Origin of the sequence: Weizmannia sp. CD-2023 (genome assembly GCF_036225245.1) — a bacterium.
Taxonomy (GTDB): domain Bacteria; phylum Bacillota; class Bacilli; order Bacillales; family Bacillaceae_C; genus Weizmannia; species Weizmannia faecalis.
In genome coordinates, this window is sequence record NZ_JARTJQ010000084.1 from 1 (window position 1) to 57,671 (window position 57,671).

Below are 57,671 nucleotides of genomic sequence, written 5' to 3' on the forward strand. Positions count from 1 at the left end.
GGAAATGAGTTCCAGGCTGGGCGTGATCGCAAGCAGCGACACCAGGCCGACAAGGATTACATTCCATGCGGGGGTCCGGAATTTCGGATGCACGTACCCGAACCATCGCTTCGGCAGGACGCCGTTTCTCCCCATCACATATAACAGCCGCGAAACACTGGCATGGGAAGCAAGGCCGGACGCAACCGTGGCGGCAAATGCACCGGAAATAAACAATAATTTAAACAGCGTTCCGCCCACATACAATCCGATTTCGGGCAATGTGTCATCCGTGTTTTTAAAATGGGAAACGTCCGGAAACAAGGCTTGCGCGAAATAACTGGCGATAAAGAAGACCGCACCGCCGATAAAAACCGTTAGCATGATCGCTCTCGGCATGATTTTGGGATCTTTCGCTTCCTCCGCATACATCGTTACCGCATCAAAGCCGATAAACGAGAAGCATACGACTGTCGCTCCGGTCAGGACCGCGCTCAAACGGACATTGGAGTGGTAAAGCGGATCGAAAGTGAAAACCGTACCTTTTCCCATTCCGTGCGAAAATTGTACAACGGCCAGCACAAGAAAAGCACCGATTAGCACGAGTTCAAAAACGACAAGAATGGTGTTCATATTGGACGTTTTCCCCATGCTCCATACATTGATGCCCGTCACGGCGGCTACATACGTCACCACCCAGATCCAGGCGGGCACGTTTGGAAAGACGGATACCATATAAATCCGGATAATTAAAGCATTCACCATGGGCAACAGCAAATAGTCGAGCAACGCCGCCCACCCGACAAGGAAACCGAGATGGGGGTTCATCGTTTCCCTTGTATACGTGTAGGCAGATCCGGCGTTCGGGAAAACTTTTACCATCTTCCCGTAACTGATGGCGGTAAACAGCATGACAATCAACGCAGTGATATAGGCAAGCGGCACCACCCCGTTGGTTTCCTTTGATACGATGCCAAAAGTATCAAACACAATGGTAGGCGTCATATACCCTAATCCAAGTCCGACGATGGCCCATAAACCGAGTGAACGCTTTAATGTCGCATTCTCCAATTTTATCATCCTCCCTCTCTCTTCCACGAATCAAAGATGTTTGCTTTTTGGTACGCTAATAAGGCTGCTCCGCTTCCATCCATGCGAAGGCCTATTATTCTACATCTTTGCAATTTTCATACCAATTATTAGAAAAACAAGAGGAGGATTTGAAAAACTCAGAATTCAGGAAAAGCAGTCGCGGGAGTTCGGAGGGGTAGGGGGAAAAACGGAAAGTTTCTTATGCAATATTGCATAGTTTCACCTGTTTTGCATACCATTGGAAGGCAAATTGACGAAAGCCGGGGATGCAAAAACGGCGGGAACGTATTTTTGTATCCCGCCGTTTTGAGGTAAATTTTCATTCACTTGGAGCCTGTCCAGGAAAGTTTGAAAAGCGTGCCGTACTCACCGGCATTTTGCGTATCCGCATCAAATCATAAGGTTTTACAGGATGGTCGACGATTGTTTTCACGGTCATCATCGCATTCGGGGCACGTTCAATGCACTTGCCGTCTTCATCCCAAAGCTTGCGGATGGTTTGGGTGAAACGGGCAAATCCCGGCCCGTAAAACTCCACTTCTTCCCCTGTCGTAAAATGGTTGCGCTGTTCAAGCGTGGCGATTTTTGTAGCCGGATCGTAATCCAAAACACGGGCAGCGAAAGTATATTTCGGAATTTTGCGGGGGCGCCCGAACAGTTGCTGGTGGGCATCCGGTTCCCCAAAGTAAAAACCGGTGGCCAGTTCCCGTTGTGCCACTTTCCAAATTTCTTCCTCCCACGCCGGGTCAAAAACAAAATGGTCCGGATCTTCACAATAGGCATCGACAATCGCCCGGTACACATTCGCCACAGTCGAAACATAGTGGATCGACTTCATTCTGCCTTCAATTTTAAAACTTCCCACACCCGCTTCAATCAATTCCGGCACGTGATGGATCATCGTAAGGTCCACCGCACTCATGGAAAACGGCTCGCCGCCAGCTGTTAAGATGTCGGCTCCTTCATTTTCAAACAAGTCATATTTCCAACGGCATGACTGGGCGCATCCGCCGCGGTTTGCATCGCGGTTCGCCATATGATTGGACAGTACGCAACGCCCGGAATACGAAATGCACATCGCCCCCTGTACAAACGCCTCTATTTCCATACCGGTATTTTTCCGGATTGCGCGGATTTCTTCAAGGCTGACTTCGCGGGCCAGGACCACCCTTTCGACCCCTTCCTGCTCCCAGAACTGAAGCGCTTTGTAATTTGTTGCAGAAGCCTGGGTCGACAAATGGACGGCAAGGCCGGGCGCCTCTTCCATACAAATGGTGATAAAACCCGGGTCGGAGATGATGACAGCGTCAATCCCGATCTCCTTTAATGTGCGGAAAAAATCCCCTGCCCCTTCATCATCGCCTTCATGGCCGACCATATTTGCAGCTACATACACTTTTGCGCCGCGGGCATGCGCAAAGCGGACCCCTTCCTTCATTTCGTCATACGTAAAATTGCCGGCTCTTGAACGCAAGCCGTAAGCCTGTCCGCCAATATATACGGCATCCGCGCCATAGCGGACGGCGATTTCCAGTTTTTCAAGATTTCCGGCCGGCGCAAGCACTTCCGGTTTTTTGATGATGTTTCGCATATTCTCCCTCCTACTGTACTTCATCCGGCTGCCGCAGGAAAAACCCCGTGCCAAGCTTCCGCGTTTCCGGCTGCAATTGCAAAAGCTCAGCTGAAAAACGCGCCGCATCAAAAGTGCCGGACAGCACCGCTTCTTTTGCCCGGACATAAAGGGCGGCAATATCCGTAAAGGTTTCCCCTTCGGCCAAAATGCCGTCGAGTTTCCACGTATCCAGCCCCGCCCTGTGCAGATCCGGCAAATACCGAATGAGCGCAATGTCTTCTGCGGAAAAAATATGGGTGCCATTTTCATCCTCAAAAAGCGGATACTGATTTTCCCTGTCTTTTTTCTCGCTGATGCTGAGCCTGTCACGGACAGTTGTGCCGGCATTAAGATGCGCAAATTGGGTGTAATTCGAAAGCAAGCGGCGCTTCGAGTGGTGGATGCATGTCGGGCCGTATACTTGTACCTCGACGGGTTGCTTGATTTGCGCCTGTATCTCTTTTAATTCAATAAAAGTACATTCGCGCGCCGCCACGGCCCCTATTGCCCCGCGTTTGAGCCAGAACTTTATCTGGTTTGCCGATGTGACAAGCGTCTGTGCATCGTAAATATAAGGCAGATTCAGTTTCATTTCTTTTAAGAGCTGTATCACGCCCGGATCCCCGGCAGTAATCGCATCCACTCCCGCTTTTTCAAGTGATAACAAATATTCCGGAAGCGCCTCTATATGGCCGTTATGCATCAATCCGTTAACGGCTGTATACACTTTTCTATTCTGCCGGTGTGCAAACTTTGTAATGTCGCCTATGTCTTCAAGCGTGATATGGCCGGGCATGCGCAAGCCGAAACGGTTCCCCCCGATATAGAGGGTATCCACTCCGGCCGCAATCAGCGCTTCAGCCTGCCCGGACGATTCAGCAGTAGCAATGATATGGATCAACTTCCACCCCTCCTTCAGCCACTTTTCAGGCTGCAGTAAAAAAGGCGCAAAGATAAAGCGCGCCACGATTTTACTTTATCACGTGGACGGGTTCTTTTTGCTGATAAAGTATGACAGTTTCCGCAAACCTTTTTTCCATACAAAAAAAAGCTGTCTGCTTCTGCAAACAGCGTTTCTTTTCAATCTATATCAGCGGGGTTCAATGATGAGTTTAATAGCGGTTCTTTCTTCTCCTTCAATCTGAATATCCGTGAAAGCCGGGATGCAAATTAAATCCACACCGCTCGGGGCCACAAACCCTCTTGCGATGGCAACGGCTTTTACAGCCTGATTAATGGCGCCCGCCCCGATCGCCTGGATTTCCGCCCCCCCTCTTTCACGAAGAACACCGGCAAGTGCACCAGCTACAGAATTAGGATTAGATTTTGCTGAAACTTTTAATATTTCCATTCCTTCTCCTCCTTGTCTCCTTCCGTTAACCGAATGTCCGTTCAGAGTGACGATTCATGTTCGAACGTGAAGTATCTCTTGCCCGTTTCCAGCCCGGCCTTTTCCCGGCTTCGCTGGAAACGGGGCGGCTGTCCGAAACAATCCGGCAGCCGCCCCGCATATAGGCTACTGATTTTCCTGCTTGTCGTGCGGGCTTTCGTGAACGTCTCTTGCTCAAAAAAACTCCGGGGAGCTGCCCCCCGCACAGCGGGAAAAATCATTTCACTGCTACTATATTCCTTTGTTCTGCGAGTTATGCCATCCTTCATAAGCACCGGTACATAAAAAGAGGCGCTGTCCTGCCCGGCACCCATCCGGAAAAAGAAAAAACCCGTTTATTCAGAGATAAACGGGTGGTCTTCATTAATTAAAATGTTCTGGATCGTTGCGGCTTTGCCTGTTTTTTTATCAAGGCTGATGATGCATCCGCTTAATATTTTCCTTCCCGATTTCGGCACTTCAAAACGGACAGGAAGCGAAGTCAGGAATTTTTTCATTACCGCTTCTTTGTCCATGCCGAGAATGGCATCGTACGGCCCGGTCATGCCGGCATCGGTCAGATAGGCTGTACCGTTTGGCAAAATTCTTGCATCCGCGGTTTGCACATGCGTATGCGTCCCGATCACGGCAGACACTTTGCCGTCGAGAAACCAGCCCATCGCCTGCTTTTCGCTTGTCGTTTCGGCATGAAAATCAACAAAGATAAAATGAGTTCTTTTTCTTGCCAGTGCCACCATCTCTTCTGCTTTCCGGAACGGGTCATCGAGCGCGTTCATAAACGTTCTGCCCTGCAGGTTGATGACTGCAAACTCCGTTCCTTCCGCTTTGATCAACGCCATCCCTTTTCCCGGGGTCCCGTCCGGAAAATTGGCCGGGCGCACCATCCATTTTGCATCCTCAATAAAGTCGAAAATCTCTTTGTTGTCCCATGCATGGTTTCCGAGCGTGATGATATCCGCACCTGCATCCAGCAGGCCGCGGTAAATATTTTTGGTAATCCCACGCCCGCCGGCTGCATTTTCCCCGTTTACGATGGTCAAATGCGGCCTGTATTTCGCCTTTAACTTCGGCAAATATTCATTCACCATCTCACGCCCTAATGACCCTACAACATCCCCTATAAATAAAATCTTCATGCAATAAATCCTTTCTATGCTTTGTAAAACAATCTTTATTTTCTTTTCAAAACGTTAAAGAAAATAAGCGGTGAACACGTCACCGCTTATTTTGCATATTCAACAGCCCGCGTTTCCCGAATAACCGTTACTTTAATATGGCCCGGATAATCCAGCTCATTTTCAATTTTTTTGCGGATATCACGTGCCAGGCGATGAGCTTCCAGGTCGTCGATCTGTTCCGGTTTCACCATAATGCGTACTTCTCTCCCCGCCTGGATCGCGAACGATTTTTCAACACCGTCATACGATTCGGCGATTTCCTCCAGCTTTTCAAGCCGTCTGATGTAATGCTCAAGCGTTTCGCTGCGCGCCCCAGGCCGTGCAGCGGATAAAGCATCAGCGGCAGCGACAAGCACCGCGATAACAGAGGTCGGTTCCGTATCGCCATGGTGAGAAGCAATACTGTTAATGACCACCGGATGTTCTTTGTATTTGGTTGCGAGTTCGACGCCAATTTGCACATGGCTTCCTTCTACTTCATGGTCTACCGCTTTTCCGATATCATGAAGCAGACCGGCACGGCGGGCAAGGATTTCATCTTCCCCGAGTTCGGCAGCCAGCAATCCGGAAAGGAATGCGACTTCTATCGAGTGCTTGAGGACATTTTGCCCGTAGCTCGTGCGGAATTTTAACCGGCCAAGAATTTTGATTAAGTCCGGATGGAGGCCATGGACACCAACTTCAAAAGTGGTTTGTTCCCCCACTTCGCGTATATGTTCATCCACTTCCCGCCTTGCTTTTTCAACCATTTCTTCAATGCGGGCCGGATGGATGCGGCCGTCTTGAACCAGTTTTTCCAGTGCAATGCGTGCCGTTTCCCGGCGCACTGGATCGAATCCCGAAAGAATCACCGCTTCCGGCGTATCATCGATGATCAGGTCAATCCCGGTCAGCGTTTCAAGTGTCCGGATATTGCGGCCTTCCCTTCCGATGATGCGGCCTTTCATTTCATCATTCGGCAGGTTGACAACCGATACCGTTGTTTCAGCAACATGCTCGGCTGCACACCGCTGAATGGCCAGCGAAAGAATGCTTTTCGCCTTTTTATCGGCTTCTTCTTTTGCCCTTGTTTCCGCTTCCTTTACCTTAACGGCAATGTCATGGGAAAGCTCGTTTTCCAGTTTTTCAATAATGATGGCTTTCGCCTGTTCGCGATTGAGGCCCGAGATTCTTTCCAGCTCAGACTCCTGCTCGTTAACCATCTCCTCCAATTTGCTTTCCATCTCTTCAATATGTTGTTGTCTCAGGTTTAAAGAATCCTCTTTCTTTTCAAGCATCGATTCACGCTTATCGAGCGATTCATCTTTGCGATCGAGGTTCTCTTCCTTTTGCAATAAGCGGTTTTCCTGTCTTTGCAATTCATTTCTTCGTTCACGCAATTCCCGTTCCATATCCGTACGAAGTTTATGATTTTCATCCTTCGCTTCAAGCAGGGCTTCTTTTTTCAGGCGATCAGCTTCGCGTTTTGCTTCATCAACGATCTGATCTGCCGCATTTTTCGCCCCTGCAATTTTCGCTTCATAAATTGATCTCCGGATGAAATAGCCAACAACTACACCGACGATAAGGACAAGCAAAAGGGAGATGATCCATATGAGAGACTCCATCAATCTCACCTCCTCTTGCTATGAACTTCTTCTACGTTAAAAATGTCGGCTGTTACATTAATCCTTAGGTTTACAGTATACAGCGCCTGGCTTAAAAAGTAAAACGTTGATCCCGGGGCAAGCCCCTCCGGTGTATATGCATGAAAACCCAATCATGCGTTTCGTCCCGGTCCGGCTGAAGACAAGGATGGTTCCATCAGCCGCATGCGGAAAAGCCGCCGGATGAAAAAACCGGCCCCCCTTCCGGAAACTTCCGGGAGGATTTGCTTTCCGTACAGGAGAAAGTCATTTTTAGAAAAATAAAATATACATATTAATTTTAAAGGTGGGAATTTTTATTGTCAAGTGAAGCGGAAAGATTGCCATTGTAAATTTGTGTTGATTCCTCTCCGCCATGCAGATTTTGTGGCGCAAAAAAGTGCGGTAAATGGACGGCAAAAAGCGCCTGGATGCGGTCAGCATTTCAGGCGCTTATACACCGGTTACTCCAAATTTAATTCTTCCTGTCCTTCCACAGCTTCTTGTTCATCTATAGCTTTCTCGGTTTCATGGGAACCGGCATCTTCTGTCAGGTCGTAATGTTCCCGGATTTTTGCGGCAATCTCGTTTTTCAGATCCGCATTTTCCTTTAAAAATTGCTTCGCATTTTCACGCCCCTGGCCGAGCCGCTCGCCGTTATAAGCATACCAGGCCCCGCTTTTTTGGATGATGTCAAGGTCGCTTCCCATATCGACGATCTCGCCTTCTTTTGAGATCCCCTCGCCGTACATAATATCCACTTCTGCCGTTTTAAACGGAGGCGCTACTTTGTTTTTGACAACCTTGATTTTCGTTTTGTTGCCGACAATGTCGCTCCCTTGTTTGATCTGTTCGGCACGGCGCACTTCAAGGCGCACGGATGAGTAGAATTTGAGCGCACGGCCGCCCGGTGTGACTTCAGGATTACCGAACATTACGCCGACTTTTTCCCGGATTTGGTTAATGAAAATCGCAATCGTGTTCGATTTGTTGATTGCACCCGATAATTTCCGCAGCGCCTGGGACATCAGCCGTGCCTGGAGGCCGACGTGGGAATCGCCCATTTCCCCTTCAATTTCCGCTCTCGGCACAAGCGCAGCAACGGAGTCAACGACCACAATATCCACTGCGCCGCTGCGGACGAGCGCTTCCGCAATTTCCAGCGCCTGTTCGCCCGTATCCGGCTGGGACAGGAGCAGCTCATCAATATTGACACCGAGCTTTTGGGCATAAACCGGGTCAAGTGCATGTTCCGCATCAATAAACGCCGCTTGTCCACCCTGTGCCTGGACTTCCGCAATCGCATGCAGGGCAACCGTTGTTTTACCAGAACTTTCAGGGCCGTATATTTCAATGACGCGGCCGCGCGGGTAACCGCCGACACCAAGGGCAATATCAAGCGCAAGCGAACCGGTCGGGATCGTGGAGACAACCCGGTCGGTCTGCTCGCCCAACCGCATAATGGAACCCTTACCAAATTGCTTTTCTATTTGTTTCAGAGCCTTGTCTAAGGCTTCTTGACGATCATTCACAAAATTTCCTCCTTTTATTCATTCCAAACTCTCGAAAGCAATGAATCTATATCTATACTATACCCGTTTTTTCTCTGTTTGCCAAGCAAAATCTCGAACGCTCATTCGTCTCTTTTTTGCAAAAATCCGGCAAAAAAATGGGGTTTTCCCCCTGTAAAAATGAAAATTCCCCCGGCAAAAAGAGCCGAAAATTGAATTTTTGGCAAACAAATTTTTTTATAAAAAGGCCGCTTCCGTCACTTGCCATGAGCAGAAGCGGCTTTCGACCTAAAGCAGTTTCAGCAAATGCCAGCAGCCGTATTTCACCGATCGCGTGCGGATGTTGTTGCGGGATCCGGGAAGTTCCAACAGATAAGTGGCAGTTTCTTTCCCTTTTATCGCAATGCCGATCCACACGGTTCCCGGCGGATGGCCTTCAAGGGAGTCCGGGCCAGCCACGCCTGTAAAACTGATGCCAATGTCGGCATCCATAATGCTGCGGATATTTTCCGCCAGTTCTTTTGCACACTGGCTGCTGACGGCGCCGTACTTGTCAAGCGTTTCTTTTTTCACTTTGGCAAGCTTCATCTTCGCTTCGTTTGAATAGACGACAACGCCGCCTTTCAACATTGTGCTGACACCCTGGATGGACGCCATTTCCGCTGCAAATTTGCCGGCAGTCAGACTTTCCGCGCAGGCAAGCGTCAGCTGTTTTTTCGAAAGCTTTTCGAGCAGGGCCTCCATTAATGTCATATCATTATAACCGTAAAAATACGATCCGGCAATTTGCATAATCTCTTTTTCCACTTGATCGATCATTTCGTTCGCCGTTTCCGCCGACTGGTGTTTCGCCGTAATCCTAAGTGTCACTTCCCCTTCTTTCGCAAGCGGAGCGACAGTCGGATTGGTTTGGCTATCCAATATATGGCGGATTTCTGTTTCCAGCTGGGATTCGCCGATCCCGAAGAAGCGGAGAACGCGCGATTCGATTTTTTCGATCGTTTCCAGTTCTTCCTGGATTGCGGGGCTGGCGTAATGGATAAACATCGGTTCCAGTTCATGCGGCGGGCCGGGCAGCAGCATATAATAATGGTTTCCGCTTTTGGCCAGCATGCCCGGCGCCATACCGTGGTCATTCGGAAACACTTTTGAACCTTCGATGACCAGTGCCTGCTTTTTGTTGTTTTCCGTCATTTTTCGTTTTGTACGGATAAAAAACTGTTCGATGGAGCGCATGGCATCTTCGTTTGTCACCAGTTTTTTTTCGATGTGCGATGCAATCGTTTCTTTTGTTAAATCATCCTTTGTCGGACCGAGCCCACCAGTAAAAATCAATAGATCGGCGCGGCCCTCCGCTGTCCGGATTGCCGCTTCGAGCCGCTCTGCGTTATCGCCGACAACGGTCTGGTAGTACACATCCACGCCGATCTCCGCCAATTGTGCGGCAATAAATGTGGCATTTGTATTGGTGATCTGGCCAAGCAAAAGTTCCGAACCGACTGCAATAATTTCGGCATTCACTTTCCATTCCTCCCTTTCTTTTAAAGCAAAAAAACGAACACATGACGGCGCAATCCAGGCCGCCAATCCACCCGAAGCAATGGCTGCCTTTTTCTCCCGTGCCGGATTAGCACAAGCCACTGGCGGGCAAAAAAGCAGTGAAAGGCTGCCTTTCACTGCATGGTTATTTCGAGCGGGCAAATACGCCCCGGTTTAAATAGAAATAATCAGCGCCTGACCAGATGGTAAAGATGAGCGCTACCCACAAAGCGATCAGATCCAAGCGAAAAGAGAGCGCCGAAAACGGAAAGTTATGCAACAGCAATAAAAGGATGGCAATGATTTGCGTCCATGTTTTGATTTTCCCAAGCATATTGGCTGCTGCTACTTCCCCGCCCTCTGCTAAAATCAGTCGCAAGCCTGTCACGGCAAACTCGCGGGCAATGATTACGACAACAATCCATGCCGGCGCCAGCTTGAGCCCAACGAGCAAAATAAACGCCGTTGAAACAAGCAGTTTGTCCGCAAGCGGATCGAGAAATTTCCCGAAGTTGGTAACGAGATTGTATTTGCGGGCATAGTGGCCGTCGATCCAGTCTGTCATAGAGGCAATGGCAAAAATCACCGCACCGACAAAATGGGTGACCGGAATTTTGGCTCCCAGCCAATCAAAGGTGCCCCAATCGAACGGCACCGCCATGATGAGTAAAAAAACAGGGATTAAACATACACGTGATACAGTAATTTTATTCGGCAAATTCACTGGCTTTTCCTCCAACTGTCTATATATTTTCCAAAGAAAAAGCCTTAAAACAAGGCTTATTTCGTTTGTGACCCGTTAAACTGGACGATCATATCCTGGCGTACTTCTTTGGATGCCGGAATATTGTATTTTAGTTTTTTGCCATTGATATACACTTCCGTATTGACGGTGTTTCCGACCGTGATCGTGACTTGTTTTTGTTTTGACAGATCCGCTGTCCGGCTGTCCCCGTCATTCAGCAATTGTTGAAAGTTCGTTGAACCGTCGCTGTTTTTCACCTGTACCCATGACCGTCCGCCGTTTGCTTTCAGTTCAAGTTTGAACTGGTTGGTGCCGGCCAGTTTATAGGTGGTCGTGTACCCGCTTGAAGATACGGTTTCCAGTTTTTGGGCTGTTTTCTTCGTTTTCGAGGCCGGTTTTTTTGACGTTTTCGCCGCCTTTTTTTCGGAAGAGCTGCCGGTGTTTTTGCCGGATGACACCTTTTCAGCCGATTTGACGTTTTCTTTTTGTACGCTCACATTGCCGGAAGCCCCGCTGTTTAATTTTTCCTTTGTGTTGTGACCGGCAAACTTATATACAACAAACCAAAGCAAAAATAAAATCGCGATGATGGCGGCGACCACAAGGATCCTTGGCAACACGTTCATCATCTTGACGGTATCCGGTGCGGCCCTTTTGGAGGACGTCTGCACCCGCGAAAGTTGCTCGGGAAATTCTTCCTGTTCCGTACGGGGGATGTCGCTCTGGTACTCTTCAAATAAAGTTTCCGGATCAAGCCCGACTGCCTCGGCATACTGCTTAATAAATGCCCGGACGTAAAATTTTCCAGGCATTGAATCATAATTTCCTTCTTCAATGTTTTTCAAATATCTTTTTTGGATCTTGGTCATCTCCTGCAAATCATCCAGGCTGATGCCCTTTTCTTTCCTTGCTTCTTTTAAACGATTCCCTAATTCCGTCATGGTAACACCTGCCAATCTAGTAATCAAATCCTCCAAATTCGCCTTGAAACATCCGGTTTTGCTGGAGTAAGTCATATGTAATTTCCTGTGACGGGTCTTCTCTCAACTCAATAATGTAATCAAAATCATCAAGCGTGTATTCCGAACGCTGCACGAAAATATCCGGGTGTTCCACCACTTTAACAGCCGGAAGCCGCATGATTTCACGGATCAGCTGCCAGTGCCGTTCGTTTCCCCTCTCAGCGGATACGACGCCATCCAGGATAAAAATATTGTTTGCATTGTATTCATCCTCAATCAGACTACTTCTCACCGTCTGTTTGATCATCGTGGAGGAGAGAAAAATCCACTTTTTATTGGCGCACACGCTTGCAGCCACAATCGATTCTGTTTTTCCGACGCGCGGCATCCCGCGAATGCCAATCAGCTTATGGCCTTCCTGTTTAAAATGCTCGGCCATAAAATCGACCAGAATCCCGAGATCATCGCGCACAAAGCGGAATGTTTTCCGGTCGTCATGATCGCGCTGGATATACCTTCCGTGCCGGACTGCAAGCCTGTCCCTGAGCTTGGATTCCCTGATTTTCGTTACTTTTATCGTTTCCACTGTTCGCAATATCGATTCGAGCCGGCCGATCTGTTCTTCATTTTTGACAAACAGCAGCAAGCCTCGTTTTTTATGGTCAACGCCGTTAATGCTTCTAATATTGATCGCTAACATGCCCAAGAGAGAGGAAATATCACCCAAAAGCCCCGGCCGGTTGATCGTGATTTCATATTCCAAGTACCACTCTTTCCTGTCATCCACTCAAAACCCCTCCCGAAATCCGGATCCAAACGAACATATCTAGGTTATATGATATATGATTTTACATCAATAAGGAAGCGAAAGCTCTAAAAATCGTGAATTTTGTCGTGACATGAAAAAACCGGCGGCATCAGCCAAACAACCGGCTTTTCTTGTAAAAAAGCAGCCAATTGTTATCATGATGCGCCGGTATTTCTTTATGACTGGGTACCGTTATTTTGAACGAGTTTTACCATTACATTGGCAATGGCTTGCTGTTCTTCCTGCGATGCCACTGACCATAAGTCAGCAAGAACGCGTTCCTGTTCATTTTTCGGATCTACTTGTGCGGCCAAATAATCACCGACTTGCTCAGCAAGTTTGTTAATCGTTCCCTGGGGCATCCCCTGTTGTTTTGCCTGGTTGAGACGGTCCCCCAAAAAGTTTTTCCATTGGTCCCAGTTTTCTAATACGTTCATGTCACAGCCTCCTTTCAAGTTGTTCAACCTTAGTTTGTGACCCGGTGTGGAAGGCTATGCATGGAAAATGGAACCCGTGCTTCTTTCAAAGCACCGGCCGGGCAAAACGGTGTGCTGTTGCCCTTTTTTGGTTAATCCGCGAAAAAACAGGGCGGATTCCTTTGCAACTTTTTCCAGGCGGGACTACATATACCAGCCCCCGTTAACGCCAATCGTCTGACCGGTGATGTAGTTGCTTTTTTCCGAGAGCAGGAAAGAAACCGTGCCGGCAATTTCTTCCGGTTTGGCAAGCCGGCCGAGTGGGATGTCCGCTTCGAGATCTGCCATTTCTTCCGGCGTAAACCTTGAAAGCATATTGGTGCCAACCGCCCCGGGCGCGACCGCATTCACGCGTACGCCGCTTCTTGCCGTTTCTTTGGCGAGTGCTTTTACAAATGCGATCTGTGCGCCTTTCATCGCCGAATATACGGCTTCGCACGCCGCGCCTGCCTGTCCCCAGATTGAACTGACAAGCACAATGTGTGAAACCGCATTTTGCCGCAATTTGGGCAACAGCTGCCTGATGATCAGAAGCGGCGCCTTCACATGAATCCGGTAAAGCTTGTCAATGGCTGCCTCATCGATATCCGAAAGCAGCCCGTAATGGGAAATGCCGGCCGCATGGATGATCGCATCGAGATGAAAAACATTTTCTGCAATCGTTTTTACGGTGCCGTCCGTTGCAAGATCGGCGCGGATCGGGATCGCTTCCGCCCCGAAATGCCGGCAAATGGAAAGCAGTTCTTTGATGGCCGCTTCATTTTGATGGTAATGCAAATACAAATTCCATCCTTCTTTTGCCAGCATTTCAGCTGTTGCCTTCCCGATGCCGCCACTCGCACCCGTAATCAACGCAAACTTTTTCAATTTTCTCCCCCACTTAAAAACCCGGGAGAGTCCCGGGTTATTTCGGTAAAACTTGGCAAACGGTAAACCGTTCTTCTTCAAAAAAAGCTTCCGCCGTTTCCAGCACATCACTGAACCGGATTTGTTCAAGCGCAGGGACGACGTCAAATAAATTCATATCATTAAACGCATATCTTGTAAACTGGTTGGCGATAAATTCAGGTGAATTCAGCTGGCGCAGGAATCCCCCAATTTTTTTCTTTTTCGTCCGTTCAAGCGCTTCTTCCGCCAAACCTTTTCCTTCTTTTGCCGCAATCATCACCTCTTTCAGCCGTTTTGCCAAAAGGTCCGGATCTTTCGTATCCCCTCCGGCCATCGCAAATCCAAATCCCTGCTCCTGGGAATAGTCAAAAGAAAAACTGGTGTCGATCAGGCCGTCATTGTACAACGCATTGTACGCATCTGAACTGCGCCCGAACAGCATGTCAAGGAGAAGATTGACCACAAGTTCGTTCTTTTGCATTTCAGCGCCGCGCTGGCTCGTATGAAGCGCCTTAACGCCAACAAGGCATTTTGGAATCTGCACATTCATATGCAATTTCTGCTCTTTTTCGGCCGCCTGTGCTGGTTCTTCCGGAAAACGCCTTTTAATCTCCGGTGCTTTTTCGTACTTTTTCTTCGCCTGGTTTTCTCTCATAAAAGAAAGAACCTCATCCGGCGATACATTTCCGACGGCAAACAGCAGCATATTGCTCGGATGATAAAATGTATGGTAACACTCGTACAATTGCTCCGCGGTGATTTTTGCGATCGAGTCAACCGTGCCGGCAATGTCAATTTTTACCGGGTGGTTTGCATATAAATTTTCAATCAGGCCGTAATACAGCCGCCAGTCCGGGTTGTCATTGTACATCATGATTTCCTGGCCGATAATTCCCTTTTCTTTTTCAACCGTCTGTGCGGTAAAATACGGCGTTTGCACCATATCGACCAGCGTTTCCAGGTTTTTCATCACCTGATCGGTGCTTGAAAACAGGTAGGCCGTCCGGTTAAAACTTGTAAAAGCATTGGCGGATGCGCCCTGCCGGCTGAATTGCTGAAACACATCCCCGTCTTCTTTTTCAAACATTTTATGTTCGAGAAAATGGGCAATGCCGTCCGGGACCCGCACAAAATCGCTTTTTCCAAGCGGGACAAACGTATTGTCAACAGAACCGTATTTTGTCGTAAACGTGACAAATGTTTTGTTAAACCCGCGCTTCGGGAGCACATAGACTTTTAATCCGTTATCAAGTGTTTCACCGTAAAGCGTTTCGCCAAGCTGGCTGAATTGTTGGGTTTCCATTTATTTCCCCTCCATTCCGGACAAGAAGTAGATCGTATCGGGTTCAATTTTTGCCGCCACTTTCACAATCTCCCCTTTTCCGACTGCCTTGATTTCCCTTATCCAGTCTTCCACGCCGGTCTTGGTGCCGGCAATGACGTTATGGTACAAAATTTCAACGAGGCCGCGGGATGTATCCGTTGACTCAAGCAGCTGGTTGCGGATAACGGCTTTCGTTTGCCCGATTTCCTGCTCACTGAAATCGCCGTTTTTCATTGCTTCCAGCTGTTTTTCAATAATGGAGACGGCCTTGTCAAAATTCGCGGATTCGATGCCGCTCATCACCATCATGAGCCCTTTATGGCTCTCGATCTGGCTCGCGACATAATAGCAAAGGCTTTCTTTCTCCCGTACATTCAGGAAAAGCTTGGAGTGGGAAAAACCGCCGAAAATGCCGTTAAACATCTGGAGCGGAAAATAATCGCTGTCTCCGAACGTAATATTGGTGCGGTAGCCGATATTCAGCTTGCCCTGGCGGATATCCTGCGATTCTTTGATTTTTTTGACGCTGGAGACCTTTTGAAGCGTTCTTGCAGCAGCACGTTTCGGCTCGCGGTCCGGAAAACGCAGGCATTCGCAAATGGCCGCAAGCCGGTCTTCATCGACATCGCCCGTCACAAATAAGTCCAGTTCATCTTCCCGGATGGCTTTTTGATAATATTGATAAAGATCGGCAGGCGTGATGGCATCCACATCATCAAGAACACCGTTTGCCTGCAGTGCGTACGGCTCTCCTTTGCACATTTCTTCAATCAGCCGCATGCTTGCATACCGCATTTTATCATCGTATACAGACTGGATCCGCTGTTTCAGCACCCGTTTTTCCTTCTCCACCGTTTGGCTGTCAAACTGCCCGCCGTCTGCATGCGGGTTCAGCAAAACTTCCGCCAAAAATTCAACCCCCCGTTGGAGCAGCGGTTCTGCATCCTGCAAAAACTTTTCGTTCGCAATTTCAATTGTAAAGGTTAGAATATGGTATTCCCCTTTTTTGGCCGTATCGACATAAAAATGAGCGCCGTACAAATCATCGAGATACGCCCTTAATTTTGCGGTTGTATTCAAACGCTTTGTGCTGCTTTGAAGCACATTCGGGAGCAGGGCCCGCAGCGTAACGGTGTCTTTTTCAAGCGGCGCTTTCATTTTCCATACAAGCGTATTCGTTTTGTATTTGTCCGTTTTGATGGTATGTAGTGTGTACCCTTTCATTTTGCGAACCGTCTCTTTTGAAATGGCCATATGGATCCTCCTTTTTCAACGAGCTTCGTGCCAATAGTAAAAGTATGCCTGACTAGGGGGTTGTTTAACCTGTAAATGCATTAATTTTACTATACAAGGGAGACAGGTGTCCCGGCAAGTTTTACGGCACATAAAGAAACCGGCACCAGGCGGGAAAGCAGCCTGATGCCGGATGGAATAACCTAGCGTTCACCCTTGATATAAGGGACGCCGTCTGCTTTCGGGGCTTCCGCACGCCCGATGAATCCGGCGAGTGCCAGAATGGTCAGGACATACGGCGCAATGAGCAAATAAACGCTCGGGATTTCTTTCAAATACGGAATGCTGTTGCCAACGATGCTGAGGCTCTGTGCAAATCCGAAAAATAAAGCGGCCCCCATCGCGCCGAGCGGATTCCATTTGCCAAAAATCATCGCAGCCAACGCCATATACCCTTGCCCTGAAATTGTCGAAGAACTGAAATTCAGGGTGATCGACTGTGCGTACACGGCCCCGCCGATTCCGCCGAATACACCGGATAAAAAGACAGCAAAGTAGCGCATTTTTACAACATTGATGCCCATCGTATCGGCCGCCATCGGATGTTCCCCGACCGAACGGAGGCGCAGGCCGAACGGCGTTTTGTAAAGGATAAACCAGACGAGAATCGCAATCAGGATGGCAATGTAAGAAGGGTATGTGATCCCCTGAAAAAACAGTTTGCCGATCCAAGGAATATGGCTGAGGCCGGGAATATCCACCTGCTGGAAATATTCGCTGATCGTATTGGTCTGGCCTTTCCCGTAAATGTTTTTGATGAGAAACATGGCGACGCCGAGCGCAAGGAAGTTAATCGCAACGCCGCTGACTGTCTGGTCGGCGCGGAAAGAAATGGATGCAGCCGCATGGATCAAGGCAAATAATCCGCCGACAAGCATCGCCACCACTACCGCGATCCACGGCGTCCAGGCGCCCAGGGCATGAGAAAACGTTAAATTAAAGACAATCGATATAAAAGCCCCCATGATCATTAACCCTTCAAGGCCGATGTTCACCACGCCGGAACGTTCGGAGAAAACGCCCCCCAAAGCAGTAAAAATAAGCGGTGCTGCAGATAGTAAAGACGCCGAAATAATGATTTCCAAAGCGGTCATAAAATGCATTTTATTTCGCCTCCCTTTTCAAACGGGCCAGGGACCATTTGATGATATAGCCGGATGCGACAAAAAGAATAATCAAAGCAATGACAATGTTGACCAGCTCATTTGGCACGTTGGCATCGACCGGCATGTTCAGCGAGCCGACTTTTAAAGCGCCGAATAAAACAGCTGCGATCAAAACGCCGGGCGCTGTATTCCCGCCGAGCAGCGCCACTGCAATACCGTCAAACCCGATGCCGGAGAAGTTAGATTGCAAAAAGGCAAAGCCGTAATTCCCGAGCCCTTCCATTGCGCCGCCGAGCCCGGCAAAAGCACCGGAGATGACCATAGAAAGGATAATGCTGCGATTCACACTCATGCCAGCGTATTCGGATGCGCTCTGGTTAAACCCGACCGATTTCAGTTCAAAGCCGAGCGTGGTCTTTTCAATGATAAACCACATCACCACAACAGCAACCAAAGCAAGGTAAATGCCATTGTGCAAAGTGGAAAAGTCAGTAATCTTCTGAAAAAACGGAGACGAAAGCGATGCCGAATGATGAATATGCGGTGTCGTATCCTGCTGTTTTGAAAGCACATTCCGGATTAAATAGTTGGATGTGTGCAGCGCAATATAATTCATCATAATGGTCACAATCACTTCGTGCACCCTGAGCCGCGCTTTCAAAAGGCCGGGAATGAATCCCCAAAATGCCCCGGCGCAGCAGGCGGCAAGTATCGCGAGCGGCAAGTGGATCACTTTTGGCAGATCAAAAGCAACGCCGACCCAGACAGCCGCAATCCACCCGACGATCAGCTGGCCTTCAGCCCCGATATTAAACAGCCCGGTCCGGAACGCAAAGGCAATGGCAAGCCCCGCAAAAATATAAGGCGTTGCAAGCCGCAGCGTTTCGCCGACGTAAAAAGCCTGGCCGAAAGCGCCGTTCCAGAGTGCAATATATCCATCCACCGGGTTATAGCCGCTGACAAGCATAATCAATGCGCCTGCCAAAAGTCCGAGAATGACAGACACGACAGGGATCAGAAGGTTCAATGTTCGGTTAGACATTGGTTTGTTCACCTTCCCTTTCTTTTTTGGAACCGGCCATCAAGAGCCCGAGCTCCTGTTCTGTCGTCTGCTTCGGATCGACAATATCAATGATGGCTCCTTCGTAGATGACGGCAATCCGGTCACTTAAGTTCATAATTTCATCCAGTTCAAACGATACAAGCAGGACAGCCTTTCCGTGGTCTCGCTGTTCAATCAGCCGCCTGTGGATAAACTCAATTGCCCCGACATCAAGCCCGCGGGTCGGCTGTGCCGCAATCAAAAGGTCCGGATCGCGGTCCACTTCACGCCCGATGATCGCTTTCTGCTGGTTTCCCCCTGAGAGCGCCCGCGCTTTTGTAAATTCGCTTGGGGTACGGACATCGAATTCTGCAATAATCGATTTTGCCTTTTTATAAATTTCTTTGTAATTTAAGATACCGTTACGGGACATTGGGTTTTTGTAATACGTTTGCAGCACCATGTTTTCCCCGATCGTATAATCGAGTACAAGCCCGTATTTATGCCTGTCCTCGGGAATATGGGAGACGCCCGCTTCCGTTACTTTGCGCGGCCTTAAGTTCGTAATGTTTTTACCGTTCAGGCGGACCGTGCCGCTGTCTGCTTTTCTGAGCCCTGTAATCGCTTCAATCAGCTCTGATTGCCCGTTACCGTCCACACCGGCAATACCGACAATTTCGCCGGCCCTGAGCGTTAAATCCAGCCCTCTGACCGCTTCCACCCCGCGTGAATCTTTCACATGCAATTGCTCGATTTCAAGCACATTTTGTCCCGGGCGGCCCTCCGTTTTTTCCGTCTTGAAAAGGACATCCCGCCCGACCATTAAATGGGCGAGCTCCTGCGGGTTTGTATCTTGGACATTGAGCGTCCCGATGCCCTTCCCTTTGCGGATGACGGTAACCCTGTCGCATACTTCCATAATTTCTTTCAATTTGTGGGTAATTAAAATGATGGATTTTCCTTCCTGGATCAGCGTCTTCATGATGCCGATCAGTTCATGGATCTCCTGTGGCGTAAGCACAGCCGTTGGTTCGTCAAAAATAAGGATTTCTGCGCCCCGGTACAGCGTTTTTAAAATTTCCACCCGCTGCTGCATACCGACGGAAATATCTGAAATTTTCGCTTGCGGATCCACATCCAGCCCGTAACGGTCGGAAATTTCCCGGACTTGCTGTTCCGCTTTTTTGATATCGATGGTAAAGGATTTTTTCGGTTCCTTGCCGAGGATAATATTTTCAGTCACCGTAAACTTATCAATGAGCATAAAATGCTGATGAACCATGCCGATGCCGAGATCATTTGCGACATTCGGATCTGTAATGTTCACTTTCTGGCCGTTTACACGGATTTCTCCCTTTTCCGGCTGATACAGCCCGAAAAGCACATTCATTAACGTCGACTTTCCGGCGCCGTTTTCTCCAAGCAGCGCGTGGATTTCTCCTTTTTTTACCTGCAGGGTGATGTCATCGTTCGCAACAATTCCCGGAAATTCTTTGCGAATATGGAGCATTTCAATTACGTAATCCACCCTTTATCACTCCTTAACATTGGGGTATAAAGAAAGCAATCGTCATGGCGTCTTTAGACAGCAGCTTCGGGGAATCCGCCCTGCCTTTGTGGCTGAAATTGTTTCATTTTTTAAACATTTTTAACACGGGACCGGCAAAAACCAGTCCCGTGAGATGGATCGATTACTTCAATTTTGACGGAATGTTCACTTTCCCGTTAATGATCTTTTGTTTCCAGTCTTTCACGGCCGATTTCATTTCAGGCGTTAAATTGTCCTGTGTCGGCGCAATCCCGATGGCATCTTCTTTCAAGCCGTAAACAATATTTTTCCCACCCGGAAATTTGCCGTCCTTCGCTCTGGTCGATAAATCGATAACTGCCTTATCAACCCGTTTGACCATTGAAGTCAGTGTCACATTGTATTCCTTTCCTTTAACCGTTACCTTTCCTTCATCTGCCTGGTCGCGGTCCACACCGATCACCCAGACGTTTTTGTTCGGATCATTCTGTTTTATATTTTTCGCTTCTGTAAAGACGCCTTTCCCGCTGCCACCGGCTGCATGATAAATCACGTCGATGCCAGATTTATACATTGCTGAAGCCATCGACTGCCCTTTGCTTGCATCATCAAACGAGCCGACATATTGAATTTGCACATTTGCTTTCGGATTGGCAGCTTTGACGCCCGCACGGAACCCGGCTGCGAATTTGTTGATCAAATCGCTGTCTGTCCCGCCGATAAATCCGATTTTATTTGTTTTTGTCGCCAGGCCTGCCACGACCCCGACAAGGAAGGAACCTTCTTGTTCTTTAAACGTAATGCTTGCCACATTTTTCTTTCCGGTAATGACATCGTCAATGATTGCGAAATTGGTATTTTTACGCTGATCCGCAATTTTTTCAATGGCCGGCTTCAGCTTGTAGCCGACGCCGTAAACGAGGTCAAACTGGTTCCGGACGGCCGTGTTCAGATTTGTTGTGTAATCTGCATCCGATTTGGATTGCAAATAGTCAAAGCCGCCTTTACCTTTTGATAAGTGATTGTCCTTCCCGAACTGCTGTAAGCCTTCCCATGCCGACTGGTTAAAAGAACGATCGTCAATTCCGCCCGTATCGGTTACGAGTGCAACGGTGAACTTGTCCTTACCTTTGCTTGCGGAATTGTCGCTCTTTGTGCCGCATGCGCCGAGAAGCGTCCCTGCTGCCAGGACAGCGGCAAGAGCCAAACCAAATTTACGTTTTTTCACTTTTGTTCCCCCCGGGAAAGTTATTTTGGATAACAGTCTTTAGAAACAGCCTATTATCCTGCTTACCGACATAAATATATCATTTTTTAATTGCGAAAGAAACATAAATTTATATTTTTGTCGAAAATAGTAAAACCTGCGCGCACCGCGGCGTTTTGTGGCCGCTAAGGTGTGCGCAGGTTTTTTCTTTGGCGTGCTATGAGCTCTGTTCTTCTGAAGGTTTCGGGATTAAAACCGCACGCGGCTTGCTGCCTTCATACGGCCCGACAACCCCTCTTGCCTCCATTGCATCAATCAGCCGCGCCGCCCTTGTATAGCCAATCCGGAAACGGCGCTGCAACATGGAGACGGAAGCGGTCTGCATTTCCGAGATTAAGAGAACCGCTTCATCATATAATTCATCGTCGAAATCCGGCTGGTCCTGAGGCTCTTCCGGAATCATCTCTTCCTGGTACTGTGCTTTTTGCTGGGAAATGACGAAATCAACGACTTCTTCAACTTCTTCATCGGAAAGATAAGCGCCCTGGACGCGTACCGGTTTGGAAGCCCCAACCGGCAAAAACAGCATGTCCCCGCGGCCAAGCAGTTTTTCCGCGCCACCCGTATCCAAAATCGTTCTCGAGTCAGTCGCCGAAGACACGGCAAAAGCGATTCTTGACGGGATGTTCGCTTTAATGACACCGGTAATGACATCAACAGACGGCCGTTGCGTGGCAATAATCAGATGAATACCTGCCGCCCGCGCCATTTGCGACAGCCGCGTAATGGAATCTTCCACATCGCCGCTTGCCACCATCATTAAATCGGCAAGCTCATCGATAATGACAACGATATAAGGCAAAAGCGGCTGCTTGTCCCCTGTTTCGATGTTGCTTTTTTTAATATGATCGTTGTATCCTTCGATGTTGCGTGTGCCGGTATGGGAAAAAAGCTCATACCTCCGCTCCATCTCATTCACGACTTTTTTCAGCGCCTGGGAAGCTTTTTTCGGATTGGTCACAACCGGTGCAAGCAAATGCGGGACACCGTTATAAACATTCAATTCGACCATTTTCGGGTCAATCATCATCATTTTCACTTCATGCGGTTTGGCGCGCATTAAGATGCTCGTAATGATCCCGTTAATGCACACGCTTTTCCCGCTCCCCGTTGCGCCGGCCACAAGCAGGTGAGGCATTTTATTCAGCTCTGCGAGTACCGCCTGCCCTGTAATATCCCGGCCCAGCCCGATCTGCAGTTTTGCCTGCGGGTTATTTTCCTTTCCTTCAAGCACTTCCCTGAGCGATACGACCGCGATTTCCTTATTCGGGACTTCGATGCCGATCGCTGATTTTCCCGGGATCGGCGCTTCCATCCGAATATCTTTCGCCGCCAGCGCAAGGGCAATGTCGTCACTTAAACTGACAATCTTGCTGACTTTCACGCCGACATCAGGGTGCACTTCGTATTTTGTAACGGCAGGACCTAAATGCACCTGTGTTACACGCGCCTTAACCCCGAAGCTTTGGAAAGTCCGTTCGAGTTTTGCCGCATTGGCATGGATTGCTTTATATTCGCTGCTCTGGTCCGCTGCCCGCGGCCTATTTAACAGCGTCAGGGGCGGCAATTGATAGTCTTCATTTTCATATTCCGTAAACTGGATCGGAGGCGTATGGTCCTCTTCCGCTTCTGTATCCGGCGTTTCCGGCTGCGCTTCTTCCGCTTGCGGAGCCGTGCCGGCATACTGCTCCGTAAAGCTGGAAATAATCGGGGGAGGCGTTTCCTCGCCTGCCGGTCCGGCATCCCCGTCGCTGACTTCCCCGTCTGCGGAGGCGGATTGCGGCTGCGACGGCGCTTTCTGCCGTTTCTTTTCCTGTTTTTCTTTTTTAGCTTCCCGCCATGCCTGGAACTCTGTTTTCATCTGGTTCCATTGCTTTTTTAAAAACAGCCAGAGCCCTTCCAATGCCTTTTCCACATACGGGCTTACAGGCTTGCCCGTTAAAAGCATCAGAGCGATGAGCGCGAGTAAAACGCAAATGATTTTCGTACCCGCCGAGTCAAATAAAAAATGGGAGGCCGCATACAAAATTGCACCTGCCATGCCGCCGCCGATCTGCGTACTGAAAATATTGCCGTGCACATCCCCGCCGAGCACAAGCTTCCACCAGATCTGCTCTTCCTGATGCCAGATCCTGATCGTATTTTCGACCGCGCTGTTGCCGGACAGTTCATGCGCATTTGCCAATGACCCGATAAGCCGCTCATGGCAGTATAGGAGGGCGCTCGCAAATAATAAATAAAAACCGGTCATGCGGACAGTGAAAAATGCAGGCCATGCCCGTTTAATCATGAGAAAAACGCTGAGCACGACCAGAGAGGCAACCGCAACCCAGTACAGCCGGCCGAAGAAAAACCGGAAGAACAGAATCAGGGTTGTGCCCGTTTTGCCGATATGGTAAAGGGTAAAAATGCCGAGCGTAAGCAGGATGATACCGAGCAGCTCAAACTTTAAATCTATCTTGATTTGTTCAGCAGCTTTTTTTCTTCTGCGCCGCTTTTTTTTCGCCATATAACCACCTTCGATAGTGAAAACGTATTTTTCAGTCTTGCCTGCCGGAACGGGATGCAAGAAAGCAGCCTGTGTGGCTGCTTGTTTTAACATATTATAGCATATTTGCGGCCCGGGTGGTTTACGGTCCGAAATGGCGGATCACATTTCCGGGTGCAAGCTCCGGATTCAGATAGTCGAAAGGATTGGAGCTGAGAATGCGGGTAATCCGGTACCCTTCATCAAGCTGCTCTGCCAGTACCGGCACGCCTTTTACGTTTAACATTTTAATTTTATTCCAGGCGTTTGCATCTTCAGGAAAAATCAGCTCCTGCGGCATCATCGTATAGAGAATCATTGGATCAGCCCCTCTTTCCCTTTTTCATCCCGGTATTTTTCAATGAGGCTGTTTAATTTGCCAAGCGCTTTGCCAATCCCGCCCACTTCATCAATCAAACCGTACTGGACGGCTTCCTGACCGACAATATTGGTGCCGATATCCCTAGTCAAATTCCCTTTCGCAAACATTAAGTCTTTAAAAACCTCTTCTTCCACATGCGAATGCCGCGTTACAAACTTGATCACCCGTTCCTGCATTTTATCCAGATATTCAAACGTTTGCGGGACGCCAATGACAAGGCCTGTGAGCCGGATCGGATGAATCGTCATCGTCGCGGTTTCAGCAATAAAGGAATACGAACAGGATACAGCGATCGGCACGCCGATGGAATGCCCCCCGCCGAGCACAATCGAAACAGTGGGTTTGGAAAGGGAAGCAAGCATTTCGGAAATGGCAAGCCCGGCTTCCACGTCCCCTCCGACCGTGTTCAGAATGACGAGCACCCCTTCAATTTTCGGATTTTGTTCAATCGCCACAAGCTGGGGGATCATATGCTCATACTTTGTCGTTTTATTTTGGGGCGGCAGCTGCAGATGCCCTTCAATCTGGCCGACGATGGCCAGGCAGTGGATATTGGAGTCCTGCCCAAGCTGCGGTACATTTGTCTGGCCGAGCTGCTGGATTTTCTCTACAAGCGCGGATGCCGCATTTCCTTCTTTCGGTTCTTCTTTATTCGGTTGCTGGTCGCTCATTTTTCTAAAACCCCTTTTTGCCTGTAATGTAAGGGCGTGACGCCTTTACGCCTTATTATTTGCATGGAAGGGGTTTTCATACGGAAGCCCCGCGGTTTCCGGAACCGGAAGCGGGGCTTTGCTTTGCATTTTTAATGGTGCACCAGGCGGGCCTTGTGCCGCAATGAGCGCGGGCACGCGGGAACCCCGCCACGCTCTCTGTCGTTTAAGCATCAAACTTCCATAATAATTGGCAGGATCATCGGGCGCCTTTTCGTCTGTTCATATAAAAAGGAGCTGAGATGGTCGCGGATCCCCTGTTTAATACTCGTCCAGTCAAAAGCTTCCTGTGACGTGTTCTGCTCCACCACTTCTTTTACGATGTTGGACGAATGGCTGATCAGCTTTTCGGATTCGCGGACATAGACGAACCCGCGCGAGATAATTTCAGGGCCGGCAGCCAGTTTTTTATGCTTTTTATCAAGCGTGACGACGACAACCAATATCCCGTCCTGGCTTAAAAGTTTCCGGTCCCGCAATACAATATTGCCGACATCGCCAACGCCGATTCCGTCAATGAGAATATTGCCGGAAGCAACCCGGCCGCTCGCTTGGAATTTGCCGTGCTTGTATTCCAATACTTCCCCGTTGCTGGAGATAATGACTGACTCTTTCGGCATCCCCGTTTTGTACGCCAGTTTTGCATGGGCATACAGGCTCCTGTATTCCCCCTGGATCGGGACAAAGTATTTAGGCCTCATTAAATCAAGCATCAGCTTTAAATCTTCCTGACAGCCGTGGCCGGTCACATGAATTTTCCGGTCGCCCGCGTAAACATCGGCTCCTGCACGGTACAGCATGTCGATCGTTTTCGCCATGAACAGTTCCAGCCCCGGAGACGGCGTTGTGGCAAGGATAACCGTATCCCCTTTTTGAATATTGACCTGCTTATGGTTCTTTTTCGCCATTTTCTGGAGGACGAGAAACGGTTCCCCCTGGCTCCCTGTTGTCAAAATCGCCAGTTCTTCGTCCCGGTATTTTGAAATTTGTTGCAGCGGGATGATGAGATCCTCTGTCCGAGCCTGCAAGTATCCCAATTTTAATGCAATTTTATATATTTTTTCAAGATAATTTCCGACAAACGCAACTTTGCGGCCGGTAGCAGAAGCCGCATCGAGCACTTGCTGCACCCTGATTAAATTCGAGGCAAAGCTTGCGATAATAATCCGGCCCTTCGCATCGTAGAAAGCATCCGTTATTTCTTCCTCCACAACAGACTCATGGGTCGTGTAGCCTGGATGTTCCGCTTCCGTGCTGTCGGATAGTAACAGCAGCACGCCTTCTTCACCGATTTTCGACATTTTTCCGATTTCTGAACGATAATGCCCGCCCAGTTCCTGGTCAAATTTAAAATCGCCGGTATACACAATATTGCCTTTCGATGTGGAAATGCAAATGCCGACCGAGTCGGGAATGCTGTGCGTTGTTTTGAAAAAGCGAATATCGCAAGCCTCAAAATGGAGAACTGTGTCAGCGTCGATTTCCGTAAAGCGGATATGCTTTTTCACTTTTAGTTCCTTCAATTTTTCTTTCGCCAGCGCGACGGTAAACTTTGTGGCATACACCGGCACGTTCAATTTCATCAGGATATACGGCAGGGCACCAATCGCATCCTCATGCCCGTGTGTCAGGAAAATCCCTTTTATCCGCTGCCTGTTTTCCATTAAATAAGTAAAATCCGGGATGACGATATCGATCCCGAGCATTTCGTCTTCCGGTAGCATCAGCCCGGCATCGAGCACAAACAGATCCTCTCCGGTTTCCACCACGTACATATTCTTTCCGATTTCACCAATTCCTCCTAAAGGAATGACCTTAATGGTTTCGTTTTTTTCCTTACGCAAAATTCTTTTCCTCCCGTGTTGTCTGAAATTCTAGAGCAGGAATCACGTTTCTTTTTGATAGATCGCAAAGGGTTGCCGGATTCCGTCCGATACGGCTTTGCGCATATTCAAGTTTCCGGCATAAAAATAAGCGGCCGGCTCTCCCGCCGCATCCCTTTAAAAACGTCATGCCTTGCATGAGGCGCCCGCACGATCACTTGCACCGTTCCAGTTCTATCGAAAAAGACTTTCTGAGCCCGTAAAAATAAATTGCTGTCCGATCCTTTCTCTTATGTATAGCTTAACCGAAAAGGGTATATCCGGTCAATGAAGAGCGTGTGATATTTCTATCGACAAATGCTGCCCATTTCCGCTATCTGCTGTTTGCCGGAAGATTCGCAGAAACGGGGCCTGTTTTCCTTTCCCGAAGCCGGTATGGGATCACTTAAGCAAAAGAAAACGGCCCTGTCCGTTTTTCCGGAAGGGCCGTTTTTTTGCTTAAAGATCGCCAAGCAGGCGGTGAATGGTTTCCCGTTCTTCTTTTGTTAACGGAACGAGCGGGAGGCGGACGCCGCCGACATCCATCCCTTTTAATTGCAAAGCGGTTTTGACCGGTGCCGGATTAGGCGCCATAAACAGGCCGCGCATCAATGAAAGCAGCTTTTGATGCAGTTTTGCCGCTTTTGTTACATCCCCGGCAAAAAAGGCTTGCACCATTTCCTGTAGGGCCGGGCCGGCAACATGGGAAGCAACCGAAATCACACCCGCCCCACCGATTGAAAGCACGGGAATTGTCAGGCCGTCATCCCCGCTGTACAATTCAAAATCATCCGGCGTACGGGCAATAATTTGCGCCATCGCATCCAAATTCCCGCTTGCTTCTTTTACTGCAACGATATTCGGGATTTTGGAAAGTTCGATGATCGTTTCCGGTTCAATATTGACAGCCGACCGGCCAGGGATATTGTAAATGACAACCGGGAGGCTGGTGGATTCCGCAATCGCTTTGAAATGGGCATACATACCGGCCTGGTTCGGTTTGTTATAATACGGGCCAACAGCCATGACGGCATCAACGCCGCATGATTCCGCACGCTTCGTCAATTCGATCGAAGCATACGTATTGTTGCTCCCTGTTCCGGCAATGACCGGCACCCGCCCGTCTGACGTTTTCACAACCTGCTTGAACAGCGCGGTTTTTTCCTCAGGCGAAAGTGTCGGGGATTCCCCCGTTGTTCCCGCAACAACCAAAGATTCTGTTCCGTTTTCAATTAAATAATCAACCAGCTTTGCCGCCTTTTGCAAATCCAGATTCCCTTTATGGTCAAAAGGCGTCACCATTGCCGTTGAAACTTTTCCGAAACGACTCATACTTACACTCCTCATCCTGCCGGGTTTTGCAAGTTGCAAGATGAAAACGCCCGGCAGAAAATCTTTCATTTTTTACGCATGAATTTCATACGTTTCCGTTTCGCTTTCTAAATTAAAGGCATCATGAAGGGCATTGACCGCTGTAACCAGATCTTCCTGCTTCACCAGCACCCAGATGGTTGTATGGCTGTCAGCAGACTGTAAAATCCGGATCCCTTTTTCGGAAAGCGCCGACACGATTTTATACGTGATACCCGGCACGCCCGCAATCCCGGCGCCGACAATCGATACTTTGGCGCAGTTCCGTTCAATTACCGGTTCATGCCCCAGTTTTTTCAGCACCGCTTCAGCCCGGTTTGCCACCTCTCCTGAAACCGTGTAGACAACGCTTGTCGGGGAAATATTGATAAAATCGACACTGATATTTTCAGCAGCCATCGCTTTAAACACAACCGTCTGCAAATCATACTGCCCGTCTTTTGCATATACTTTGATCTGTGAAACATTCGGTACATGCGCAATTCCGGTAACAATGCGTTCTTTTATATCGGTCCCGAGTTTCTGACGGTGGCTTAAAGATGTGACAAGCGTACCGATATCGTCGGAATAAGTGGACCGGATGCGGATCGGCACTTTCGACTGCATCGCGATTTCAACGGCGCGCGGATGGATCACTTTTGCGCCCTGATAAGCCATATTGCAGACCTCGTTATACGTGACAACCTGAAGCTTCCGCGCATTTTCAGCAATTCGCGGATCAGCTGTCATGATGCCTTCCACATCGGTAAAAATATCAATCCACTCCGCCTGAAGCGCAGCACCGAGCGCCGCAGCGGATGTGTCACTGCCCCCGCGTCCGAGCGTGGTGACGTCCCCGTTTTTTGCGGCTCCTTGAAATCCTGCAACGACGACAACATCGTGCAGTTTCAGTTCACGCAGGACACGGTCGCACTTCATGTCCGTGATTTTCGCATTGGTATGCTCCGCGTTCGTGTGGAAACCGGCTTGCGCGCCGGTCAGGGCACACGCACTGATGCCGTGTGCGTTTAACATATTGGCAAACACAAGGCTGGAGATGATTTCGCCGGTTGACAACAGTAAATCCTGCTCACGCCTGCTTAAACAGGTGTCGGATCCGCCAACGAGTGACAGGAGCGTATCTGTTGCATACGGTTCCCCTTTGCGACCCATCGCCGAAACGACGGCAACCACCTTATAGCCTTCTTCCAGCGCTTTTTCTACATGATGTTTGGCATGCATTCTTGCATCATGATCCCGTACGGATGTGCCGCCGAATTTTTGGACAACGATTTTCAATGAAGAACACCTCTGTTATGAACTGATAAATAAGAACAGTGATTCCGGTAACGTGCGGGCTTTGCCGGCCGTTTTTTTTGCCAAAGGCCGTTTTAAGGGCCGGCCGTTTTTAAACCGTTTCCTTCCCGGCCGGAAAGGAAACGGCATACGTGTCCATAAAATATATCAGGAAATGGAACCCTCTCCGATACCGGATTCCGGCATAACTTTTCTTTCCCTATATCTTATCACCAATATTGCAAAAAGGTCAGCCTAAATTGTCCACAAATCAGATGAGCCCCATCCTGATCAGGCTTTCCGCAATCTGGATGGAATTTGAGGCAGCGCCTTTCAGCAAATTGTCGGAAACAACCCACATATGGAATCCGTTGTCTTCATCCGGGTCTTTGCGGATCCGCCCGACAAATGTGTCATACTTGCCGACCGCATTGACGGCCATCGGGTAAATCTGTTCTTCGGGGCGGTCTTCCAGTACAACACCAGGTGCAGACGCGAGCACTTCCCGGATCTGCCCAGCATTTATGCCGTCCTTTTCGGTTTCAAAATAAACCGATTCCGAGTGGCCGGTTGCAACCGGAATCCGGACGCATGTGGCGGAAACTTTTAATTCCGGCATATGCATGATTTTTTTCGTTTCGTTGATCATTTTCATTTCTTCAAATGTAAAGCCGTTGTCCGTAAACACATCGATTTGCGGGATGGCATTAAACGCAATCTGGTAATGCTTTTTGTCACCTTTTACCGGCAGTACATGCGGCTCGTAAGTCTGCCCTTCAAGCAACGCCTTCGTCTCGTCGTTCAGCTCCTGGATGGCAGCCGCGCCCGAACCGGAGACAGCCTGGTACGTGGAAACGAGCACCCGCTTCAGGCCGAAATTTTTGCGGACGGGTTCCAACGCAACAACCATCTGGATCGTCGAGCAGTTCGGATTGGCGATGATGCCGTTATGTTTTTGAATGTCTTCTTCGTTTACTTCCGGGACCACAAGCGGCACTTCTGGGTCCATGCGGAAGGCGCTCGTATTGTCAATGACAATTGCCCCGCGTTTCACCGCTTCCGGCGCAAACTTTTTCGACACGCTCCCGCCTGCGCTGAAAAGGGCGATATCCACTCCTTCAAAGCTTTCCGGCACCGCTTCTTGGACCGTAATTTCTTCCCCGTTTACCGTTATTTTTTTGCCGGCGGAACGCGAAGATGACAGCAGCGTCAATTTGTTATACGGAAATTTGCGGTTTACCAAAGTTTTAATCATTTGCTGGCCGACAGCGCCGGTTGCCCCGACAACAGCTACGTGATAACCTGATGTGTTTGCCATTGGCGTATTCCCCTTCCAATTCCAAAACCAAATTCATTTTTATAGCTATTATTGTATCACAAGTCTTCCGGCACCGTGTGTATTTTTTTAATTTTAAATCGGTTTCAATTTGATTTTCCGTTGCGGAAACGTTCGACAATGACAGGCTGGATTTGTTTCCCCTCGAGTGCAAGCGAAACCGTATCGACAAGGGCAGTCATTCTCGCCACCATTGAATTCGGTTTGTTGACCGGGTCGTCCTGCCCGTACGGAATAAAATAGATGTTTTTCGTTGCCATCAGCCGCATCAAATTCACGCCGTTTAATCCGAGCGCATCATTGGTCGAAATGCCGAGCACAACCGGTTTCAAATTGCGGAGCGTCGCTTTTGCCGCCATTAGCACTGGGGAATCAGTGAGTGCATTAGCCAGCTTGCTCATCGTAAATCCGGTCAGGGGCGCAATCACCATGCAGTCAAGCGGCAAGGTTGGCCCGAGCGGCTCGGCTTCAACAATCGAATCAATCGCTTTTTGCCCGGTGCATTTTTCGATTTTTTCCACCCATTCCGAGCCTTTGCCGAATCTTGTATCCGTCGTTTTCACTGTGTGCGTGACAACCGGGATGACTTCTGCCCCCAATGCCACGAGCTTTTCAATTTCAGGAAAAACAGCCGCGTAAGTGCAATGGGAGCCGGTTAAGCCGAAGCCGATTCTTTTACCCTTTACATCCATGGCGATGACCCCTTTCTTTTTAAAACGTCTTCTTCAATCAGCCGGCCGAGCACATTTCCGAGTATCCGCCCAGCTGTTTTTGGCGCGACAATGCCGGGCAGGCTCGGTGCCAGCATCGCTTTAATGCCGCGCTTTTCGGCATATCGGAAATCCGTCCCGCCCGGTTTGGAGGCAATATCCAGAATGAGCGTATGCGAAGGCATCTTTTGGATAACGGATGCATTGACGATCAAGTGTGGAACCGTATTAATGCAGATGTCAATGTCTTTTACTTCCTGTTCAAGATCGTTTAAATGAAAAGGCGCAAGTCCCATCTCCGTTATCCTCGCAAGATGTTCGCTTTTTCTCGCGCCGACTTTCACCTTCGCACCGAGATAGTGGAAAGCACGGGCAACGCTCATTCCGACCCTGCCAAGGCCGAGGACGGCAACGTTTGAGCCGTGAATCGTAAATTCCGTGTTCTGGATGGCCATCATGATCGTTCCTTCAACGGTCGGAATCGAATTATAGATGGCCACATCGTCCCGTTCGAATAGTTTCACAAGGCGGCGGCCCGCTTTTTTCGCAATTTGTTCCAAATAAGGATTACTGATGCCGGTATAGATTGTAAAATAAGGCGGCGTTTCAGCCAGCATATCACCGGTCAGCACAACTTCTTCGTTTGAAAAAATCAAATCGATTTTCCCGTCATCCGCTGTCCCGGTAATCGGCAAAATGACGCAATCCATTTCCGAAAACCGGATATCTTTAAATTTTTCTTTCGTGACGCCGGAATACACAAAATCAAGCTGTTCAAATCCGATCAATGAAATTTTCGCATCGAGATCCGCAAGTTTCCGGATCACTTCCAATTGGCGCGCATCTCCGCCTATGATGGCAATTTGGACGCCGGTCAACAAATGCCTCACCTTCTTTTCCATGTGCATGGGGAATTCCCCATATCTTATGGCGGCAGCATGTTTTTTGTGAAAAAAGGCAAAGAAAAATGCCGGAATACCCGGCATGCTTCTTTGCCTTTTTAATAGCTGTACTGGTTTTCAGGCACTTCCAAAATCATCATATCGGCACCAATCGTTCTGATCCGGTTCCACGGGACGCGGATCTCGTTCGCCTGTTTTTTAAACCGCCTTCCGACCGGGATGATCAGGGCCTCCACTTTTCCGCTCGCTTCATCAATTTCAAGGTCCGTTGCGCCCAATACCCCGAGCCGTTCCGCTTTTTTAAAATCGACCATTTCTTTTCCGCTGAGTTCGCTGAGCCGCATATTCCCCCTTCTTTCTCTCATGGACTGATTCCATTTTATGCGGGGGATGGAAAAGATATGCCGTCTTTAAGACAACCGCTCCGGCAATTTTCCGTCCGGGCTGATTAAAGATGCCGAATACGGTTTGGAGAAAATCTCCCTCGCACAAGCATTGACTTTTTCCACGGTGACACGGTCGATTTCCTCGAGCATTTCATCAAGCGAACGGTGCTTCTTTAATAACAGTTCGTTCTTTCCGTTCCGGCTCATGCGGCTGTTCGTGCTTTCCAGGCTGAGCATGAGGTTCCCTTTTAACTGTTCCTTGCAGTTTCGCACTTCTTTTTCTGTTACCCCTTTTGCTTTCAGCGTCTGCAGCGTCTCCTGCACCGTCTCAAACAGCTCGTCCAATTGGGAGGCGCCCGTTCCGCCGTAAATCGTTAAAATGCCGCTGTCCTTATAGGCGGTATGGTAGGAATACACCGAATATGCAAGCCCCCGCTGTTCCCGCACATTTTGGAAAAGGCGGGAGGACATGCTGCCGCCTAATATATTATTCAGGACAATCAGCTCATAAATATCGTCACTGCCGATTTTCTTCCCCTCAAATCCGAGGCAGAGATGGGCCTGTTCTGTTTCTTTTTTGCGCGCAAGGTCATTCGTATGAAAAACGGCCGTTTCGCCGCCTGTCTCTTCCTTCCCGCCTTCATAGGAACCGAACAACGCTTCAATCTCCTTTACGAAAGACGGCAGCACATTGCCGGCAACGGAGACGACAACGCGGTCAGGGGTATACATATCATATACATATTGATGGAGATCGTCGCTCGTAAACGATGCAAGCGTTTCTTCCGTCCCTAAAATCGGATAGCCGAGCGGATGGTTTTCATAAATGGCCTTGCCAAGCAAATCGTGGACAATATCGTCCGGCGTATCTTCATACATTTTGATTTCTTCATTGACAACGCTTTTTTCGCGTTCCATTTCATCTTCTGAAAAAGTGGAGTGGAAAAACATGTCCGACAGAATTTCAAGCGCGAGCGGTGCATGCGTGTCGAGCACTTTCGCATAAAAGCATGTATATTCTTTCGACGTAAAAGCATTCACCTGGCCGCCAATGGCATCAAAGGCCTCGGCAATGTCTTTTGCGCTCCTTTTTTCCGTCCCTTTGAAAAACATATGCTCAAGAAAATGGGAAATGCCATTGTTTTTTTCATTTTCATTTCTCGAACCGGTGCCGATCCAAATGCCGATCGCAACCGAACGGACAGTTGGAATTTCTTCCAGTACAATCCTCAAGCCGTTATGGCAAGTATATTTTTGTATCATGTTGTGCCTCCTCGCAGTCTCATTTCACTCTGTGCCGTCTTTTGTATCAGCGGGATCCTTTTCGCTGTTTAAAAATGTTCCGTCCTCATTTTTAATGATTCTTTCCTCATCGAGCAATTTTGAAACGGTTCCGACTTGTAAATTTTTCTTTTCCAGCCTGGCAATCAACGGTTCCAACGCTTTCGCTGTAGAAGCGGTCGGATGCATTAAAATAAGCGAACCGCCCTGTGCTTTCGCAGTCACGCGCTCTACAATCGTCTCCGGGGAGGGGTTCTGCCAGTCGACCGTATCGACCGTCCACATGATCGCTTCCATTCCCATTGATTTTGCGATGCTTACCGCTTCATCCCGGTAACTGCCGCTTGGCGGGGCAAACCACTTCACTTTTTCTTCCGTAATCGCTTCAAGCACCCGGTTTGTCTTCACCAGCTGGCTTTTGATCTTTGATTCCGGCAAAGTGCTAAAATCGGGGTGGGTATAGGAATGGTTCCCGGTTTCATGCCCGCCGCTTACAATCATGCGGGCAAGCTCAGGGTTTTCTTTTGCCCATCGCCCCTCTAAGAAAAAGGTAGCATGAAGATGATGCTTTTTTAAAGTTTTTAGCATATCCGGCAAATATTCATTCCCCCATGCGACATTGATTAAAAAAGCAACCATTGGTTTATCCGGATTTCCCGTATAGACGGGGGCCGGGTCCAGATCTTTAAGGTGGACGGCAGGGGGAATTTGTTTAAATACCAGTTTGCGTTCGTCGTAACGGCCGTCCTGTTTCATTTTCGAGTAAGAAGCTTTTTTGTCCACTTCCACCCCGTTATAGCCGGGGATCGCCTTCCAAACCCTGTCAATCTTGGCATTTTCCGGCGGACGGTAAAACCGTTCTGCAGCCTGTTCAATTTTTTCCTGAAGCTCGTTCTCTTTTGTGCTAAAGGCGGCCCGCTCCTGCAAATACCGGGTGGAAAGCGGATTTCCCGCAAGCAACAATGCTAGAATAGCAATCAAGCCAAGCGCAATCAAGCGTTTTGCTTTATTCACGTTATTTTCCCCCTTCTTTAAAAAAAGTATGAAAAGGGAAAGGGGCATAGAACGGGCGCGCGGGACAAATAAAAAAAGCCAGGGCTCCCTGACTTTCATCACGATTTATTTTCTTTTTTTTGCTGCTCCTTTAAAACAGCTTTGCGGGAAAGGTTGATGCGCCCGTGGCTGTCAATATCCGTCACTTTGACCAGAATTTCATCGCCGATTTTGACAACATCTTCGACTTTCCGGACGCGTTCTTCGGCGAGTTCGGAAATGTGGACAAGGCCGTCTTTGCCGTTAAAGATTTCCACAAAAGCGCCAAATTTTTCGATCCGTTTTACTTTACCGAGATAAACCTTGCCGACTTCGACTTCCCGGACAATATCCTCAATCAATTTCTTCGCTTTGTTGTTTGCCTCTTCGTCCGTCGAAGAAATAAAGATGGTGCCATCCTGTTCAATGTCAATTTTCACGCCGGTTTCGTCAATGATTTTATTGATTTGTTTACCGCTTGGCCCGATGACGTCGCGGATTTTATCCGGATGAATGGTCATCGTTAAAATCTTCGGCGCATAGACGGACAAATGGTCACGTGTTTTCGAAATCGTCGACATCATATGGTCGAGAATCTGCATTCTGCCCTTTCTCGCCTGCTGCAACGCTTCTTCCAGTATCTCCCTTGACAGTCCTGCAATTTTAATATCCATTTGCAGCGCGGTGACGCCCTTCGACGTGCCGGCCACTTTAAAGTCCATATCGCCGAGATGGTCTTCCATGCCCTGGATATCGGTTAAAATCGTATAATGTTCGCCGGATTTCACAAGCCCCATCGCAATCCCAGCAACCGGCGCTTTAATCGGAATGCCGGCATCCATCATGGCAAGGGTGGATGCGCAAATGCTTGCCTGTGAAGTGGAGCCGTTCGATTCGAGCACCTCGGATACAAGCCGGATCGTGTACGGAAATTCTTTTTCATCCGGAATGACCGGTTCCAGCGCACGTTCACCCAGTGCCCCGTGCCCGATTTCGCGGCGGCCCGGCCCTCTCATTGGCCCGGTTTCCCCGACGCTGAATGAAGGGAAATTGTAATGGTGCATAAACCGTTTTGACTCTTCAATGCCGAGCCCGTCCAAAATTTGCACGTCGCCTAAAGCGCCTAACGTACAAATGCTTAAAGCCTGTGTTTGCCCGCGGGTAAACAACCCGGAACCGTGCGTGCGCGGCAAAACCCCGACTTCGGAGGAAAGCGGCCGGATTTCATCGATTTTGCGGCCGTCCGGGCGAATTTTATCGACCGTGATCAGCTTGCGGACTTCTTCTTTTTCAATATCGTGCAAAATTTGTTTAACCTGCTTGACCGTTTCTTCATCGGCTTCTTCTGCTTCAAATTGGGCAAGCACCTCATCGCCCACTTTTCTGATCGCTTCTTCGCGCGCTTTCTTCTCATGAACCTGGATGGCTTCAATCATTTTTTTCCGGCACATGCCGCTGACTTTTTCCACCAGTTCTTCGTCAAGTTCGAACAATTCGACAGCCATTTTCTCTTTTCCGATTTCTGCCACAATTTTTTCCTGGAAAGCAATCAGGCGCTTGATTTCCTCATGCCCGAACATGATCGCTTCAAGCATCACTTCTTCCGGCACTTCTTTCGCACCCGCTTCAACCATATTAATGGCGTCTTTTGTGCCGGCAACGGTTAAATGGATGTCGCTTTTTTCCATCTGTTCCACGGTCGGGTTGATGAGGAACTTGCCGTCCACCCTTCCGACGATGACGCCGGCAATCGGGCCTTCAAACGGAATATCGGAGACGGAAAGTGCGAGCGAAGACCCGAGCATCGCGGCCATTTCCGGCGTGCAGTCCTGGTCGACGCTCATGACCATACTGACAACCTGCACTTCATTGCGGAAGCCGTCGGCAAAGAGCGGGCGGATCGGCCTGTCAATCAGCCGACTTGACAAAATGGCTTTTTCGCTCGGGCGCCCTTCTCTTTTGATAAAGCCGCCCGGAATTTTCCCGACAGCATATAGCCGTTCCTCATAATTTACGGTCAGTGGAAAAAAGTCCACATTTTTCGGTTCTTTAGAAGCAGTTGCTGTACTGAGGACAGCCGTTTCGCCGTAACGGACGAGCGCAGCACCGTTTGCCTGCTTTGCGAGCTGGCCGATCTCCACGGTGAGCGGGCGGCCAGCCCAATCTATCGTATAGGTATGTTTATCCTGTACCATACAGATGAAAATCTCCTTTCTTTTTGCCTATATTGTTTCACATTTATGCAAAGATAAGCACGGGTAATGATTCAAAAACGAATCAACCGTTTGCTATGTATGTACAAGCCGCGCCAGGTCAGTGCAAAAACCCAGCGGCAATTTGAAATACATCTGTTCCCAAAATTAAGGAAGGAAAAACACATTGCAAAAAAGCGGGAATACTCCCGCTTTTTTGCATTCTGCATTTTTTATCGGCGCAAGCCCAGCCGGTTAATCAATTCACGGTAACGATGCACATCTTTATTGCGCAGATAGGTCAACAAATTACGCCGTCTCCCTACCATTTTCATCAAGCCGCGGCGTGAATGGTGGTCTTTTTTATGGACACGTAAATGATCGTTCAATTTGTTGATTTCTTCTGTCAATACAGCAATTTGCACTTCCGGAGAACCGGTATCGTTCTCGTGGATTTTAAATTGGTTGATGATTTCATTTTTACGTTCTTTTGAAATCGCCATCCTGTTCACCTCCTCTGTTTCCTATCCCCTGTTGCCGAGCAGGCGTCGGTGAGTCGCGCTGCCAAGCACAGGTTCCGGTACTGTAATAGAATACTACTTTTTCGCACAAAACTCAAGTAGCAGTTCCCTGTTTTTCAAAGTAACGCCTTGCTGCCGTTTCATCCCGTTTCATTTCTTCAATCAAGTCCTCCACGCGGGCGAACTTTTTCTCTTCGCGGATGCGCGCAAGCCATTTGACAACTGCTTCTTCCCCGTAAATGGTATCGGAAAAATCAAGCAGATACACTTCTGTCGTTTTTTCATATTCTTCCGGATTTTTAAACGTAGGATTGTAGCCAATGCTGCATAAGCCGTTATGCCACGTATCCGCGACCTTCATTTGCACAATGTATACCCCGTTTGGCGGCAGCATATACGACGCGGTAAGCTTTAGATTTGCCGTTGGAAACCCGAGCTGTCGTCCCCGCTTCTCCCCATGGACGACAATGCCTTTGATCTCATAATCGCGCCCGAGCAGCGGCTTCACTTCCCCGACTTTTCCTTCCCTGATTTTTGACCGGATCAGGGTGGAGCTGACTTTTTCCCCGGTATTTTCAAGGGCCAGTTTTTCAATCACCGTAATCCCGAACCTGCCGTTTGCATATTCAGGGAGATTCTCCATATTGCCTTTCCCGAATTTGCCGTATGTATAATCAAAACCAGCAACAACATGTTTCACACCGAGTGCGGCCAGATATTGGTCGACAAATTGCTGCGGCAAAAGAGACGCAAAACGGGAGGTAAAACGGACGACGAACAGATAATCGACACCCAGTTTTTCAATCAACTTGATCTTGTCTTCAAGCGGTGTAATCAGTTCAATGCCATCCTTTTTCTTTCCCAGCACAATAGAAGGATGGGGTTCAAATGTCATGACGGCGCTTTTCCATCCGTTTTTTTCAGCGATCCCGCGGGCTGTTTTAATCACTTTCTGATGTCCGAGATGGATGCCGTCAAAATAACCCAATGCGATGGCAAGCGGCGGAAAATCGCCGGGTTTAAAGGAATGGGGATGATGGACCGTTATTGTTTTCAAAATTCCTCACCTTTTCCCTTTTACAAATTGAAGCAGCCGCCTTCCTTGTTTTATACCCGGAAGGCTTTTTATATCACTTTCGCCGGTTTGATAAAGCCGGGCCTGCCGGAATGCGCCACGTATACCGCGAGTATTTTTCCGCGGAAAAAGACAGCAAGCCTGTCTCCTGTTTCCGGCCAGGTCTCCGGTTTTTTCAACACGGCACCGTTCTTTACTTTCTCTGCTAATGTATCACTAATTTCCCATTTCGGCAAATGGCGGATCCCGGCCTCGAGCGGGTAGAGCAGGCTTTCCCTGTCGCCGGTTTCCGCGGCTTTTTCAATCTCCTGAAAGGTGGCGCATTGTTCCTTTGAAAAACCGCCTGCTTCAATTCTTGTAAGATTGGACATATGTGCCGGATAGCCGAGCTTTTCTCCGATCATAACAGCAAGCGTGCGGATATAGGTGCCTTTGCTGCATGAAGCGCGGAAACGGAACGACACAACCGGCCCTTCAAAATATTCCCGCCCGTCCAATAGTTCAAGGCTGTAAATTTGCACATTCCTTTTAGGGCGTTCCACTTCGATGCCCGCCCGCGCATATTCATACAACCTTCTTCCGTTCACCTTGACGGCGGAAAACATCGGCGGGATCTGGGTAATATGCCCGGTAAACGAAGCGAGTGCGGCTAAAATTTCTTCCCGGCTGATCGGCCGGCTAATTTCCTTTTTTTCAATGATATCGCCGGAAGCATCTTCTGTCGTCGTTGAAATCCCGATCGTTGCTTCACCTTCGTAAGTTTTGCCGGCATCCTGAAGGTATTCGGCAATCTTTGTCGCACGCCCGATGCAAACCGGGAGGACCCCTTCCACATCCGGATCAAGCGTGCCGGTATGGCCTGCTTTTTTTGTGCCGAAAAGCTTCCGGATTTTAAAAACACAGTCATGGGAAGTCATCCCCGCCGGTTTCCAGAGCGGTAAAATGCCATCCATGGCGCCACTTCCTTTCGCAAATCCAATAGAATCACTCAAAAAAAGGAAACTTACCGAACCGTGTTCCGGCTCCGATCAGTTTCCTGAAACATTCATTCATCCGTGTCATGGATTTTTTTGATCAGCGTCTCAATGCGGTTGCCGTATTCGATGGATTCATCGATTTCAAAAATCAGTTCAGGCGTTTTGCGGAGCCGGATCCTTTTGCCAACTTCCGAGCGGATAAAGCCTTTTGCTTTTTCCAGGCCGTCAAGGGTGTCTTTCTTTTGTTCCTCATCGCCGAGGACGGTGAGGTACACTTTTGCCTGCTGAAGATCGCCTGTTACTTCCACATCGGTTACAGTGACAAAGCCGACACGCGGATCTTTTAGTTTTCGCCCGATAATGTCGCTCAGCTCTTTTTTCATTTGCTCGCCAACCCTATTTGCACGAAGATTCATCAATCACACCTCATTTATAGCCATTCAATATTTGTTTCAAGACGCTCCCATTCAGGGAAGGAATCCAGAAAGAGAATTGCCCGCTGCAATTCTCTTTCAGCCGCCGCCCGGCTTGAAGCAACGGTCACGACTTCAACGAGGGTCCGCTGCCAGGCATCCTGGAAATCCATTTCACCGGCTGCAACATTATATTTTTGCTTTAGCCGCGTCAATATTCTTTGCAGCACTGCCCTTTTTTCTTTCAATGAACGGGCATCATAAATGCGAAATTCGCAACGGGCGCTCCCAATCATGCTCTTTCAATTTCCTCCATGATAAAGGACTCGATGACATCTCCTTCTTTGATGTCATTAAAGTTTTTAATCGTAATCCCGCATTCATATCCCTGGTTGACTTCTTTCACATCATCTTTATAGCGTTTCAGCGTATCAATTACACCTTCATAAATGACCACGCCGTCACGGATGACGCGCACGCCGCTGTCACGGGTGATTTTTCCGTCGGTGACATAGCCGCCCGCAATCGTGCCGATCCGTGATACTTTAAACGTCTGTCGCACTTCAACCTGGCCGATGATTTTTTCTTTGTATTCCGGATCAAGCATCCCTTTCATGGCAGATTCGATTTCTTCGATCGCTTTGTAGATAATGCGGTGCAGGCGGATATCCACTTTTTCCGTTTCGGCTGCGCGTTTGGCGTTATTATCCGGGCGGACGTTAAAGCCAATAATAATCGCATTCGAAGCGGAAGCAAGCGTCACATCGGATTCATTAATCGCGCCGACGCCCGTATGGATAACGTTAATGTTGACGCCCTCCACATCAATCTTTTGCAAAGCGGCGGTCAATGCTTCTACAGAGCCTTGCACATCCGCTTTGACAATCACATTTAATTCTTTCATTTCCCCTTGCTTCATTTGCTCAAACAACGTGTCAAGGCTGACGCGCGCGGTTTCGTTACGGTGCGCCTGGACAGCCTGTTGTTTCCGTGCTTCCCCGACCTGGCGGGCTGTTTTCTCATCTTCAAAGACAACAAAACGGTCGCCGGCTTCCGGTACATCATTTAAACCGGTAATTTCAACAGGCGTGGACGGCCCTGCTTCTTTCACGCGACGGCCGAGATCATTGACCATCGCACGGACGCGCCCGTAAGTGTGACCGACTACAATCGGGTCGCCGATGCGCAAAGTGCCGTTTTGTACGAGCAAAGTGGCAACCGGGCCCCTGCCTTTATCAAGGCGCGCTTCAATAACCGAACCGAGTGCGCGGCGGTTCGGGTTTGCTTTCAGTTCTTCCACTTCGCTGACAAGCAAAATCATTTCAAGCAGATTGTCAATCCCTTCACCGGTTAGAGCAGAAATCGGGACAAAAATCGTATCCCCGCCCCAGTCTTCCGGAACCAGATTGTATTCCGTCAGTTCCTGCATGACTCGTTCGGGGTTCGCTGTCGGTTTATCAATTTTATTGACCGCAACAATGATCGGAACGCCGGCTGCTTTCGCATGGTTAATGGCTTCCACTGTCTGCGGCTTCACGCCGTCATCGGCAGCAACAACAAGCACGGTAATGTCCGTCACTTGCGCCCCCCGCGCACGCATTGTTGTAAAGGCTTCATGCCCCGGCGTGTCTAAAAATGTAATTTTTTTGCCGCCTACTTTCACCTGGTATGCACCGATATGCTGGGTAATCCCGCCTGCTTCTCCGGCGGTGACTTTTGTATGGCGGATGGAATCGAGCGTTGTCGTTTTCCCATGGTCAACATGGCCCATAATGGTGACAACCGGCGGGCGGACTTCGAGGTCTTCTTCACGGTCTTCCGTAAAATACGTTTCCAGATCCGTCTGGTCAACGATCACTTTTTCTTCCACTTCAACGCCGTATTCCGAAGCAATCAGTTCAATGGCGTCTTTGTCAAGCTGCTGGTTGATCGTTGCCGCAACGCCGAGCAGGAACAGTTTTTTAATAATTTCGGAAGGTTCCCTGTAGAGCTTCTTCGCAAGTTCCGCAACGGTCAGCGATTCTGTGAACGTAATTTTTTCAGGCAGTTCTTTTACCTTTTGGACCGGCTGCGGCTGCGGTTTGAAGTTTTTATTTTTCCGGTTATTTTTCTTTTGTTTGTTAAACGGCCGTCCGTTGTTGCCGCGGTTTCCGTTATTGCTACGGTTGCCATTGCCGCTGTTGCGGTTATTCCCGTTGTTCCGGCTGTTCCCGCTGTTTTGATTATTCCTGTTGTTGCCCGCGGCTTGGGTGTTTCCATTGCTCCGGTTATTGCTTGTGTTCTGACTGTTTCCGTTATTCCGGTTGTTACTTGCAGCCTGGCTGTTTTCGTTATTCCGGTTGTTGCTTGCGGCCTGGGTGTTTCCATTGCTCCGGTTGTTGCCGCCGGTTTGGCCGTTCCTGTTATTCCGATTGTTGCCGCCCGTTCTGCTCTTCCCATCGCTGCGGTTGCTGCCGCCAGAGCGGTTATTGTTATTGTTTCTGCTGTTTCCGTTATTCCCTTGGTTTTTGCTGTTTTGGCCGTTTCCGTTTGCCCGGTTTTCGCCGTTTCCGTGATTCGGCTTCTGGTTTTCGCGCCGGGTGCGGTTTTCGGGTTTGTTTCCTTGTCGGTCCCCGGTTTCGGACCTGGTGCTTCTTTCATTTCTGGTCGGCCCGTTTTGCCCGTTTTTCTTGCCATCCTGCTGATTTTTGCCGCTGTAAACCGTATCCAGCTTCCTTACTGTTTCCCCATCGATCATTGACATATGATTGGATACCTCTATATTCATTTGTTTTAGTTTCGTGATAATTTCCTTACTTGATGTATGATGAGCTTTCGCATATTCGTAAACACGTATTTTGCTCATGTCGTCACCCCCACCTATGATTCATCGAGCAGTTCAGCAAGTTTTTCCGCAAATCCGCGGTCACTTACGGCAACTGCGACTCTCGCCTCTTTCCCAATGGCTTTTCCAAGCATTTCCCTCGTCTCTATCCACCGTACCGGTACATGATAGAAACGGCATTTGTCTAACATTTTTTTTGACGTATTGGATGAGGCATCTTTTGAAAGCAATACAAGTTTTGCCTGGCCTGCCCGGATTTCTTTCAGGACAGGCTCCTCTCCCGAAACGATCTTTCCTGCCTTGAACGCAAGGCCTAAAAGGGACATTGCCTGCTTCCCGTTCATGATTTTTGTTTATTCTCCTTTTTTTCCTTTTGAATAAACGCGATGATTTCATCATAAAAAGCATCTTCTACAGCGGCACCAAGATGGGATGAGAGAATATTTTTTTTCTTTGCCAACAGCACCGCTTCTTCGTCTTTTGAAAGATAGGCGCCTCTTCCTGACTTTTTCCCGGTCGGGTCAATCGAAACATCGCCTTCCTTGGAACGGACGATACGGACCATTTCTTTTTTCGGTTTCATTTCTCCCGTTGCTACGCATTTTCTCATCGGAATTTTCTTACGTGTCGCCATCAGCCCCACTCCTTATTCGATCTCTTCATCTTTCCCGCCATTTTCAGGCAGATCCGCTTCTTTCGCATCCGGTACGGCCAGTGCTTCGGAAGTGTGGCCGGCATCATCGTCATCAAAAAGCCCCGGTGTTTCCCCGTCTATGTCACCATTGGTTTCAGAACGCGGATAAATGCCTGACTCCCTTGCATCCGTTTCGCTCTTAATATCAATTTTCCAGCCTGTGAGTTTCGCGGCAAGCCGGGCGTTTTGGCCGCGTTTCCCGATTGCAAGCGACAGCTGGTAATCCGGAACGATAACCGTTGTAGCCTTATTGTTTTCGTCAACAAGCACATCAAGCACTTTCGCAGGGCTTAACGCATTTGCTACAAATTTAGCCGGGTCGTCCGACCATTTTACAATATCAATCTTTTCCCCGTGAAGTTCATTTACAATCGCCTGGACGCGCTGCCCTTTAGGCCCGACGCATGCGCCGACAGGATCAACCTCCGGGCGGTCGGTGTAAACCGAAATTTTCGAACGGTCCCCTGCTTCGCGGGCGATCGAACGGATTTCTACGATGCCATCGTAAATTTCCGGCACTTCAAGTTCAAACAGCCGTTTTAAAAGGCCGGGATGGGTGCGCGAGACAAAAATTTGCGGCCCCTTTGTTGTCCGTTCGACTTTTGTAATGTAGACCTTAATCCGGTCATGCGGGTTGTACGTTTCATTCGGGGATTGTTCCCCCGGCGGCAGCAGTGCTTCTGTTTTTCCGAGGCTGACATACGTAAAACGCGGATCTTTCCGCTGCACAATCCCGGTCATGACCTCGTCTTCACGGTCGATAAATTGATTGTAAATGATTCCCCGTTCCGCTTCCCGGACGCGCTGCGTGACAACCTGTTTTGCTGTCTGTGCGGCGATCCGGCCAAAATCTTTCGGCGTGACTTCCAATTCGACAACATCGCCGATTTCATAAGACGGATTGATTTTCTGGGCATCTTCAAGCGAAATTTCAAGGCGCGGGTCAAATACTTCTTCAACCACGTCTTTACGCGCGAACACACGGATCGTCCCGTTCGCCAGATTTAAATCCGTCCTTACATTCTGTGCCTGGTTAAAATTGCGGCGGTATGCCGATACAAGCGCGGCTTCGATGGCTTCAACGAGCACATCCCGCGAAATTCCTTTTTCTTTTTCAAGTATCGTAAGCGCATCTACCAGTTCTGAGCTCATGGAAATTGGATCCCCCTTCATTTTTTGAAAAATGATGCATTTTTAAAATTCAACGGCAAGCCGTGCGTTGGCCACTTTGTCATACGGAATTTCCTTCTCGATTTTCTTCGTTTTCACTTTACATTCTAATGTTAGGCACCCGTTGTGAAAAGCAATCAATTTTCCCTGGAACGTTTTCTCCCCGTCAAGCGGTTCATACGTTTTCACGAGGACGGTCCGGCCGACAGCACGTTCAAAGTCACGCGCTTTTTTTAACGGGCGTTCCGCACCCGGGGAGGAAACCTCAAGGAAATAATTATGGGGAATCGGGTCCGCTTCATCGAGCTTTTCCCCGAGCCGTTCGCTGACGAGCCCGCATTCTTCGATATCGACCCCGTTTTCTTTGTCAATATAAACACGAAGAAACCAGTTTTTTCCTTCTTTGACGTATTCGATATCAACAAGTTCAAGGCCGAGCCCTTCCACAACCGGGGATGCCAGTTGTTCCACCACTTCAACGACTTTACTCATGCTGACCTCCTCAAAAATCCGATTTAAAACACGAAAGAGCGGGGTGATGGCCCCACTCTTTCGCACGAGCGTTTATCCGTAGTATTTCCATAAAAAACTATACCATAACAGGCAAAAAAAAGCAAACAGCGGGCCTTAACCCGTATTTAGAAAAGCGACAGCTGGTTCTGCTCCGGCAGCGACTCTAAGCAGCCGTGCCCGTCAAGGTATTCCATAATCGTTTTGGAGACTTTTCCGCGGCGCTGCAAGTCTTCTTTTGAAAGGAATTCACCTTCTTCGCGCGCTTTTACGATATTGACCGCAGCGTTTGTACCAAGACCCGGAATCGCATTAAACGGCGGAATGAGCGAATCGCCGTCAATGACAAACTTGTCTGCTTCCGACCGGTACAAATCAATCGGCTGGAAGCGGAAGCCGCGCGCCGTCATTTCAAGCGCCAGTTCGAGCACGGTCAGCAAACTTTTCTCCTTCGCCGATGCGTCCATCCCTTTTGCATTAATTTCACTGATTTTTGCCTTGATGGAATTCGAACCGTGGATCATGACATCGAGATCGAAATCCTCCGCGCGCACCGTAAAATACGTCGCATAGTAGATCAGCGGATGGTACACCTTGAAGTAAGCGATCCTTACCGCCATCAGCACATAGGCGGTGGCGTGGGCTTTCGGGAACATGTATTTAATCTTTTTGCACGATTCAATATACCAATTTGGCACGTTTTGCTTGATCATTTCTTCTTCCATTTCAGGCGTGAGCCCTTTCCCTTTCCGTACCGATTCCATAATTTTAAAAGCAAGGGACGGCTCTAAGCCCTGATAGATTAAATAGACCATAATATCGTCCCGGCAGCCGATTACTTCAGGCAGGGTGCAGGTGCCGTTTTGGATCAGTTCCTGGGCGTTGCCGAGCCATACGTCCGTTCCGTGCGAAAGCCCTGAAATCTGGACCAGTTCGGCAAAAGTCGTCGGTTTTGTATCTTCCAGCATCTGGCGCACAAACTTTGTGCCAAATTCCGGAATGCCGAGCGTGCCGGTTTTGCACATAATCTGCTCTTCCGTAACCCCGAGCGGTTCCGGCCCGCTGAAAATTTTCATCACTTCCGGGTCATCGGTCGGGATCGTTTTCGGGTCAATCCCGCTTAAGTCCTGGAGCATGCGGATGACGGTCGGATCATCGTGCCCGAGTATATCAAGCTTCAAAATATTATCGTGGATCGAGTGGAAATCAAAATGCGTTGTCCGCCATTCCGAATTGTGATCGTCCGCCGGATACTGGATCGGCGTAAAATCGTATATATCCATATAATCCGGGACGACGATAATGCCGCCCGGATGCTGGCCGGTCGTCCGTTTCACCCCGGTGCAGCCTTGGACAAGCCGGTCAATTTCAGCGCTCCGGAATGTCAGATTATGGTCCTGGGCATACCCTTTTACATAGCCGTAGGCCGTTTTTTCCGCAACCGTGCCGATCGTGCCGGCACGGTATACATACTCTTCGCCGAACAGCACTTTTGTATAGGCGTGGGCGCGCGGCTGGTAATCACCCGAAAAGTTCAGGTCAATATCCGGCACCTTGTCCCCTTTAAAGCCAAGGAACGTTTCAAACGGAATATCATGGCCGTCTTTTTTGTATTTTGCTCCGCACGCCGGGCAGTTTTTATCCGGCAGGTCAAAACCGGAACCGACCGAACCGTCATTGAAAAACTCGGAATGCTTGCAGTTCGGGCACACATAATGCGGTGGGAGCGGGTTGACTTCGGTGATTTCCGTCATCGTTGCAACAAGCGAAGAGCCGACAGACCCCCGCGAACCGACAAGGTAACCGTCATTCAATGATTTCTTGACAAGTTTATGGGCAATCAGATAAATGACCGCAAATCCGTGACCAATAATGCTTTTTAGCTCTTTTTCAAGCCGTGCTTCGACAATTTCGGGAAGTGGATCCCCGTAAATCCTTTTCGCGCGCTTATAGCTTTGCTCGCGGATTTCTTCTTCCGCCCCTTCAATTTTCGGCGTGTACAACTCATCTTTTACCGGCTTGACGTCCTCGATTAAGCCGGCAATTTTATTCGTGTTGTCAACCACGATTTCTTTTGCCTTTTCTTCGCCTAAAAACGAGAAGCATGCAAGCATTTCATCCGTCGTGCGGAAATGCACGTCCGGCAGCCGGTGCCGGTTCAGCGGATTGGCACCGCCCTGGGAGCTGATCAGGATTTTCCGGTAAATTTTGTCTTCGGGGTTTAAATAATGGACATTGCCTGTTGCGACAACCGGCAGATTTAATTTTTCCCCGAGCCTGACGATTTTCGTGATGATTTCTTCAAGCGCCTTTTCATCCCTTATCAGTTCCTGGTCGATGAGCGGGGCGTACACTTCTTTCGGATGGACTTCAAGATAATCATAAAAGCGGGCGATCTCCTCTACTTCCGCCGGATCTTTCTGCATCATGCCTTCAAATACTTCGCCTTTGTCACAGCCGGACCCGACGAGAATGCCTTCCCGGTACTTTTGCAGCTCGGAACGCGGAATACGCGGCACACGGTAAAAGTAATCGATATGGGAAAGAGAAATCAGTTTAAATAAATTTTTCAAGCCTTCCTGCGTCCGGACAAGCAGCGTGCAGTGCGACGGGCGCGCCCGCTTGTACGCGCCGCCTTCCCCCATATACTGGTTCAGCTCGTCATGGTATGTGATCCCCCGGTTACGGGCGTCTTTCAGCATTTTTAAAAAGATTTGTCCTGTTGCTTCCGTATCGTAGATTGCGCGGTGGTGCTGGGTCAGTTCCACATTGAATTTTTTCGCGAGCGTGTTCAGCCGGTAGTTTTTGAAATCCGGATATAAAAACCGTCCGAGTTCGAGCGTATCAATGACGGGGTTATTGGATTTCGGCAGCCCGGCTTTTTTCAGGCCAACGTTTAAAAACCCGATGTCGAACGAAGCATTGTGGGCTACAAGCACCGCGTCGCCAATCCATTCATTGTATTCTTTCAACACTTCGGAAATGTCCGGCGCATCTTTTAACATATCGTCGGTAATATGGGTCAGCTCAATAATCGTATTGGACAGCGGACGTCCGGGATTGGCAAACCGTTCAAACGTATCGACCACTTCGCCGTCTTGGATTTTCACCGCAGCGATTTCGATGATCGTATCATAAACGGCAGATAATCCCGTTGTTTCAACGTCAAAGACGACATATGTCGCTTCATCAAGGTGGACGTGCGCATCATTATAGGCAATCGGCACCCCGTCGTCGACAAGATTGGCTTCAACGCCGAAGATGACTTTTATACCGTTCTTTTTGCCGGCGCTGTAAGCTTCCGGAAAACTTTGCGCGACGGCGTGGTCTGTGATCGCAATCGCCGGATGGCCCCATTTTTTTGCCTGGGCGACAAGGGTAGACGCGGAAGTGACCGCATCCATCTGGCTCATCGGCGTATGGAGATGGAGTTCGACCCGCTTCTCATTTTCCGGCGCATGGTCTTTCCGGACGCGCGGGGCTACTTCAGAAAGATCGTTGGCGATCATGACCAGATCACGGACAAACGTATCGTTCTGGATGCTGCCGCGCGCACGCAGCCACATCCCTTTCTTCACGCGGGCAAATTGTGCGGCATCTTCCTTATCCCGCGAAAACATCTTCACGAGAATGGAGCTCGTATAATCGGTGATTTTTAACGTCAAAAGCGTCCGCCCGCTGCGCAGTTCTTTCGTTTCGACGTCAAACACATAGCCTTCCACCGTAATCCGCCGTTCTTCATCAACAATCTCGGAAAGGCGGCGGATATCATCATCGGGCGGGATTCTCAGCCCGATCATAAGCGGTCCCGCGTCGTGCGTTTCTTCCCCGCTCTGTTGCTCATTCACGTGCTTCTGCATTTCGAGAACGGCCTGTTTTGCCCGTTCCTCATCTTCTTTTTTCTTTTCTTCCATAAATTTGGCGTATGCTTCACTTGCTTCAGGTGCCGCCGAAATTTCCGTGTCAAACATCAGCTGCGGAAAACCGGCCCGTTCGTAAAAACGGACGATCCATTCCCCGTATTTTTGTTTTAATGTCGCTGCTTCCGGTTCATTGCGGCCGGTTACCACCAGCTTATTGCCGGAAAGTGACGGCACCTGCTCCGCAAGTAGGGACAAAAGCATCGGCGACATGCCTTCCAGTTCTCCTAGGCACGCTTTCCAGTAATCGGCAATCAGCGCCGGCCCAAAAGAAGGGTCTTTCGCCCGGATTGAAAAACGGACGTCGGCAATATGCTGAAAAGCCTGGCGCAAACGGGTTGTAAATGTCAAGTACACTTCAAAGGGGAGAATTTTTTCGAGCAAAAAATAAAAATGCCATCGCTTTGACTGGCGTTCCACAACTAGTTTTTCAATTTCTCCGTATTTAAAATGCTCGTAAAACCTGTCATCAAGCAGTTCCAGCTGCCGGAGCAAAATCTGGAACCTTTCTTTCTTTCCGGCGGGATTTTCAATCATCTTGTCCTCTCCCATCCTTTTTCATTCAATCTATCTTTATCTTAAAAAACAAGCGTCCCGAATGCAATCTTTCCGGAATTTTTCCCGGTAGTGTTGAAAGGTTCGGGTGTTGAAATTTTCCAGGCAAAACATTTTCTGCCTCTTTTTTGCAGGAAAAGAAGAGAAGCACCGGCCGGTAAGCCGATGCCCCTGTCATGAAGCAAGTTGTGCTAAAATATTAGAAATTGTCTCGGCCAAATCCTCTTTTTTCACTTCGAGCACTTCCCCGGTTTTTCTGATTTTCACTTCGACGATGCCTTCCGCCGCTTTTTTCCCGACGGTTACCCGGACAGGCAGGCCGATCAGGTCGGAATCCGCAAATTTCACACCCGGGCGCTCGTTTCTGTCATCCATCAAGACGGTAAACTGCTTTTCAAGTTCCGCATGGAGCGATTCTGCAAGGGCGGATTGTTGGGCATCCTTCATATTTACCGGAACGAGATGCACGTCAAACGGCGCCAGATTGACAGGCCAAACAAGCCCTTTATCATCGTTATGCTGTTCGCACACTGCTGTTAAAGTGCGGGAGACACCAATCCCGTAACACCCCATCAACATGACCTGCTCCCTGCCGTTTTCGTCTAAAAAGGCGGCGTGCATGGCCTCACTGTATTTTGTGCCGAGTTTGAAAATATGCCCGACCTCTATGCCGCGTGCAAACCGGATCGTTCCCTTTCCGTCCGGTGACGGGTCGCCTTCCTGGATATTGCGGAGATCCCCGTATAGATCGACGCGGTAATCCCTCTCCGGATTCGCATTCACATAGTGGAAGTCATTCTCATTGGCACCGCAAATGCCGTTGACTACATAGCGGACGGCGTGATCGGCCAAAATCCGGATCTGTTCCGGCGCGCCGACAGGGCCGAGCGAACCGGGATCCGCCCCCATGATCGACTTGATGGCTTCCGGATCTGCCATTTCAATCGTTTCAGAACCGAGAAGATGTTTGACTTTGACTTCATTTACGTCATGATCGCCCCTGACCAGCACAATGACATATTCATCATCCGCTTTCAGCACAAGGGTCTTCAGGCATTTTTCAGGATCTGCCTTTAGAAAGTCCGCAATTTGCGCGATCGTTCTTTGCCCCGGGGTCGGAATTTTTTCGAGCGGTTTTTCCGCTTCATCCGGCTTTGTGTAAACGGTCTTCACTTCCGCCATTTCAATATTTGCCGCATAATCGGATGAGTCGGAATACGCAATGGTGTCTTCCCCGATTTCAGACAGCACCATAAACTCCTGCGTATCTTTCCCGCCGATCGCGCCCGAGTCCGCCAATACGGCGCGGAAATCCAGTTTGCACCGCGAGAATATATTGGTATAAGCCCGATACATATCCTTATACGTCTCATCAAGGCTCTCTTTGTTGGCATGGAAAGAATACGCGTCTTTCATGATGAATTCCCGTCCGCGCAGCAAGCCGAAACGCGGGCGCTTTTCATCCCGAAATTTCGTTTGAATTTGGTATAAAGAAAGCGGCAGGCGTTTATACGATTTTACTTCGTTCCGAATTAAACTTGTGATCACTTCTTCATGCGTCGGCCCGAGCGCAAAGTCCCGTTCATGCCGGTCCTTAAGGCGCATCAAATCCGGCCCGTAAGAATACCAGCGCCCCGATTCCTGCCACAATTCCGCCGGCTGGAGGGACGGCATCAGCAATTCCATGGAACCGATAGCTTCCAATTCTTCGCGGATAATCGCTTCAATTTTATGTAAGACTTTTTTCGCGAGCGGCAAATACGTATAAACACCGCTTGCAATTTGCCGTATGTAACCGGCACGGAGCAGCAGCTGATGGCTTTTCACCTCGGCTTCTGCCGGTACGTCCCGCAATGTCGGAATAAACAATTTGCTCTGTTTCATACATCGCACTCCCGTATTCATTTATTATAGATCAGTCGCGTTGATTACGTTCCTTCGTTTCTATTCCCCCGATTCAGCAAACCAGGTCCAAGGTTGGATGGTAAGAGATTGTAAATCAAAAGCCGGGCCAGGGTGCTAGAAATGCAGATTTTAAAAGGGATCCGCACGGTAAAAATACGAAGATTTGGCGTTGCTTGTGAAGACGAGCGGGCCAAACCGGGCTAATGGCGGATCAAAAATGCAAATCCATTTTATAACCGTCTCCGTAAAGCAGGTAAGGAAGCAGGCCCTTTTGCAACAGGGCCCGCTGGAACCCCCTCGAAACCGGAAACTTTACAGGAAAAATCTTTGGATATCATTCCAGGTGACAATAATCATCAACAGCATCAGGAGCGCAAAACCGATAAAATGGACGATGCCTTCTTTTTGCCGGTCAATCGGTTTGCCCCGCAATGCTTCGATGCCGAAAAACAGCAGCCTGCCGCCATCTAAAGCCGGCAGCGGGAGCAGGTTCATAATCCCGATGTTGATGCTCAACAATCCTGCCCATTTAAACAAATAAATGATGCCCGACTTGGCGACGGTCTCTGTTGATTTGTAAATGCCGACAGGGCCTGACAGCATATCAATGGAAAAGCCGCCGCTGATCAGGTGGCCAAGCAGTTTAAAAATTTCCACCGTCCAAACGTATGTCTGTGTAATGCCGTACGTGGCTACTTTCAGCGGGGAATGGTCAACCGGGCTGGTCACGCCGATTCTCCCGATGGTCTTCCCGTCCTCTGAAATGCTTTTTGGCGTCACCGGAATGTCCATTGTTTTGCCGTTCCGTTCCACTGTAAACGTAATTTTTTCATCAGGGTGTTTTTGGATCACGTCGACAATGTCATTCCACGTCGAGATTTCGGCACCGTCAATGCTGATCACTGTATCCCCTTTATGCAGCCCGGCCTTTGCCGCAGCACTGTCCTTGACAACCGTTCCGAGCACCGGATCGGTCATCGGCACCCCCTGCACCACGGCCATAAGGGTAAAGACAAGGGCTGCCAGAACGAAATTCATGAGCGGGCCCGCAAAAATCGTGAGCGCCCGCTTCCCAAGCGATTTGGAGGCAAACTGGCGGTCCCAAGGCGCGATTTGCATTTCCATCCGGTCTTCGACAAGCACGGCATCCCTTTTCACTTTAAACGTCCGGAGGTGTTCATCATCGCCTTCTTCATAGCCTTTGATTACAAGCGCACGTTCCAGATCTGCAGATTCCGTTTCAATCATGCGCAATCCGGTATACCGGTCTTTTCCGTTCACCACGATTTTTTCAACGGCTTCGTTTTCATCGAAAAGCAGCCCAACCCGCTGGCCTGGCTTCAACTCCGGCATATCCGGGTCTTCCCCCGCCATCCGTACGTATCCGCCGATCGGAAGCAGGCGGACGGTATACTGCGTTTCGTTTTTCTTAAACGAAAGGATCTTCGGGCCGAATCCGATCGCAAATTCGCGGCATAAAATCCCGGCTTTTTTGGCAACAAAGAAATGCCCGGCTTCATGGAAAATGACAAGTGAACCAAAAATCAAAATAAAGGCTATAACTGTCGTCAAATGAATACCACCTTACTTTAAAATAGTCTCCGCCTTTTTCAGGAACTCCGGGCAAGCTCCCGCTTATATGAGCGAGGCCACATAGTCCCGCGTCTCACGGTCAACGGCCCAGATCGTTTCCAAATCAGGGTGTATAATTACATTATGCCTTGCAAGCGCCTTTTCAATCAACTGATCAATTTGCAAAAACGAAATTTTTTCCTGCAAAAAGGCATGGACCGCCACCTCATTGGCCGCATTCAGCACGGCCGGCATCGATCCGCCGGCTTTTCCGGCTTCATAGGCAAGTTTCAGGCAGTAAAAGCGTTCTTCATCCATTTTTTCAAAATGAAGCCGGCCGATTTCCGCCAAATCGAGCCGCTTTGCATCCGGTAGCGGCAACCTTTTTGGAAATCCGAGCGCATATTGAATCGGGATGCGCATATCGGGCATCCCGAGCTGCGCCTTTACGCTGCTGTCACGGAATTCGACGAGAGAGTGGATGATGCTTTCGCGGTGCAGGATAGTATCAATTTTTTCAAAGGGAAGGCCGAACAGCCAGTGTGCTTCAATGACTTCGAGCCCTTTATTCATCATTGTTGCCGAATCAACCGTGATTTTGGCGCCCATCGACCAATTCGGGTGGTTCAGCGCATCTTTTACGGTGACGGTTTCAAGCTGTTCCCTTGTATAATCACGGAAACTGCCGCCGGATGCGGTGATGATGAGTCGTTCGATCTCATCCTGGTTTTCCCCTTGCAAACATTGAAAAATGGCGGAATGCTCACTGTCAATCGGAAGAATCTCAGTGCCGGCGCGCCTTGCTGCATTCATCACGAGATGACCGGCTGTGACGAGCGTTTCTTTATTGGCGATCGCAACAGTTTTCCCCGCCCGGATCGCCTCCAAAGTCGGCAACAGCCCGACACTGCCAAGCACCGCATTGACCAAAATATCCGATTCGGCATATACCGCCGTTTCGACCATCCCTTTTTCCCCGTAGAGCACAACCGGGCTGTCCCCGAATTCGGTTTTCAGCCGGGCACAGTCTTCTTTGTCAGCGACAGAGACAAGCGCCGGATGAAACTCCGAAATAATTTTCCTCGTTAAATTGAGATTTCTCCCTGCTGAAAAGGCCGCGAGCCGGAATGCTTCCGGATGGTTCCGGATCACATCCAGCGTTTGTGTACCAATGGAGCCCGTCGCCCCCAATAAGCTGATTTGCTTCAATGCTATCCACCTCTTTTTCTATCCCGCCATCATTTTTAAAAAATGGATAAGCGGGAGGACAAACAATAAACTGTCAAAGCGGTCCAAAATGCCGCCGTGCCCGGGCAGGATTTTCCCTGCGTCTTTTACCCCGTAATGCCGTTTATACGCGGATTCCACCAAATCCCCGATCTGGCCGAAAACGGAGAGGACGACCGTGGACACCATGAGCCGCCCGAGCCCGAGGCCGATATTGGAATAGAAAAAAAACAGCACAGCAACAATGACCGCACACAGTACGCCGCCAAGCGCGCCTTCAACCGTTTTATTCGGGCTGATCTCTGGCCACAGCTTATGCTTTCCAAAAGCCCGTCCGACGAAATAAGCGCCGGAATCCGTTGCCCAAATGAGAAACAGGGCGTAAAAAATATAGGTTATGCCCGCATCTGGCGCATTTCTTGTTTCAATAAAATAATAAAAGCCGATGCCAACGTAGATGGCGGACAAAATGTGGAAACCAGCCTGCTCAAATGTAAACCGGTTTTTCGTCACCACCATGTAGGCAAGAAAAAGCAGCACGATCATATACACCAATTCAAGCTTTGAAAAGCCTGTTTGTGCGATGACATGCATATACTTTGATGGAAATAAAATCAGCCAAAGCAGCAGGACGGAAAGGAGGCCGCCAAAGGAAAAAAATGACTGTTTTCCCATCCGCAACAGCTCGTATAGCGCAACGGTCGCCATGGCATACACGAGCAGCGCAAACGGCCATCTCCCGTATATCACAAAAGGAATAAAAAAAGCTGCTGCCACGATGGCTGTAATGATTCTTTGCTTCATTCAGACTGCTCCTCACTTTTTAAACCGCCGTATCTTCGGGAACGTTTTTGATATTCTTCAATCGCACTTAAAAAATGTTCCTCATTAAAATCCGGCCATAACACATCGGTAAACACAAACTCCGTATACGCCAGCTGCCACAACATAAAATTGCTGAGCCGGATTTCCCCGCTCGTCCGGATTAAAAGGTCGGGGTCCTGCAGGCCGTGCGTCATTAAGTACTGGTGGAACACTTCCTCGGTCAGCTCGTTTTCATTCATTATACCATTTTTTACATCCATTAAAATATTTCTCACGGCGCGCATAATTTCATCCCTGCTCCCGTAGTTCAACGCAAAATTGAGAATCAGCCCGTCGTTTTGCGCCGTTTCACTGATCGCTTTATTGATGGCCCTTTGAGTATGAAGCGGGATTTTTTCTTTGCACCCCATCATCTGCACTTTCACATTTTCCGCTTTCAGCTCGGGAAGATAAGTGGATAAAAATTCTTCCGGCAGCTTCATTAAGTATTCCACTTCTAATTTTGGCCGTTTCCAGTTTTCTGTTGAAAAAGCATACAGCGTCAATACTTTGATTCCGAGCCGGTTGGCGATACGGGTAATTTTCCGGACGGTTTTCATGCCTTCGTGATGGCCGGCCACCCGCGGCAAATGGCGTTTTTTCGCCCATCTTCCGTTGCCGTCCATGATGATGGCGACATGTTCCGGGATGGCGGCAGCTTTCACTTTTTCGCCGCGGGTTGTCGTGTCGCGGCCTTCTTTATCGAAAGATTTCCATCTTTTTAAATTCATATGCACATTTGCCCTCCAAATGGTATCCGCCTGCAACTTTATGCACGGTACCGCGGCCATACGTGTTCAGTCGTTTCCGGCAAAAGTGGTATGACCTTTGTATTCCATTTGCCAACCTCTATTATAGAGAAAATGGATGCGTTTGTGTAGTTCTGTTTTTTAAACGATCCGGCCATTTGGTTTGGGGGTGTATGGAAAACCGGCTTTGTATCCCCTTTTAAACGCGTGTGTAGCCCCATTTTCCGGCAATATGACAGGATTTTAGAACCGGAACATTCCATGCTCCCGGGAAAAGCGCGCACTGATAACATAATAAAAAACTTCCATCGGCCGCTTGCCAACGGAAGTTTTTTGTCCGGCAGTCAGACTTCCATAATTTCCTGCTCTTTTGTTTTTGTCATTTTATCGATTTTTTGAATGTGCTGGTCGGTGATTTTCTGAACGTCTTCCGCGAAACCACGATGCTCATCTTCTGTAATCTCACCGTTTTTCTCCTGCTTTTTCAGTTCATCATTGGCATCACGGCGCACGTTACGGATGGCAACTTTTGCTTCTTCCGCTTCTTTTTTGATGAGCTTCACCAGTTCTTTTCTACGTTCTTCCGTTAAAGGCGGGATGGAAAGGCGGATTACGGAACCGTCATTATTCGGCGTAAGGCCGAGATCCGATTTTAAAATGGCCCTTTCAATTTCACCCAGCACCGTTTTATCATACGGCTGGATCACCATCAGGCGCGCTTCCGGCACGGAAATGGACGCAAGCTGGTTTACAGGTGTCCTAGCGCCGTAGTAATCTATCGTGATTTTATCGAGCAGGGCCGCGTTTGCACGCCCCGCACGGATGGAGCCGAGTTCGCGCTGAAAAGCCTGGATTGCTTTTGCCATTTTATCTTTTGCAGTGTCAATGACCTGATTTGCCATCATATTTTCCCCCTAACGATTGTCCCAATGGTTTCGCCCAAGACGGCGCGTTTGATGTTTCCTTCCTCCATAATTGAGAATACTATAAGCGGGATGTCATTGTCCATACATAAAGAGGACGCGGTGGAGTCCATGACAGCGAGGCCGTCTTTGATGACATCCAGATATGAAAGCTCTTCATATTTCACAGCATCTTTGTCCAGTTTCGGATCGGCAGAATAAACACCGTCCACATTATTTTTTGCCATTAAAATGACATCGGCTTCAATTTCTGCTGCACGCAGCGCGGCGGTCGTATCGGTGGAGAAAAACGGGTTGCCCGTACCGGCGGCAAAAATAACGACACGACCCTTTTCCAGATGGCGGATGGCCCGCCTTCTGATATAAGGTTCTGCCACCTGGCGCATATCAATGGAAGTCTGCACGCGTGTTTCCACGTCGCTCTGTTCCAGGCTGTCCTGA

Annotated in this window: 50 protein-coding genes (1 of these 50 running past the window's edge); all 50 read right to left on the reverse strand. The window is 49.0% G+C overall.

Going from position 1 to position 57,671, the window contains the following annotated elements; all coding sequences use genetic code 11:
• The coding region (locus P9687_RS12540) for an APC family permease (RefSeq protein ID WP_328228901.1) at positions 1-1,059 on the reverse strand (1,059 nt) is incomplete at its 3' end.
• 331 nt (positions 1,060-1,390) lie between these two features.
• On the reverse strand, positions 1,391-2,662 hold the full coding sequence (locus P9687_RS12545) for a peptidase U32 family protein (RefSeq protein WP_328228530.1): 1,272 nt from the start codon (positions 2,660-2,662) through the stop codon (positions 1,391-1,393).
• Between the two features lie 10 nt (positions 2,663-2,672).
• Entirely contained in the window at positions 2,673-3,584 is a 912-nt protein-coding gene (locus P9687_RS12550) for a peptidase U32 family protein (protein ID WP_014098498.1), read from the reverse strand.
• Positions 3,585-3,773: 189 nt separating this feature from the next.
• Positions 3,774-4,034, reverse strand: a complete 261-nt coding sequence (spoVS, locus tag P9687_RS12555; RefSeq protein WP_014098499.1) for a stage V sporulation protein SpoVS — start codon at positions 4,032-4,034, stop codon at positions 3,774-3,776.
• A gap of 374 nt (positions 4,035-4,408) precedes the next feature.
• Positions 4,409-5,209 carry a TIGR00282 family metallophosphoesterase gene (locus P9687_RS12560; protein WP_014098500.1) on the reverse strand — a complete coding sequence of 267 codons (801 nt, stop codon included), beginning with the start codon at positions 5,207-5,209 and terminating at the stop codon, positions 4,409-4,411.
• Between the two features lie 86 nt (positions 5,210-5,295).
• On the reverse strand, positions 5,296-6,858 hold the full coding sequence (gene rny / locus P9687_RS12565) for a ribonuclease Y (protein ID WP_014098501.1): 1,563 nt from the start codon (positions 6,856-6,858) through the stop codon (positions 5,296-5,298).
• Between the two features lie 482 nt (positions 6,859-7,340).
• A complete protein-coding gene (gene recA, locus P9687_RS12570) occupies positions 7,341-8,408 on the reverse strand; it encodes a recombinase RecA (protein WP_014098502.1) in 1,068 nt (355 codons plus the stop codon).
• Positions 8,409-8,675: 267 nt separating this feature from the next.
• Complete coding sequence (locus P9687_RS12575; RefSeq protein ID WP_014098503.1) at positions 8,676-9,908, reverse strand: competence/damage-inducible protein A; 1,233 nt, start codon at positions 9,906-9,908, stop codon at positions 8,676-8,678.
• 163 nt (positions 9,909-10,071) lie between these two features.
• Complete coding sequence (pgsA, locus tag P9687_RS12580) at positions 10,072-10,650, reverse strand: CDP-diacylglycerol--glycerol-3-phosphate 3-phosphatidyltransferase (protein WP_046720784.1); 579 nt, start codon at positions 10,648-10,650, stop codon at positions 10,072-10,074.
• 56 nt (positions 10,651-10,706) lie between these two features.
• Complete coding sequence (locus tag P9687_RS12585; RefSeq protein ID WP_035188569.1) at positions 10,707-11,612, reverse strand: helix-turn-helix domain-containing protein; 906 nt, start codon at positions 11,610-11,612, stop codon at positions 10,707-10,709.
• A gap of 16 nt (positions 11,613-11,628) precedes the next feature.
• Positions 11,629-12,420 carry a DUF3388 domain-containing protein gene (locus tag P9687_RS12590; protein ID WP_014098506.1) on the reverse strand — a complete coding sequence of 264 codons (792 nt, stop codon included), beginning with the start codon at positions 12,418-12,420 and terminating at the stop codon, positions 11,629-11,631.
• A gap of 197 nt (positions 12,421-12,617) precedes the next feature.
• Positions 12,618-12,878 (reverse strand): DUF3243 domain-containing protein, encoded by a 261-nt coding sequence (locus tag P9687_RS12595; RefSeq protein ID WP_061577235.1) that lies wholly within the window; start codon positions 12,876-12,878, stop codon positions 12,618-12,620.
• Positions 12,879-13,061: 183 nt separating this feature from the next.
• Positions 13,062-13,784, reverse strand: a complete 723-nt coding sequence (gene ymfI, locus P9687_RS12600) for an elongation factor P 5-aminopentanone reductase (RefSeq protein WP_061577234.1) — start codon at positions 13,782-13,784, stop codon at positions 13,062-13,064.
• Positions 13,785-13,821: 37 nt separating this feature from the next.
• Complete coding sequence (gene yfmH, locus P9687_RS12605; RefSeq protein WP_026683672.1) at positions 13,822-15,108, reverse strand: EF-P 5-aminopentanol modification-associated protein YfmH; 1,287 nt, start codon at positions 15,106-15,108, stop codon at positions 13,822-13,824.
• On the reverse strand, positions 15,109-16,383 hold the full coding sequence (gene yfmF / locus P9687_RS12610; RefSeq protein ID WP_061565818.1) for an EF-P 5-aminopentanol modification-associated protein YfmF: 1,275 nt from the start codon (positions 16,381-16,383) through the stop codon (positions 15,109-15,111).
• Between the two features lie 182 nt (positions 16,384-16,565).
• Positions 16,566-17,525: an ABC transporter permease gene (locus P9687_RS12615; protein ID WP_061565819.1), complete on the reverse strand. Its 960-nt coding sequence runs from the start codon at positions 17,523-17,525 to the stop codon at positions 16,566-16,568.
• Position 17,526: 1 nt separating this feature from the next.
• A complete protein-coding gene (locus tag P9687_RS12620; protein ID WP_061087331.1) occupies positions 17,527-18,570 on the reverse strand; it encodes an ABC transporter permease in 1,044 nt (347 codons plus the stop codon).
• Complete coding sequence (locus P9687_RS12625) at positions 18,563-20,098, reverse strand: ABC transporter ATP-binding protein (protein ID WP_168986001.1); 1,536 nt, start codon at positions 20,096-20,098, stop codon at positions 18,563-18,565. Before P9687_RS12625 ends, P9687_RS12620 begins: the two co-directional genes overlap by 8 nt.
• A gap of 163 nt (positions 20,099-20,261) precedes the next feature.
• Positions 20,262-21,326, reverse strand: coding sequence for a BMP family lipoprotein (locus P9687_RS12630; RefSeq protein WP_014098513.1), 1,065 nt, complete (start codon positions 21,324-21,326; stop codon positions 20,262-20,264).
• Positions 21,327-21,522: 196 nt separating this feature from the next.
• The gene (locus P9687_RS12635; protein WP_014098514.1) at positions 21,523-23,874 is read right to left on the reverse strand and encodes a DNA translocase FtsK; all 2,352 of its coding nucleotides are present in this window, start codon (positions 23,872-23,874) and stop codon (positions 21,523-21,525) included.
• Between the two features lie 121 nt (positions 23,875-23,995).
• The gene (locus tag P9687_RS12640) at positions 23,996-24,211 is read right to left on the reverse strand and encodes a YlzJ-like family protein (RefSeq protein ID WP_014098515.1); all 216 of its coding nucleotides are present in this window, start codon (positions 24,209-24,211) and stop codon (positions 23,996-23,998) included.
• Positions 24,208-24,945, reverse strand: a complete 738-nt coding sequence (locus P9687_RS12645) for a ClpP family protease (RefSeq protein WP_014098516.1) — start codon at positions 24,943-24,945, stop codon at positions 24,208-24,210. Before P9687_RS12645 ends, P9687_RS12640 begins: the two co-directional genes overlap by 4 nt.
• 212 nt (positions 24,946-25,157) lie before the next feature.
• The gene (locus tag P9687_RS12650; protein ID WP_168986000.1) at positions 25,158-26,828 is read right to left on the reverse strand and encodes a ribonuclease J; all 1,671 of its coding nucleotides are present in this window, start codon (positions 26,826-26,828) and stop codon (positions 25,158-25,160) included.
• Between the two features lie 477 nt (positions 26,829-27,305).
• Positions 27,306-28,178: a 4-hydroxy-tetrahydrodipicolinate synthase gene (gene dapA / locus P9687_RS12655; protein ID WP_035188501.1), complete on the reverse strand. Its 873-nt coding sequence runs from the start codon at positions 28,176-28,178 to the stop codon at positions 27,306-27,308.
• Positions 28,179-28,250: 72 nt separating this feature from the next.
• Positions 28,251-29,495 (reverse strand): aspartate kinase, encoded by a 1,245-nt coding sequence (dapG, locus tag P9687_RS12660; protein ID WP_035188499.1) that lies wholly within the window; start codon positions 29,493-29,495, stop codon positions 28,251-28,253.
• Between the two features lie 268 nt (positions 29,496-29,763).
• Complete coding sequence (locus P9687_RS12665; protein WP_026104627.1) at positions 29,764-30,810, reverse strand: aspartate-semialdehyde dehydrogenase; 1,047 nt, start codon at positions 30,808-30,810, stop codon at positions 29,764-29,766.
• A gap of 104 nt (positions 30,811-30,914) precedes the next feature.
• Complete coding sequence (locus tag P9687_RS12670; RefSeq protein WP_168985999.1) at positions 30,915-31,520, reverse strand: dipicolinate synthase subunit B; 606 nt, start codon at positions 31,518-31,520, stop codon at positions 30,915-30,917.
• Positions 31,511-32,419, reverse strand: coding sequence for a dipicolinic acid synthetase subunit A (dpaA, locus tag P9687_RS12675; RefSeq protein WP_258435310.1), 909 nt, complete (start codon positions 32,417-32,419; stop codon positions 31,511-31,513). The genes P9687_RS12670 and dpaA overlap by 10 nt, the downstream gene beginning before the upstream one ends.
• Before the next feature lie 119 nt (positions 32,420-32,538).
• Complete coding sequence (locus P9687_RS12680) at positions 32,539-32,784, reverse strand: YlmC/YmxH family sporulation protein (protein WP_014095405.1); 246 nt, start codon at positions 32,782-32,784, stop codon at positions 32,539-32,541.
• A gap of 66 nt (positions 32,785-32,850) precedes the next feature.
• On the reverse strand, positions 32,851-34,089 hold the full coding sequence (locus tag P9687_RS12685; RefSeq protein ID WP_014095406.1) for a M16 family metallopeptidase: 1,239 nt from the start codon (positions 34,087-34,089) through the stop codon (positions 32,851-32,853).
• A 24-nt stretch (positions 34,090-34,113) separates the two neighbouring features.
• Positions 34,114-35,220 carry a polysaccharide deacetylase family protein gene (locus P9687_RS12690; protein WP_328228531.1) on the reverse strand — a complete coding sequence of 369 codons (1,107 nt, stop codon included), beginning with the start codon at positions 35,218-35,220 and terminating at the stop codon, positions 34,114-34,116.
• Positions 35,220-37,334: a polyribonucleotide nucleotidyltransferase gene (pnp, locus tag P9687_RS12695; protein ID WP_014095408.1), complete on the reverse strand. Its 2,115-nt coding sequence runs from the start codon at positions 37,332-37,334 to the stop codon at positions 35,220-35,222. Before pnp ends, P9687_RS12690 begins: the two co-directional genes overlap by 1 nt.
• A 230-nt stretch (positions 37,335-37,564) precedes the next feature.
• The gene (rpsO, locus tag P9687_RS12700) at positions 37,565-37,834 is read right to left on the reverse strand and encodes a 30S ribosomal protein S15 (protein WP_013859138.1); all 270 of its coding nucleotides are present in this window, start codon (positions 37,832-37,834) and stop codon (positions 37,565-37,567) included.
• A 112-nt stretch (positions 37,835-37,946) separates the two neighbouring features.
• The gene (gene ribF / locus P9687_RS12705; RefSeq protein WP_014095409.1) at positions 37,947-38,909 is read right to left on the reverse strand and encodes a bifunctional riboflavin kinase/FAD synthetase; all 963 of its coding nucleotides are present in this window, start codon (positions 38,907-38,909) and stop codon (positions 37,947-37,949) included.
• Between the two features lie 68 nt (positions 38,910-38,977).
• Complete coding sequence (truB, locus tag P9687_RS12710; RefSeq protein ID WP_014095410.1) at positions 38,978-39,880, reverse strand: tRNA pseudouridine(55) synthase TruB; 903 nt, start codon at positions 39,878-39,880, stop codon at positions 38,978-38,980.
• A 92-nt stretch (positions 39,881-39,972) separates the two neighbouring features.
• The gene (gene rbfA / locus P9687_RS12715) at positions 39,973-40,320 is read right to left on the reverse strand and encodes a 30S ribosome-binding factor RbfA (RefSeq protein ID WP_013859135.1); all 348 of its coding nucleotides are present in this window, start codon (positions 40,318-40,320) and stop codon (positions 39,973-39,975) included.
• A 14-nt stretch (positions 40,321-40,334) separates the two neighbouring features.
• Entirely contained in the window at positions 40,335-40,613 is a 279-nt protein-coding gene (locus P9687_RS12720) for a DUF503 domain-containing protein (RefSeq protein ID WP_014095412.1), read from the reverse strand.
• Complete coding sequence (gene infB / locus P9687_RS12725) at positions 40,610-43,162, reverse strand: translation initiation factor IF-2 (RefSeq protein WP_071451874.1); 2,553 nt, start codon at positions 43,160-43,162, stop codon at positions 40,610-40,612. The genes P9687_RS12720 and infB overlap by 4 nt, the downstream gene beginning before the upstream one ends.
• Before the next feature lie 14 nt (positions 43,163-43,176).
• Positions 43,177-43,485, reverse strand: coding sequence for a YlxQ family RNA-binding protein (locus tag P9687_RS12730; RefSeq protein ID WP_013859131.1), 309 nt, complete (start codon positions 43,483-43,485; stop codon positions 43,177-43,179).
• Positions 43,482-43,775 carry an RNase P modulator RnpM gene (rnpM, locus tag P9687_RS12735; protein ID WP_014095415.1) on the reverse strand — a complete coding sequence of 98 codons (294 nt, stop codon included), beginning with the start codon at positions 43,773-43,775 and terminating at the stop codon, positions 43,482-43,484. Before rnpM ends, P9687_RS12730 begins: the two co-directional genes overlap by 4 nt.
• 12 nt (positions 43,776-43,787) lie before the next feature.
• Positions 43,788-44,987, reverse strand: a complete 1,200-nt coding sequence (nusA, locus tag P9687_RS12740) for a transcription termination factor NusA (protein ID WP_168985998.1) — start codon at positions 44,985-44,987, stop codon at positions 43,788-43,790.
• 42 nt (positions 44,988-45,029) lie between these two features.
• Positions 45,030-45,497 carry a ribosome maturation factor RimP gene (gene rimP / locus P9687_RS12745; RefSeq protein ID WP_017551543.1) on the reverse strand — a complete coding sequence of 156 codons (468 nt, stop codon included), beginning with the start codon at positions 45,495-45,497 and terminating at the stop codon, positions 45,030-45,032.
• Positions 45,498-45,643: 146 nt separating this feature from the next.
• Entirely contained in the window at positions 45,644-49,972 is a 4,329-nt protein-coding gene (locus tag P9687_RS12750) for a PolC-type DNA polymerase III (protein WP_035181738.1), read from the reverse strand.
• 192 nt (positions 49,973-50,164) lie between these two features.
• On the reverse strand, positions 50,165-51,874 hold the full coding sequence (locus P9687_RS12755; protein WP_014095419.1) for a proline--tRNA ligase: 1,710 nt from the start codon (positions 51,872-51,874) through the stop codon (positions 50,165-50,167).
• A gap of 333 nt (positions 51,875-52,207) precedes the next feature.
• Entirely contained in the window at positions 52,208-53,467 is a 1,260-nt protein-coding gene (gene rseP / locus P9687_RS12760) for an RIP metalloprotease RseP (protein ID WP_014095420.1), read from the reverse strand.
• A gap of 63 nt (positions 53,468-53,530) precedes the next feature.
• Positions 53,531-54,676, reverse strand: a complete 1,146-nt coding sequence (locus tag P9687_RS12765; protein WP_061565824.1) for a 1-deoxy-D-xylulose-5-phosphate reductoisomerase — start codon at positions 54,674-54,676, stop codon at positions 53,531-53,533.
• Positions 54,677-54,694: 18 nt separating this feature from the next.
• Entirely contained in the window at positions 54,695-55,498 is an 804-nt protein-coding gene (locus tag P9687_RS12770; protein ID WP_014095422.1) for a phosphatidate cytidylyltransferase, read from the reverse strand.
• Positions 55,495-56,289 (reverse strand): isoprenyl transferase, encoded by a 795-nt coding sequence (locus P9687_RS12775; RefSeq protein ID WP_014095423.1) that lies wholly within the window; start codon positions 56,287-56,289, stop codon positions 55,495-55,497. Before P9687_RS12775 ends, P9687_RS12770 begins: the two co-directional genes overlap by 4 nt.
• 362 nt (positions 56,290-56,651) lie before the next feature.
• On the reverse strand, positions 56,652-57,209 hold the full coding sequence (gene frr / locus P9687_RS12780; RefSeq protein ID WP_026104623.1) for a ribosome recycling factor: 558 nt from the start codon (positions 57,207-57,209) through the stop codon (positions 56,652-56,654).
• Positions 57,209-57,671, reverse strand: the 3' portion of a protein-coding gene (pyrH, locus tag P9687_RS12785) for a UMP kinase (protein WP_014095425.1). It continues 263 nt past the right edge of the window; only the last 463 of its 726 coding nucleotides appear in the window; the start codon falls outside the window, past its right edge — the gene reads right to left on this strand; it ends in the stop codon at positions 57,209-57,211. The genes frr and pyrH overlap by 1 nt, the downstream gene beginning before the upstream one ends.

Coding starts and splice junctions, on each gene's coding strand:
- P9687_RS12595 (WP_061577235.1), bottom strand. CDS start 12,878: ATGAACGTATTAGAAAACTGGGACCAATGGAAAAACTTTTTGGGGGAC.
- P9687_RS12680 (WP_014095405.1), bottom strand. CDS start 32,784: ATGCGGCTCAGCGAACTCAGCGGAAAAGAAATGGTCGATTTTAAAAAA.
- P9687_RS12615 (WP_061565819.1), bottom strand. CDS start 17,525: ATGCATTTTATGACCGCTTTGGAAATCATTATTTCGGCGTCTTTACTA.
- P9687_RS12750 (WP_035181738.1), bottom strand. CDS start 49,972: ATGATTGAAAATCCCGCCGGAAAGAAAGAAAGGTTCCAGATTTTGCTC.
- nusA (WP_168985998.1), bottom strand. CDS start 44,987: ATGAGCTCAGAACTGGTAGATGCGCTTACGATACTTGAAAAAGAAAAA.
- yfmH (WP_026683672.1), bottom strand. CDS start 15,108: ATGGAAACCCAACAATTCAGCCAGCTTGGCGAAACGCTTTACGGTGAA.
- P9687_RS12770 (WP_014095422.1), bottom strand. CDS start 55,498: ATGAAGCAAAGAATCATTACAGCCATCGTGGCAGCAGCTTTTTTTATT.
- truB (WP_014095410.1), bottom strand. CDS start 39,880: ATGGATGGCATTTTACCGCTCTGGAAACCGGCGGGGATGACTTCCCAT.
- rimP (WP_017551543.1), bottom strand. CDS start 45,497: ATGAGTAAAGTCGTTGAAGTGGTGGAACAACTGGCATCCCCGGTTGTG.
- P9687_RS12730 (WP_013859131.1), bottom strand. CDS start 43,485: ATGAACGGGAAGCAGGCAATGTCCCTTTTAGGCCTTGCGTTCAAGGCA.
- frr (WP_026104623.1), bottom strand. CDS start 57,209: ATGGCAAATCAGGTCATTGACACTGCAAAAGATAAAATGGCAAAAGCA.
- rnpM (WP_014095415.1), bottom strand. CDS start 43,775: ATGGCGACACGTAAGAAAATTCCGATGAGAAAATGCGTAGCAACGGGA.
- P9687_RS12635 (WP_014098514.1), bottom strand. CDS start 23,874: ATGGCGAAAAAAAAGCGGCGCAGAAGAAAAAAAGCTGCTGAACAAATC.
- P9687_RS12585 (WP_035188569.1), bottom strand. CDS start 11,612: ATGACGGAATTAGGGAATCGTTTAAAAGAAGCAAGGAAAGAAAAGGGC.
- P9687_RS12545 (WP_328228530.1), bottom strand. CDS start 2,662: ATGCGAAACATCATCAAAAAACCGGAAGTGCTTGCGCCGGCCGGAAAT.
- P9687_RS12645 (WP_014098516.1), bottom strand. CDS start 24,945: ATGAGCGACCAGCAACCGAATAAAGAAGAACCGAAAGAAGGAAATGCG.
- P9687_RS12640 (WP_014098515.1), bottom strand. CDS start 24,211: ATGATTCTCTATACGATGATGCCGCAGGAGCTGATTTTTCCTGAAGAT.
- rpsO (WP_013859138.1), bottom strand. CDS start 37,834: ATGGCGATTTCAAAAGAACGTAAAAATGAAATCATCAACCAATTTAAA.
- P9687_RS12620 (WP_061087331.1), bottom strand. CDS start 18,570: ATGTCTAACCGAACATTGAACCTTCTGATCCCTGTCGTGTCTGTCATT.
- rny (WP_014098501.1), bottom strand. CDS start 6,858: ATGGAGTCTCTCATATGGATCATCTCCCTTTTGCTTGTCCTTATCGTC.
- rbfA (WP_013859135.1), bottom strand. CDS start 40,320: ATGAATCTTCGTGCAAATAGGGTTGGCGAGCAAATGAAAAAAGAGCTG.
- P9687_RS12665 (WP_026104627.1), bottom strand. CDS start 30,810: ATGGCAAACACATCAGGTTATCACGTAGCTGTTGTCGGGGCAACCGGC.
- spoVS (WP_014098499.1), bottom strand. CDS start 4,034: ATGGAAATATTAAAAGTTTCAGCAAAATCTAATCCTAATTCTGTAGCT.
- P9687_RS12755 (WP_014095419.1), bottom strand. CDS start 51,874: ATGAAACAGAGCAAATTGTTTATTCCGACATTGCGGGACGTACCGGCA.
- P9687_RS12670 (WP_168985999.1), bottom strand. CDS start 31,520: ATGGATGTAAAGGGTAAAAGAATCGGCTTCGGCTTAACCGGCTCCCAT.
- P9687_RS12720 (WP_014095412.1), bottom strand. CDS start 40,613: ATGATTGGGAGCGCCCGTTGCGAATTTCGCATTTATGATGCCCGTTCA.
- P9687_RS12560 (WP_014098500.1), bottom strand. CDS start 5,209: ATGAAGATTTTATTTATAGGGGATGTTGTAGGGTCATTAGGGCGTGAG.
- P9687_RS12690 (WP_328228531.1), bottom strand. CDS start 35,220: ATGAAAGTCAGGGAGCCCTGGCTTTTTTTATTTGTCCCGCGCGCCCGT.
- P9687_RS12685 (WP_014095406.1), bottom strand. CDS start 34,089: ATGATACAAAAATATACTTGCCATAACGGCTTGAGGATTGTACTGGAA.
- yfmF (WP_061565818.1), bottom strand. CDS start 16,383: ATGGCCATTTCAAAAGAGACGGTTCGCAAAATGAAAGGGTACACACTA.
- dapA (WP_035188501.1), bottom strand. CDS start 28,178: ATGAGTCGTTTCGGAAAAGTTTCAACGGCAATGGTGACGCCTTTTGAC.
- pnp (WP_014095408.1), bottom strand. CDS start 37,334: ATGGTACAGGATAAACATACCTATACGATAGATTGGGCTGGCCGCCCG.
- P9687_RS12775 (WP_014095423.1), bottom strand. CDS start 56,289: ATGAATTTAAAAAGATGGAAATCTTTCGATAAAGAAGGCCGCGACACG.
- infB (WP_071451874.1), bottom strand. CDS start 43,162: ATGAGCAAAATACGTGTTTACGAATATGCGAAAGCTCATCATACATCA.